We start from the raw sequence: 57,671 nt of genomic DNA, 5'->3' as shown, positions 1-57,671 counted from the left end.
TCGTCGTCGCTCCCGACGACACGGCCGCCGGGGAGCTGCGCTCCCTGATCGGCCGACGGCCGGACACCTTCCTCGGCGGCAGCGCCCCGCAGAGCCTCGCCCGTACCGCCACCGCCTACGGACAGGCCGTCAGCGCGCTCGCCGTCGCCCGCTTCCGGCCCGACAAGCAGGCCGTGTACGCCGAACGCACCCACCCCGAGCGTCTGATGGACCCCGCCGAGCTGCACGGCTGGACGACTCATGTGCTGCGGCCGCTGGACACCCTGGCGCACCACACCCGTGCCGAACTCCTCGCCACCACCCGGCTGGGCCTGGAGTTCACCGCCGTCAACGCCGCCAAGGTGCTCGGCGTCAGCCGCAACACCGTCCGGGCCCGCATGGAACGCGTGGAGGCACTGCTGCGGACGGACTTCTCCGACCTCGCCGCCCGCGCTGTCGTGCACCTGGCGCTCAACACCTGGGTCGGCCTGGCGACGGAACCGCACGAGACCGGCCCCGCCGCAACGGGCCACCCCCGGCTCGGCGAGCTGTTGTCCGGCCCCGCCCTGCGCACGTGGGCGAGCGACCTGCTCGCCCGTCTCGATGCCGACGCCCGCGATCTGCGCCGTACCCTGCGCACCTGGATCGCCGCCGGAGGCAACGCCGAACGCGCCGCGCAGATCCTGGGCGTGCACGCGCAGACGGTACGGGAGCACGTGCGCAGCGCGGAACCCGTCCTCGAACGCCAACTGCTCGCCGCCGGCAGCGACCTCTACGAGGTCGTCCTCGCCCATCTCGCCCTCGGCGACCTCGACCATCCCGACCTGCGCCGGGCGAACCGGGACCATCCGGACTAACCTGTGCACGGGTGAGCCGTGCGGACACCACAGCGGGCACCGACGCGGTTCACAACGGATCCACCCGGCACGTAAGTTCGACGGACCGCGGGGGCGCGACCGGAACGGGGGACCGGTCGGGCCCCCTCGCGGTTCTACGCGCGCAGCCGCACCGGCGCTTCCTGCCGGCGGACGCGATGGCCGACGGTGCCGGCCGCAACTCGTCCTCGCGGACGGCCAGTCGCCCCTCGGGGACGCGCTCGAACGCGGTCAGGGGCCCGCCCGGGCGCGCGGCGCACCGACCGACGGTGCACCCGCAGCGTCTCGTCCACGACCGCCTCCCAGCTCCTCGGGGTGCCGGAGCAGGGCGACGGCTGCATCGCCGATGGGTCTCACGGTGGTCTCGATCCCGGCGCCGATCACCGGCAACAGCGTGTACAGCGGCCCTGCTGCACGGACGCGGCACCGTGGCTCCGCGGTGACGGCCCCCGCCCGCGCCCGCATCTCGTCGGTACGCCGCGCCGGGTGGGGCTGCGCCCGGGACGCACGATTCGATCGACTCAGCAACAGATTCCGCGTCATAGTCTTGATCGATCAAGGATTTCCGTCGTATGCTCCGCTGGTTCCGTCGTGCCCAGAGTTCGGGGATTCCATGGACCGCGCCCGTTTGCAGAACCTGCTCGCCCGTGAGAAGGAGCAGGCCGCCCATCGCTGCCCGCGTTCGAGGGACGCCTACGCGCGGGCCGACCATCTCTTCGGGCGGGTGCCGATGACGTGGATGAACAAGGCGGCGGGGGCCTTCCCCCGCTACCTGGCCACCGCCCGCGGCGCCCGCGTCACGGACATCGACGGGCAGGAGTACGTCGACTTCTGCCTCGGTGACACCGGAGCGATGGCCGGTCACTCCCCGGCGGTCGTGGCCGATGCGGTCCAGCGCCGGTTCGCCGATCTGGGCGGCGCCACCGCGATGCTGCCCACCGAGGACGCCGAATGGGTCGGTGCCGAGCTGACCCGCCGCTTCGGCCTCGCCCGCTGGAGCTTCTCGCTGACGGCGACCGACGCCAACCGCTGGGCCATCCGGCTCGCCCGGGCCGTCACCGGCCGCCCCAAGATCCTGGTGAACAGTTACAGCTACCACGGCAGCGTCGACGAGTCCCTCATCGTCGTCGGCCCCGACGGCAGGGGAGTGGCCCGACCCGGAAACGTCGGCGCTCCCTGCGACGTCACGCTGACCAGCCGCGTCGCGGAATTCAACGACCTGGAACAACTGGAGCGCGAACTCGCCCACGGCGATGTGGCCGCCGTCCTGATGGAGCCGGCCCTGACCAACATCGGCATCGTCCTGCCCGACCCCGGCTACCTCGAGGGCGTCCGGGCGCTCACCCGCCGCCACGGCACCCTGCTCATCAACGACGAGACCCATACCTTCTCCGCGGGCCCGGGCGGCTGCACCGGCGCCTGGGACCTGGAGCCCGACCTGCTCACGATCGGCAAGGCCATCGGCGGCGGCATCCCGGCCGGCGCGTACGGCCTGTCCGCCGAGCTCGCGGACCGCCTCCTCGACCGCGCCGACCTCGACCTGGTCGACATGGGCGGGGTCGGAGGCACCCTGGCCGGGAACGCCCTGTCGGTCGCCGCGGTGCGCGCCACGCTGGAACACGTCCTGACCGAGGACGCCTTTGCCCGCATGGCCAAACTGTCCGAACGCTTCGAAGCGGGCGTCCGCGCGGGCATCGACGCCCATGCCCTGCCCTGGTCGGTCAGCCGTCTCGGCGCCCGTACCGAATACCGCTTCGCCTCGCCTGCCCCCCGTACCGGCACCGAGTCCGCGGCGGCCGGCGACCCCGAACTGGAGGACTTCCTCCACCTCTACCTGGCCAACCGGGGCATCCTGCTGACCCCCTTCCACAACATGGCGCTGATGTGTCCGGACACCACCGACCAGGACGTCGACCTCCACACCGAGGTCTTCGCCGCCGCGCTGGCCGACCTGGCCGGCTGAGCGGCACCGGCGGTACCGGACAGGCAGAACCGGAACAAGGAGAGCGACGCACGTGGACGACATCGACCGGGCCATCCTGCGCGAACTGCAGACCGACGGGCGTATCGCCTACGCCGACCTGGGCCCCAAGGTCGGCCTCTCGGCCTCGGCGGCCCGCCAGCGCCTGCAGCGGCTGCTGGACACCAAGGCCGTGCAGGTCGTCGGCGTCACCGACCCGATGTCCATGGGCGGGCAGGCCATGGCCCTGCTCGGCATCGGCGTGGACGGCGACCCGCGCGAGGTCGCCGACCAACTGGCCGCTCGCTCGGAGGTCGTCTACGCGGTGCTGACCTCCGGCGGCTTCGACCTGTTCGCCGAGGTGGTCACGGCGGGCCCGCGCGAACTGCTGGATTTCGTCAATGACGTCGTACGGCCGATCGAAGGGATCCGGCAGATCCAGCCGTTCCCGTACTTCGGCATCCACACGCACCGTTTCCTGTGGGACGTCGGCTGATTGCCTGGTGCGGCACGGGTACTCGGACAGCCCCGGAAGGACCACCGCTGGAGGAGGTCCGCATGACCAGCAGCACGGAGACCGGCGGCGTGACCGGTACGCCGGACAAGGACTACAACCTCATCTGGTACGTGGAGGCGTGCCTGAGCAACGCCCTGCGCCTGGAGACCTACATCCAGGACGCGGAACGCGAGAAGGACACCGAGGTGGCCGACCTGTTCCGCAAGGCCCAGGCGGACAGCCGCAAGGGCGCGGAAATCGGCAAGGGGCTGCTGCGCGGACGCCTGAACGGCGGCTGACACCGGCTTCCCGCCCTCAGGCCCGGACCCCGTGCACGCCACGGGCGGCCGGGCCTTCCGCATGTCCAACTCCCGTTTGACACCCAGCGTTTACAGAGTTCGGGTCGACGGGCCGAACAGAGTTGCTACAGTGCTACTCGCCGGTAGCAAGTCGTACGGGGCACGGGGAGCCGGCATGTCGCCACTCCCCGGACGGATGGTCGAGTCGCACAGTCCGGCAAGGGGGCCGGGCCGCTCGCGGCTGCTGTGCACATGTGTCGCGCGGCCTTCGAACTCCAGTTCCCCGCCCACCGATCCAGACAGGTGAGACTTTTCCCATGGCCCGTTCCCTGGTCGACTTACTGACCGAGCACGCCACGCAACAGCCCGACCGGACCGCATACCGCTACCTCGTCTCCGGGGACTGCGACGGAGAGATCCAGGAGATCACCTACGCGCGGCTCGCCCGCCGTTCCCGGGCCGTCGCGGCCTGGCTGCAGGAACGCGCCCTGACCGGTTCCCGGGCCATGCTGCTGCACCCGCCCGGCCTGGGGTTCATCAGCGACTACCTGGGCTGCCTGGCGGCCGGTGTCGTCGCCGTACCCGGCGTGCCTCCGCAGGGCCGGGCGGACAACCACCGGGCCCTGACCCGTATGAGGCGTCTGGTGGCCGACGCGGACGTCAAGGTGATCCTCGGCGGCCGGGACGTGGTCACCGCCCTGGCCGGCATGGCGGAGCACCTGCCCGAGCTGGCCGACATCGGCTGCCTCACCACCGAGGACATCCCCGACGAGGCCGCCGACGCCTGGCACGCCCCCGACCTCACCCCCGACTCGGTCGCCTTCCTCCAGTACACCTCCGGCTCCACCTCCGCCCCCAAGGGCGTGGCCGTCACCCACGGCAACCTGCTCGACAACGAGCGGATCATCACCGAACGGATGGGGCACACCCCGGAGGTCATCGAGGAGTACGGCCGCGAACTGATCGTCAGCTGGCTGCCCGTCTACCACGACATGGGTCTCATCGGACCGGTCCTGAACACCGTCTACCTCGGCCTCACCACCACGCTCTTCTCCCCGCTGCACTTCCTGCAGCAGCCCGACCGCTGGCTGAAGGCCATCAGCCGCTACCGCCCGCACACCAGTGGCGGACCCAACTTCGCCTACGAACTGAGCCTGAAGCACGCCACCGACGAACTTGTCGACGGCCTCGACCTGAGCTCCTGGAAGGTCGCCTTCAACGGCGCCGAACCCATACGCGCCGCCACCCTGCGCCGCTTCACCGACACCTTCGCCCCCGCGGGCTTCCGCCGAGAGGCCTTCTACCCCTGCTACGGCCTCGCCGAGGCGACCGTGATGGTCACCGGCGCCGCCGTCGATGCCCCGCCCACTCTCCTCGCCGCCCAGGACCTCGGGCCGCACACCGGCGAGGCGGACGCGGCCGCGGTCGGCTGTGGCCGTCCCGGCCCCGGCCTCACGGTGACCATCGCGGACCCGGAACAGGGCACGGAACTTCCCGAGGGACACGTCGGCGAGATCTGGGTGAGCGGAGCGAGCGTCGCCAAGGGCTACTGGCGCAACGCCCTCGCCACCCGCGAGACCTTCCGCGCCACCCTGCCCGGCCGCGAAGGCCGCTTCCTGCGCACCGGCGACCTCGGATTCCTGCGCGCCGGCGAACTCTTCGTCACCGGCCGCCTCAAGGACCTGATCGTCATCGACGGACGCAACCACTACCCGCAGGACCTGGAGCTGTCCGCCGAGATGTGCCACCCGGCCCTGCGCCCCGGCTGCACCGCCGCCTTCTCCGTCCCCGCCGGCGACGGAGCCGAAGGGGAGCAGGTCGTCCTCGTCGCCGAGGTGGCCCCGGACGCAGCGGGCGACTCGGAGAAGATCATCGACCTGATCCGCAGCGCGCTCGGCGAGGCCCACGGCCTGTCCGTACGCGAGGTGGTCCTGGTGCACCCCGGCACCATCCCCAAGACCTCCAGCGGGAAGATCCAGCGCCACGCGACCCGGACTGCCCACCTGTCCGGCTCCCTCGCGTCGGTCACCGCGGCCGCCCCGCGCTGACACCACCCGCCTGCCCGCGCCGCCCGGCGACGCAACCCCCGTACACCGCTTGCCCGTTCGGCCGCGCGTGGCTGCGTCACGCCCCGACGGCCGTATCGCTCGTACGGAAAACCCGCCGAGCCCGAGTTCACGAGGACACCTGCCCCGATGCCTGAGAACGAGTCCGCGAAGCAGCCCGCCGAGCCGTCCCTCACCACACCGCAGAGCGTGCGGGCCTGGCTCATCTCCTCGGTCGCCGAGGCGGCCGGGCTCGACCCGCTGACCGTCGACCCGCACCGGCCTATCGCGGAATTCGGCCTGGGATCACGCCAGTTGGTGACGCTGGCGGCACAGCTGTCCGAACTGATCGGTCGGCCTCTGAGCCCGTCGCTGGTCTTCGACCACCCGAGCGTCGCCGCGCTCGCCGAGGCGGTGCTCGGCGACGCGCCCGACGCGACGGGGACGGCCGGCCCCATGCGGTCCGGCCTGGCCACGCGGACTGACGAAGACATCGCGATCATCTCCATGGCGTGCCGCTTCCCGGGCGGCGCGGACGACCCGGAGGCGCTGTGGCGGCTGCTGGCCTCGGGTGAGGACGTCATCACCGAAGTACCGCCCGGCCGTTGGAACACCCAGGGGTTGTACGACCCCGACCCGGAGTCAACCGGCACGGCTTACTCACTGCGCGGCGGCTATCTGGCCGACATCGACCGTTTCGACGCGGCCTTCTTCGGGATCTCGCCGCGCGAGGCCGCGGCCATGGACCCGCAGCAGCGGCTGCTGCTGCAGACCGCCTGGGAGACCATCGAGCACGCCGGAATCGTGCCGGGCACGCTGAACGGCAGCTCGACCGGGGTCTACGTCGGCCTGTACGACAGCGGCTACCTCGCCTCCGCCTCGCTGGGGCAGCTCGACGGCCACGTCGGCACGGGCTCGGCGTCCAGTGTCGCCTCCGGACGCATCGCCTACTCCCTCGGTCTGCAGGGACCGGCGGTCACCGTCGACACCGCCTGCTCGTCCTCGCTCGTCGCCCTGCACCTGGCGGCGCGGGCGCTGGCGGGAGGCGAGTGCGACCAGGCGCTGGCGGGTGGGGCCTCGCTGCTGGTGACGCCCCGCGCGCATGTCGAGTTCAGCAGGCTGCGGGGGCTGTCGCCGTCGGGGCGCTGCAGTCCGTTCTCCGCGGATGCGGACGGGGTGGTGTGGGCCGAGGGCTGCGGTCTGGTGCTGCTCAAGCGGCTCGCGGACGCCCGCCGGGACGGCGACCGGATCCTGGCCGTGATCAAGGGTTCCGCGATCAACCAGGACGGGCGCAGCCAGGGCCTGAGCGCCCCGAACGGCCCGGCGCAGGAGCGCGTGCTGCGCGCGGCCCTGGACGCGGCCGGACTGCAGCCCGGCGACCTGGACCACGTCGAGACCCACGGCACCGGCACACCCCTGGGTGACCCCGTCGAAGTCCGGGCGCTGGCCGCCGTTTTCGGCCCCGACCGCCCCGCGGAGCGCCCCCTCGGCATCGGCTCGCTCAAGTCCAACATCGGTCACGCGCAGGCCGCGGCGGGCATCGGCGGCATCATCAAGACCGTGCTGGCGCTCCAGCACGGTGCCCTGCCCGCGACACTGCACGCCGCCACCCCGACCGGGCACGTCGACTGGCCGGACAGCGGCCTGAGCCTCGTCACCAGCCCCCGGCCGTGGACCCGCGGCGGCGAGCGGGTGCGGCGGGCCGGCGTGAGCGCGTTCGGGATCAGCGGGACGAACGCACATGTGGTCCTGGAGGAGGCGCCGCAGGACCCAGGCCGGTCCGGCGGCGACGAGCCGACGGGCCAGACCTTCTTCCCGCTCTCCGCCCGCAGCCCCGAGGCCCTGCGCGGACAGGCCGACCGCCTCCGGCTGGCGCTCGCCCGGCAAGCGCAGCTGCCGCTGTCCGTCGTAGCGTCGACACTCACCCATCACCGCACGCACTTCGAGCACCGGGCCGTCCTCCAGACGAGCAGCCGCGACGAACTGCTCGACGCCCTGCGCGGACTTGCCACAGCAGAGCCGGACCCCGAGCTGACCGTGGGCCCCCAACAGGCACTTCCGGCCGGGAAGTTGGCCTTCGTCTTCCCCGGCCAGGGCGCCCAGTGGGCGGGCATGGCCCGCGATCTGCTCGACAGCGACCCGGTGTTCGCCGACGAGCTCGACCGCTGCGACGCGGCCCTGCGCCCGTTCACCGCCTGGTCGGTCACGGCGGTCCTGCGGGGCGATGCCGCCGCGCCCTCCCTGGAGCGCGTGGATGTCGTCCAGCCGGTCCTGTTCGCCGTGATGGTGTCCCTGGCCGCCGTGTGGCGGGCGCGCGGCATACGGCCGGACGCAGTGATCGGGCACAGTCAGGGCGAGGTCGCCGCGGCCTGCGTCGCCGGGGCGCTCAGCCTCAACGACGCCGCCGCCGTGGTCGCGCTGCGCAGCCAGGCCCTGACCGAGCTGTCCGGGACCGGCACGATGGCGGTCGTCGCCCTCCCGCACACCGAGGTCGAGCCCCTCCTTGCCGCACTGGACGGGCGGGTGTCGGTCGCCGCCGTGAACAGCGGCCGCTCCACGGTGATCGCGGGAGACGTCGAACCAGTCGAGACCCTCCTGGCCGACCTCGACCGGCGGCAGGTGTTCGCCCGCCGTCTCGACGTCGACTACGCCTCCCACACTCCGCACGTGGACCCGGTCCGTGCGTCGGTCCTCGACGAACTCGACGGCGTCACCACCTGTCCGACGTCCGTCGCCTGGTACTCGACGGTCACCGGCGAACCGGTCACCGAAGAGCTGGAGGCCGGCTACTGGTACACCAACCTGCGCGAACCGGTCCGCTTCGGGCCGACCGTGCAGCGGATGGCGGACGACGGCTACCGCTGCTTCGTCGAACTGAGTCCCCACCCCTCCCTGCTCACCGCCGTCACCACCATCGGCGAGGAACACGGCCACGACCTGCTCGCCGTCGGGTCGCTGCGCCGGGACGAACCCGGACCCGCCTGCCTGGACCGCGCGGCGGCCGAACTCCACGTCCAGGGCCGCCCCATCGACTGGCGGCGCCTCGTGCCCGACACGGGCGCCGCCGACCTGCCGACGTACGCCTGGGACGCACAGCGCCACTGGACCGAACCCGGCACCACCGCAAACGGGCCCGCCCTCTTCGACCGCGCCGCCCACCCGGTCCTCGGCATCCAGCTGCAGTCGGCCGACGCTACGCGCTGGACCTTCCGCAACGAGTGGTCCCCGGCCACCGCCGCCTGGCTGCCGGACCACACCGTGTTCGGACAGACGGTGGTGTCCGGCACCACCCTGATGGAGCTGTGCCGTGCCGCGCTCGCCGTCGCCCGCCCCGACGCACGCGACGACCTGGCCGACCTGCTGCTGCTCGCGCCCCTGACCCTGCCCGTTTCCGGCACGGTCGAGGTGTCGGTCGAGGTGGACGCCTCCGCCCCCGTGCCGGAGATCACCGTGCACAGCCGCCCGCGCGGCCAGGAGGCGGCGGGCTGGGCCCTGCACGCCACCGCGTCGGCGGCCGGACCCGGCCCGGAACCGAGCATGCCTTTGCCCGTGTGGCCGCAGGCGGCCGATGAGGTGTGGGGCGAGGACACGTACGAGCGGCTCGCCGCGCTCGGGCTCGGCTACGGCCCGGCCTTCCGGGGCGTACGGTCGGTGGTCCCGACCGGCGAGGACCAGCTGCTGGCGCGGCTCGCCCTGCCACCCGTGACCGGTGATGCGGCCGAGGCGTATCCGGTTCATCCGGCGCTCCTGGATGCCGCATTGCAGGCGGCGGCAGCGTTCGACACGTCCGCGGAACGGGTGCTGCTGCCCGTGGCGGTGGGCCGCTGCGTCCTCCCCCCGGGCGGGCCCGGCGAATTGACCGCGGTGGTGCGGCGTACCGGTGGCTCCGGGACGGACCTCGTCCTGGACGTGACGCTGTGGGACGCGGACGGCATCCCGGCGGGCCGCCTGGAAGGCGTACGGCTACGGGCCGCCGACCCGTCGGACCTGCGCGTGGGCTCGGAGCACGCCCGGCACCTGTACGAAGTGGGGTGGACGCCACTGCCCGCAGCCGCCGCCACAGACGAGCGGGCGGCCTGGACGGTGATCGGTGACCGCTCGGACCCGGACGTCGAGGCGATCGTACGGGGCCTCACCGCGGCGGGAGTCGAGCTGCGCGAGTCGGGTGGCGACACCGTCGTACGGCTGTGGCCGCGCCCGGCAGCGGACGCCGAACAGGCAGCTGTGGCAGGCGAGTTGGCGGCCCAAGCCCTCACGGAGGTGCAGGAACTCATCGCCCTCCCGCCCGACGGGGCGCCCGCGCGGACCCTCTGGGTGACCCGCGGTGCGGTCGCGACCGGCGACTGCGACACCGTGCCCGGCCTGGCGCAGTCGGTGCTGTGGGGCCTGGCCCGCAGCACCCGCAGCGAGCACCCCGACCTCGGACTGGCCCTGCTCGACCTCGACGGCGACATCGACAGCGCTCATGCCGCGACCGCGATGGTCGCTGCCATCACGTATGCCGATGAACCGGAACTCGCCCTGCGGAACGGTGAGTTGCTGGCTCCGCGACTGGTGCGCGCCCGCCCGGCCGACGTGCTGCGGATCCCGGCAGGGGACTGCTACCAGCTGACCGGCATCCCGGCCGAGGTCACCCTGCGCCCGGCGGCGCGTCAGGCGCTCGGGCCCGCCCAGGTGCGGATCGAGGTGCACGCCGTCGGCCTGCATCCCACGCACATCTCCTGCGCCGGTGTGCTCGCCGAGGTCGGCCCCGAGGTGGAGGGCCTGGCGTGCGGTACGCGGGTCGTCGTCCTCCCCGAGGCCGCGCCCGGGTCCGAGCTGGTTGTGGAGGCGCGGCTGGTCGCCGTCGTTCCGGACGAACTGCCGTCCACGGTCGCGGCCGCCGTGTCCCTTCCGGCCGGGGGTGAGCGGTTGGCAGAGGCTCTGCGTGCCGCCGTCCATGCACCCGGGCATCCCCAGGTCTTCCCGATGACCGCCGCACGCGAGGCGGTACGTCGCCGGGAGGTGTCCGGCCGCTCCGTCGTCCTCGACCTCGTCGGCCACCCCGCGCCCCTGCCCACCGACGGCACGGTGCTGATCACCGGCGGTCTGGGCGCGGTCGGCCGTCAGATAGCCCGGCTGCTGGCCGAACAGGGCGTGGCCCGGCTGCTGCTGACCTCACGTAGGGGGACAGCCGACCCTCGGGCCGCCGAGGTCGTCGAGGAGCTGACCGCACTCGGTGCCGATGTCGAGGTGGCCGCCTGCGACGTCGCGGACGCGACAGCTCTGGCCGGTGTGCTCGCCGGCATCGGCGAGGCGCTGCCGTTGCGCGGTGTGGTGCACTGCGCCGGAGTCCTGGCCGACGGCGTGATCGCCGAGCTGACACCCGAACGACTCGCGCAGGTGCTGCGCCCCAAGGCCGACGGCGCAGCCCATCTGCACCGGCTGACCGCCGACCTGCCGCTGGAGCTGTTCCTGCTGATCTCGTCGGCCGCCGGTGTCCTCGGCAACGCCGGGCAGGCCAACTACGCGGCCGCCAACGTCTTCCTCGACCAACTGGCCCACCACCGCAGGGCTCTCGGCCTGCCCGCCGTCTCGATCTCCTTCGGTGCCTGGGCCGGCGAGGGCCTTGCCGCCGAACACGCCGACCTGGAGCGGATGGCCCGCATGGGCCACCGCGCCCTCACCCCCGAGCAGGGCCGCGCCCTCGTGGAACTCGCCCTGCGCCGCGGCACACCACACCTGATCGCCTGGCACCTGGACCTGCCCCGCCTGCGCGACAACGCGGCGGCCACCGGCGCTCTGTGGACCTCCCTGTTGTCCTCGCCGCACCACGACCGGCAGACCGGCCGCGGACTGGCGGACCGTCTGGCCCGGCTGACGGACACCGAACGTGCCGCCCGGGTCCTGGAGCTGGTGTGCGAGGAAGCCGCCCACGCCCTGGGCCTGCCCTCGCCCCGGTCCGTCCGCCCCGACCAGCCGCTGCGGGACCTGGGCATGGACTCGGTGACGGCCGTCGACCTGCGCAACCGCCTAGGCACCCGCATCGGCGTCCGGCTGCCCGCCACCCTGCTCTTCGACCACCCCACTCCCGCCCGCCTCGCCGATCACCTGCTGGCCACCGCGCTCGCGCCGGTCGGCGGGAAGCTCCGCCCCACCGTGCCGGACGGACAGCAGGCCCGCACGACGGCGGTCGCGTCCGACGAGCCCGTGGCCGTCATCGCGACGGCCTGCCGCCTGCCGGGCGCGGTCGCCTCCCCGCAGGAGCTGTGGCGGCTGGTTGCGGAGGGCCGTGATGCGGTGGGCCCGTTCCCGGCCGGGCGCTGGGACGTGGAGTCCCTCTACGACCCCGACCCGGAGGCACCGGGCAAGTCGTACGCCCGCGAAGGCGGCTTCCTCGAGGACATCGACTCCTTCGACGCGGCGTTCTTCGGCATCACACCGAAGGAGGCCGCGGCCATGGACCCGCAGCAGCGGCTGCTGCTGGAGACGGCCTGGGAGTCCGTGGAACGCGCCGGGATCGTGCCCGCCGAACTGGCGGGCAGCACCACCGGCGTGTACGTCGGCATGTTCTCCGGCGACTATCTGGCCGGGGCGCGGCTCGACGAGCTGGACGGCTATGTCGGCACCGGCTCGGCCCTGAGCGTGGCCTCGGGCCGGCTCGCCTACACGCTCGGGCTGAACGGCCCGGCCCTGACGGTGGACACGGCCTGCTCGTCCTCCCTGGTGGCGGTGCACCTGGCGGCGCAGGCGCTGCGCTCCGGCGAGTGCGACCTGGCCCTGGCGGGCGGGGCGACGCTCATGGTCACCCCGCAGACCTTCGTGGAGTTCAGCCGCCTGCGCGGTCTGTCCCCGACCGGCCGCTGCCGCTCCTTCTCGGACGCCGCCGACGGCGCGGTCTGGGCCGAGGGCGCGGGCATGGTCGTCCTGAAGCGGCTGAGCGACGCCCGCCGCGACGGGGACGAGGTGCTGGCCGTACTGCGCGGCACCGCGGTGAACCAGGACGGCCGCAGCCAAGGGCTGTCCGCACCGAACGGTCCGGCGCAGGAACAGGTGATCCGGCGGGCCCTGGAGCTGTCCGGACTGGCCCCGGCCGACATCGACTACGTGGAGGCCCACGGGACCGGCACGACGCTCGGCGACCCGATCGAGGCGAACGCCCTCGCGGAGGTCTTCGGCGCCTCGCGCCCCGCCGGCCGGCCGCTGTACCTGGGCTCGCTCAAGTCCAACATCGGCCATGCGCAGGCGGCTTCGGGTGTGGCCGGGCTGATCAAGGTGATCCAGTCGCTGCGGCACGGGATGCTGCCCCGCACGCTGCATGCCGACACCCCCAGCCGCCATGTGGACTGGGCCGACAGCGGGCTGCACGTACTGCGGGAGGCGGTGGCCTGGCCGGCGGGCGGACGGCTGCGGCGTGCCGGAGTGAGCGCCTTCGGCATCAGCGGAACCAACGCACACGTGATCGTGGAGGAGGCGCCACCGGTCGGACCGCCCGCTCCCAAGGATCAACCCGCGCCGTCCAAGCGGCTGTTCGTGCTGTCGGCGCGCACCGAGGAGGCGGTACGCGGCCAGGCCGCACGGCTGGCCGAGCACCTGAGCGGTGACCTGGCGCTGCCGGACGTGGCCCACACCCTGGCCAGGCACCGCAGCCACTTCGAGCGACGCACCGCGCTGGTGGCAGCTGACCGGGACGAACTGCTGGCAGAGCTGGAGGAGTTGGCGGGGGCACGACGGCCCGTGGCGGCGCGTCGCGAGGAGCCGTCCGGAAAGGTGGCCTTCGTCTTCGCCGGGCACGGCGGTCAATGGCCCGGTATGGGCGTGCAGTTGATGGCCGACTCGGATGCCTTCCGCGAGGAGCTGGCCCGGGTGGACGAGGCGGTCCGCCGGCAGGCGGGCTGGTCGGTCCTGGACGTCCTGCGCGCGCCGGAAGCGCTCGCCCCGCTGGGCCGGACCGAGTACCTGCAGCCGACCCTGTTCGCCGTGAACGCGGCGCTGGCCGCCGCCTGGCGCGCACTCGGTGTCGCCCCGGACGCCGTGGTCGGACACAGCCTGGGCGAGATCGCCGCCGCCTACAGCGCGGGCGCCCTGACACTCGAAGCTGCCGTCGCGGTGGTGTGCGGGCGCGCCCAGGCGGCCGTACCGCTGGTCGGCAAGGGCGGCATGCTCGCCCTGGAGCTCCCGAGCACCCGGGCGGAGGAACTGCTGGAGCCGTATGCGGGGCGGCTGTTCGTCGCGGCGGTCAACAGCGGGCAGTCCACGGCCGTGTCCGGTGAAGCGGACGCCCTGAGCGAGCTGCGCGCTCAGTGCGAGGAACTGCAGATCTCCGCCCGGCGGCTGTCCACCCCGTTCGCCTCGCACACCCCCCTGATGGCAGCGCTGCGCGACGAACTGCACGACCGCATCCACACCGTCCGGGGCACGCCGGCCGGAACGCCGCTGTACTCGACCGTGACGGCGCAGCCCGTGCCGGGAGACCGGCTGGATGCCGGGTACTGGTACCGCAACCTCAGTGAGCCGGTCCGCTTCGGCGACACGATCCGGCGGATGCTGGACGACGGGTACCGGTACTTCGTCGAGCTCAGCCCGCACCCCTCGCTCGGCTCCGCCATCGAGTCGGTCGCCGCCGAGGCCGGAGTCGACGCCGTGAGCGTCGGCTCGCTCCGCCGCGAGGAGGGCACTCTCGACGACCTGCTGCGCAGGCTGGGGGAGCTGTACACGGCCGGGCACAGCCCCGACTGGCAGGCACTCTTCCAGGCCGGCCGCCGCGTCGAGCTGCCCACCTACGCCTTCGCCCGCGAACGCCACTGGCGTACACCGGCCTCCTCGACGGGCGGCCTCTCACCGTTGCTGGGCGCGCACATCGAGGCCAGCGACGAGGCGGACCGCCACATCTTCCAGACCGAGATCGCTCTGCGCGACGGCCGCTTCGCCTATCTCACCGACCACCGCGTCACCGGCGAGATCTGGCTGCCCGCCGCGGCCTTCCTGGACATGGCGATCGAGGCCGCATCAGCCGTGCAGGGCGGCGGCGAAGTGGCGCTGGCCGACGTCCGGTTCGACCAGCCGCTGCGTCTGGACGCACAGCGACCGGTGCGGCTGCAACTGGTCCTGCGGCCCGCCGAGGACGGCGCGCGTCACTTCACCATCGCCTCGGCCGCGGCGTCCGCGCGCTGGGAGCGGCATGTCACCGGGCGCGTCATCGCGGTGGGCGGCGACCAAGCGCCGGACGAGAGCGAATCATCGGCTGCCCTCCGCGAACAGTGCGGCCAGGAGGCCGACCTGTCCGCCGTCTACGCCCAACTCGCCGGCCTCGGCATCGACTACGGGCCGGCCTTCCGCGGTCTGGAGCAGGGCGGTTCCGGGGACTCGGCCGCGTGGGGAAGGCTTGCCCCGCGGCCCGCCGCCGGCCATCTGCTGCACCCGGCCGTCCTCGACGCCGCCTTCCACACGGCCGCCCTGCCGCACGACACACCCCCAGGCCGGGCCTTCGTCCCCGCCGGAGCCGGACGGCTGCACTTCACCGGACGCGGGACGACTCCCGTATGGACGACGTGCCGACTGCGCTCCGTGGACGGCGACCGAGCAACCCTCGACCTGCGACTGTACGACGAGGACGAGCAACTCCTCCTCGCCGTCGAGGAGTTCGAGCTCGCCGCGCTCTCCCCACTGGACGGCGCACTGTTCGAGACCCGCTGGCATCCGCGCCCGACCGCCAAACAGGCGCCCGCCCGGGGCAGTTGGCTGATCCTCGCCGACGACACGGGCGTCGCCGCCGCACTCGCCGACCGGCTCGACGCCGCTGCGGTGCCCCATGTGATCGCCCGCAGGGGCGCGGCGTACGACGTCCAGGGCCCCGGCCGGTACGTGCTCGACCCGGCCGATCCGGAGCACCTGACCCGCCTGTTCGAGGACGCTTTCACCGACACGGCACCCGAGCGCATCGTGCAGCTGTCCGCGCTCGACGCCTTGGCGATCGGCGATGCGCACGCCGCGCGGGAGGCGGCGCGGCTGTGCTGCCTGAGCACCCTGCACCTGGTACGGACGCTCACCGACCGGGCGCAGGGCCCGGCGCCCCGCCTGTTCACGGTCGTCCGCGGCAGCCAGGCCGCCGGCGACAGCACCCGGGTGACCCGCCCCGAACAGGCCCTGGCCTGGGGCTTCGGGCTCGCCCTCGCCCAGGAGCACCCGGAGCTGAGGACCACCTTGATCGACCTGCCGCCCACGGACGGCGTGGACGCCCTGTGGACGCAATTGCGGTACGCCGACGACGAACGCCTCCTCGCGCTGCGCGGGGCGGACCGCATGGTGCCGCGTCTGGCCCGCACCCGTCCGGACGACGGCACCCGTGAGGGCGCCAACCCGGACGGCGTCCATCTGATCACCGGCGGTCTGGGCGGCCTCGGCCAAGTCGTCGCCGAGCGGCTGGCACGGCGCGGCGCCCGCAAGCTGGCCCTACTGGGCCGCAGCGCGCCGACCCCCCAAGCGGCGGTCTGGATCCAGGGCCTGGAAGAGCGCGGGGTCACCGTGCACGTCGTCCGTGCCGACGTGGCCGACCGCGCCGGCCTGACGGCTGCTCTGGACGCCGTACGACGGGAAGCCGGACCGATCACCACGGTCGTCCACACCGCGGGCGTCCTGGACGACGCCACGGTGGCGAACCTGAGCGACGAGCGCGTCCTGAACGTCCTGGCACCGAAGGTGCTCGGCACCACCCTGCTCACCGAACTCGTCCCAGAGGCCGAGAACCTCGTCCTGTTCGCCTCCGCGGCCGGACTGCTCGGCTCGGCCGGCCAGAGCCCCTACTCGGCGGCCAACGCCTTCCTCGACGCCTGGGCCCACCACCTCTCCCTCGCCGGGAGGCGCGCGCTCAGCCTGGACTGGGGCGCGTGGACCGGCGTCGGCATGGTCGCCGCCGACGCCACCCGGGGCGCCGAAACCAGCCGCTCGGGCCTCGTCGCCTTCACCCCCGCCGAGGGCGGCGAAATGTTCGACCGTGTCCTGGCCACCGAACGCCGCCAGCTCGCCCCCCTCGCCCTGGACTGGGAAGTGCTCGCCCTCGACCCCGACGCCGCACGTACCCGCCCCCTCCTGGCCGACCTGGCCACCGTCCCCACGGGCCCGCAAGGCTCCGACGACGTGGTCCAGCAGGTGTTCGCGGCGACCACGCACGAACAGCGCACGGATCGGCTCGAGGCATATGTGCGCGCCAGGGTCGGCCAGGTCTCCGGCGGCGCCGTCGACGCCTTGGCCACCACGGCCCTGAAAGAACTGGGCCTGGACTCCCTCATGCTGGTGCGGCTGCGCAACGCCTTCGCCCGCGAGCTGGGCGTCGAACTACCGTCCACCGCTCTCTTCTCGGCCACCGACATCCGAGGCCTCGCCCAGGCCCTGGCCGCAGCCCTGCCCGAACGCAGCACAGCGGCACCCCAGCCCGAAGCGGCCACCGAGGTGCCGGACAACGAACTACGCCCGGCCACCCGTGACGTCGTACGCCTGCTGCGCAGCGCCCGCCCGGACATGCCGGCGGCGGCCCATGCCGTCGGCCTCGCCGTACGGCTCACCCACGCGACCACCCGTGCCACGCTGACCGGCATCCTCACCCGCCTGGCCGCCCGGCACGCAGCCCTGCGCACCGCGATCGTCACCGGCAGCGAGGGAGGCAGGCAGCTGCGGGTGGAGCGGGAGCCCGCACAGCCCCTGCTGCGTTGGACGGCCGTACCCGCAGCCGAGGAACTCGACGCAGCCGACCGGCTGCGCGGGCTGCTCGAGCCGCCGTTCGACCTCCCACAGCCCCCGCTGTGGCGCTTCGAACTCCTCGACGGCGATGAGCGCGGCCAGATCCTGCTCTACGGCGCCCACCACGCGGTCAGCGACCTGCAGTCCCTGCTGCTGGTGGCCGCCGAGATCGACACCGAACTGTCCGGCACCGCCCTCACGGGCACGGTGACCAACCGTGACCTGGACCTGTTGATCGAGGCACAGCAGCCGGGGGAGGGCCCCGGAACGGGTGCGGACGAGTGGCGCGAGGCCTTCCACGGCAGCGAGCGCCTCGACCTTACGCTCACTCACCCGCGTCCAGCCGCACGCTCCTACCGGGCCGGCAGCGTGAGCGTGGCGATCCCCGAAGGCCTCATGCAACAGGTGTCGGCGGCCGCGAGCAGTCTCGCCGTCACACCCGCCGCCTTCTGCCTAGGCGCCCTGACCGTGCTGCTGGCCAGGCTGCGGCAACGGGAACGCTTCGTCCTCGCCGTGCCGGTCGACACCCGTATCCACGCCGACGCGTTCGACGCGCTGGGCTTCTTCGGCGTACCGGTGCCCTTCCCCGCCGAGGCGAGGGCGCAGGAGCGGATCGAGGACGTGCTGCGCCGCACCGACAGCCGCCTGGAGAAGATCCTCACGAAGGGCGCGATGTTCTCGGACGTCCTGCCGGTACTGGCCAAGCAGGGCCTGTACCGGCCCGACGCGCCGCTGGTGGAGGTGTACTTCAACTACGTCCGAGCCGCGGGCAGCCTCACGGGCCTGGACGTGCTGCCGGTGGGAACCGGCTACTCCGACCTCGACCTCATGATCACCGTGACGCCGGAGGCCGGCCGCATCCGGCTCGACCACAACCTCGACATCCTCGACACGGCCACGGCCGCCGGGCTGGGGGAGGAGCTCGTGCGGCTGCTCGCACAGACGGCCGAGGACGCCTCGGGGCCGGTGGGTACGACTCCTGCCGTCGGCGAAGAGGCTCCCGCGGGCCGCGCTCCGCGCCCCGCGCTCGCCCTCGCCGCCACCTTCGCCCTCGGCCACCTGCCCCAGATGTGCGAGGCGGCCCTCAACGACGGGGCGCCGGACGGCACGGCGACGGCCATCGCGGAAGCCCCGTACCACCACGTGCTGGCGAGCCTGCGGGATCCTTCCGGTGTCTTCGCCGACCCGGCGACGGCAGTGAGCGTGGTGCTGCTGCGCGCGGCCGACGTGGAGCGGTTCGGGCCGGTGGACGACGCGCTGCTCGCCGAGCTGCGCACCGCCTACCCTGCCGCCCTGCGGGCCCTGGCCGAGCGCATCCGTAAACCGATGATCGTCGGCTTCCTGCCCGCCGCACACACCCCGGAGCGCCTGCGGCGCTGGGAACGGGAACTCGCCGCAGAGCTGGCCGAGTTGCCCGCAACAGCCGTACTCGGCCCCGACGACTGGGCCGGCCGGCACACCGTCGAGGAACGCTTCGACGAACGCACCGAGCGCCTTGCCCACCTCCCCTTCACCCCCCGGTTCCAGGCGGCCGTCGCCCTACGCCTCGCCGAGGTCGTGCAGGCCGTGCGCCGCCCCGCCCCGAAGGTCATCGCGGTGGACGGCGACGAGACCCTGTGGGGTGGGGTGGCCGGGGAGATCGGCCCCGGGGCGGTGGACCTGACCGGTCCCCGGGCCCTGCTGGCACGCAGGCTGCTCGAATGGCGTGCGGCCGGCGCGCTGCTGGTGCTGGTCAGCAACAACGACGAAGAGACGGTGCGCGCGGTCCTGGACCGCCCGGACAGCCTGCTGAAGCCGGAACACTTCAGCGTGCTCTCCGCGGCCTGGGGCCTCAAGCCGGACCGCCTCGCAGAGGCCGCGCATACGCTCAACCTCGGCCTGGACAGCTTCCTGTTCCTCGACGACAACCCGGCCGAGATCGCCAAGGTCCGCTCGGCGCTGCCGCAGGTGCTCTCGGTCACCTGCCCGCCGACCCCCGAACTCGAGGCCTTCCTGAGCCGGTTGTGGCCGCTGGTGCCTTTCGCGGCGACCTCCGAGGACGCACTGCGCGCCCGCTTCTACGAACAGGAACGGCAGCGGGACACCGCCCGCGAGCAGGCCGGCTTCGAGGAGTTCCTGGCCGGGCTGCAACTGGAGGTCGACATCCGGCCCCTGACCGCCACCGACGTCCCGCGGGCCGAGCAACTGGTGCGCCGCACCAACCAGTTCACCCTCCACCCGCGCTCCCACGACGGCCTCGACGTCGCCCGCTGGCGCGAGCACGGCGAGGTGTGGACCGCGGCAGCCCGGGACCGGTTCGGCGACTACGGCCAGATCGCCCTCCTCGCCCTGCGTGCGGACGGCGACCGACTGGACGTACCGGCCTGGCTGATGAGCTGCCGCGCCCTCGGCCGGGGCGTCGAGGAACGCCTGCTGCAGTGGCTGGCCGACCGCGCCGAGGAGCTCGGCTGCACCAAGGTCCGGCTGACCGCGCAGCGCACCGAACGCAACACACCCGCGCGCCGGCTGCTGGCCGCCCTGGGCGGGGGAGCGCAGGACGACGAGCGCCTGGAGTGCGTGGTCACGCCCGAACACGTGCGGGCGTTCCGCTCCTGGCAGCAGTGACCGGTGACGAAGCAGACAGCAAGAGGAAAGGAACCGCGTACATGGTTGCTGACATGGTGAAGGGCACTCATGCGTGAGACGAACGAGGACGCGTCGGCGTACGCAGGCCGGCGGGCGACGGCCGAGACGATCGAACGCGGCGGAGGCGGGCTCAGCGTGAGCGACCTGCTGGCGAGGGTCGTGCCGGCTGCCGTACCCGCGCACTCCGCCACCGCCGGGGACGGGTCACCCGACACGGATCCGCCCCCGGATGTCGACGTGCTGGCGGCAGTCATCGCCGCGGCGGCCGGCCGCCATCTGCCCGACGGGCAACTCGCGCCCGACGCCGACTTCTTCGACGCCGGCGGCAGTTCCGTGAACGCGGTGGAACTCGTGGCGGAGCTGGAGGAGGAACTGGGCATCGAGGTCGATCTGGACGAGGTGTTCGCCGACGCCCGTCCCAGCAGCCTCGCCCGCCGCTGGGCACGGATCCCCGGCATCAGAGCCGTCGCCCCCACTGCCACCACCGCGGGACACTCGACGGCCGGGACGACCACTGCGCTGCCCGTGCCGTCTCCGCGCACACCACCGCCCCCGGCCGCACGGCCGGCCGAGCCTGCCCACGCGCCGCACACCACCGCCCGCCGCGAAGACCTCGACCAGATCCTGGCCGACCTCGCCCTCGCCGACCGCCTCCCGTTCATCGCCGCTCCCGAGCCCCTGCCGCCCCGCCGGATCCTGCTCACCGGCGCGACCGGCTTCCTCGGCAGCCATATGCTCCTGGACCTGCTGCGTCACAGTGACGCCCATGTGTACTGCCTGGTCCGAGCCGCCGACGAGGCAGCGGCCCAGACCCGGCTCGGCGAGGCCCTGCGCGGCTACCGGCTGCCCTGGTCGACGGAGGTCCGCCGCCGCATCACCGTGCTGCCCGGCGACATCCGCCGCCCGCACCTGGGCCTGAGCGAGGAACGGTGGAACGAGCTCGCGCATGAACTGGACGGCATCGTGGGCGTCGCCGCGGCCGTGGACTTCCTGCGCGGCTACCAGTCACTGCGCGCCAGCAACGTGCTGGGCACTCTCGCCCTGGCCGAACTGGCGGCCGCCGGCCGCCCCAAACCGCTGCACCACATCTCCTCCATCGCCGTGTTCAACGAGGTCGGCATCACCTCCATGGGCGAGGACGACCCGCTGGCCCACGCCGACCGCCTCATCGCGGGCTACGACCAGACCAAGTGGGCCGCGGAGGTCGCGCTGCGCCGCGCCCGCGACCACGGCCTGATCGTCACCGCCCTGCGCCCGGGCGGCATCGGCGGCCACACCAAAACCGGCGCCTACAACCCCCAGGACCTCTCCAGCGGCCTGGTCTCGGCCTTCGGCCGCTTCCGCACCGTGCCCGCCTTCCGATACCTGAACGTCGCCCCGGTGGACTGGGTCAGCCGGGTCGCCGTCGGCGTCATCTGCGAACCCGACGCCTGGGGCTTCGACTACAACCTGACCGGCGTGCCCAACACCCTCGACGACGTCGTACAGGACATGGCCCTGGGCGGCATGCACGTGCGCGTCAAGGACTGGGACGACTGGCGCACCGACGCCCTGGCTCGCCTGCAGGCCGAACCGATACCCGAACTGGCCTTCCTGTCACATGTGTTGCAGAGCCCCACCGCACTCAAGCTGTGCGAGGCGACACTCAAGGGACCGGCGGCCACCGGCGAACGCACCGCCCACCTCGTCGCGGCTCTCGGCCTGCCACCGGCCACCCGCTACGACGCTCGCGCACAGCTCAAGACGTTCGAGCGGCTGGCGGGTGACGGTCTGGCCCGGCTGCCGCACAAGGACGACCAGCCCTACCTCTGGTTCACCGAGACCACCGAGGGCCAGGTGGGCCCGGTCGCGGCCGCCGCCGACACGCCCTGCTCGATGGCCCTCACGCTCTCCATCGCGAGCATGCACCAGCTGGTCACCGAGCGCCGTATCGACGTACGCGGACATCTCACCTGCCCGGCCGCACACGCCGACCCGCTCACCGTGGAACGCGGCGACGTGTGGATCCGCCCAGAGGAGGGCATCCCCGAACACCACGGCCTGGCCCACCAACTCCTGTGCTACCGGCTGCTGTTGCGTGATGCTGACGGTGGCAGCTGGTGGCTGGAGGGCCGCAAGCACGCCCGCGCCCGCCGCGACCTCTGGCGCCAGACCCGCGCCCTGACCGTCCGGATCGGACGCGAGGGGGAACCCGCCCTCCTGGCCGGCGAGTTGGTGGTGCCAGCGGACAGCTACGTACGTGACCAGATCGACGGCATCCAGGTCGACCCCCGCCTCACCGGCCGGGAGCAGCGCGCCGCCAAGCTGACCTGGCTCGCCTGGTTCGGCGTCCAGATGGGCCGCGGCCTGCTCGGCCCCTTCACCCGCGCCGCCGCCGAACTCCTCGACCTGCGCCGCACCCCGCACCCCACGGAGCACAACCGATGATCTTCAAGGCGACGAAACCCACCACCAGGCCGGCCCTCCGCAAGGTCAGAACCACCCCCACCCTGCGCCCCCTGCACCACCGTCTCGACCCGCACAGCGTTGAGGAGATCCCCTTCCACGCCGGGGACGGCGTCCGCCTGGGCCTGACCCGCGTCGACACCGGCGAGCGGGACCGCCCCGCGGTGCTCCTGCTGCACGGACACACGGCCTCCGCCGACATGTTCCTGCTGCCCGAGATCCGCAACCTCGTCGACGTCCTGCTCGACGACGGCTACGAGCCGTGGCTGCTGGACTGGCGCGGCAGCTGCCGCCTGCCCTACAACGCCACGGGCCGGAAATACACCTACGACGACGTCGCCCTGTACGACATCCCCGCCGCCGTCTCCCACATCCGCGCCAGCATCGGCGAGGAGCGCCCGCTGTTCGTCGTGGCCCACTGCATCGGCGCCCTCACCCTGTCCCTGAGCATGACGGCGGGCCTGGTCCCGGGCCTGGCGGGCGTGGTCGCGCAGGGCGTGTTCCTCACTCCGAAACTCGCCGGCCGCACCTCGCTGCGCATGTCCCTGGCCGCAGAACTGCTGAAGTCCCGCCTCGACCACATCCCCGTCGACTTCCGCACGGTGGGCCTGCGGTCCAAGTACACGCCGCTGTTCGCCCTGGCCTCCCGCAAGGCCGACTGCCCCGACCCCACCTGCCAGATCCTGCACCACTCGGCATGGGGCACCGGCGCCTCGCTCTTCGTCCACGAGCACCTGGCCGAGACCACCCACAACCGGCTGGCCGAACTCCTCGGCCCGGCCCCCCTGTGGATCCTGCCGCACCTGCGCCGCATCGAACTGGCCCGCACCGTGGTCCGCTGGCACGACACCGACCACCGCTACGCGGCCCTGCCCCCCAACGCGCTGGATGCGGCCGACCGCATCGACACCCCGCTGCTGCTCCTGGCGGGCAGCGACAACGGCCTGTGGCTGGACTCCCAGCAGCTGTGCCGCGACGTCCTCGCCCGCCGCCACCCCCGCCTGGACGTGACCTACACCGAGATCCCCGGCTACGGCCACCTGGATGCCTTCCTCGGCCGGGGCGCCGCCCTCGACGTCTTCGGGCACATCCTCGACTTCCTCGGCGAACGCCGGTGACGAGGGCCCCGCCGACCGCTAACGTACTCGCCAGTAACCGCACTGTTCTCCAGGAGGCACGATGCCGCAGCTCGAAGTCGACGGCGCAGCGCTGACGTACGACGACGAGGGCCCCCGCGACGGCGACGGCGTGCCCCTGGTGTTCATCCACGGCTGGACGGCCGACCGCCACCGCTGGGACCACCAGATGGCGCACTTCGCCGAGAAGCGCCGGGTGGTCCGGCTCGATCTGCGCGGCCACGGCGACAGCAGCGGCGCAGGGGTGCCCACCGTCGCGGATCTGGCCGCCGATGTCCTCACCCTGCTCGACCACCTCGAGGTGGAACGGGCCGTCCTCGTGGGCCACTCCATGGGCGGCATGATCGCGCAGACCATCACCCTCGACCGTCCCGAGCGCGTCGAGCGCCTCGTGCTGGTCGGCTCCATCGCCCGCATGACCTACAGCCGCGGCCGTGGCCTGCTGATGGCGGCCTCGACACTCGTCCCCTACAAGCTGTTCGTCGCCACCAACATCCAGCGCGCCTTCGCCCCCGGCTACCCCCGCGAGGAGATCCGCGCCCATATCAAGGCGTCCGCCGCCACCCCGCGCGAGGTCGTCATGACGCTCTACGGCGCCATGCGCGCCTTCGACGTCCTGGACCGGGTCGCGGAGATCCGCGTACCGACCCTGCTGGTCCACGGCTACCACGACATCCAGCTGCCGGTGCGCCAGATGCTGCGCATGGCCAAGGCCTACCCGGACGCCGAGGTCCGCATCATCGACGCCGGTCACGAACTGCCGCTGGAAAAGCCGGCGGAGCTGACCACCACCCTCGAGCGGTTCCTCGCCCGCGGGTGAGGTGATCAGCGGGCGAGCCGGGCCCGGACACCGCCGACCGCGGCGGCGGGCCGGGCCGTGGCCCGCACGGACCGGCGCACCAGATGGGCATCGCGCCGCAGGTCATGGGCGGCATGTCGGCCACGCCACGCCAGCGAGGGAACGCCTGCCGTGTCGTCGGCCGCGATCAGCAGACCGCCGAGCATCGACAGGTTCTTGAAGAAGTGGATGCGCTGCTGGGCGCGCTCCTCGGGGTCGTCCGCCTCCCAGAAACGGTGACCCGCAAGCGTCGTCGGTACCAGCGTGGCCGCGATGGCCAGCGCGGCCGGCCGCGGCAGCCGACCACTCGCCAGCAGCAGACCCGCCACCACCTGTACGGCCCCGTTGAGCCGTACGACCTGCTCGGTGCGGTCCGGCAGGGCGTCGACCCGCTCGGTGACCGGCTGGACGACGGGCTCGGCCACCGGAGCGACCTCCTCGGGAGCGCGCAGCGTGTTCAGGCCACCGGAGACGAACATGGAGGCGAGCATGGGGCGGCCGACCAGACGCAGAAGACTCATGACCTGCTCCAAGGGGTGGGCGCGTGCAGAGACCCACCGGGTTCCCGCGCCGCTGTGGTCGATGCCACGTCACCGGAGCGGATGCGGGCATGTCCCTGCCCGAGCCGGCGAGCTACCGTTTTTCGCACGCCCTTGCTCTCTCCCCACGCAGTACGGACGGCTCCCGCAGTGCTCGCAGACCTTTCCCCGCTCATCGCGGCGACCGCCCAGTGGCTGACCTGTGCCTACCCCTCGGGCGGCGGCGCACTGGCCTCGGCCCTGTGCGAGGTGCAGGCCCGCCAGGCCGTGACGGTCGCCGCCTGGCTGCGCTACCCCACCCCGGTGGACGCGGCCCTGGTCGGCATGGCGGGCCCCGGAGGATCCGCCCGGCTCGACTGGATCGCCGGCGCGGACGACGCCGACACCCAGGACCCGGACGCCCACGCCTGGCGTACCTGGGTCGACGAGGTCGTGGCCAGCTGGGCGGCCTGTCTGCTGAGCGACCCGGAACTGGCCGGCCGCGCGGTGGCCGCTCTCGCCGAGGGCAGCCACACGGCCACAACGCCCATCGCGTTCCGGCGCCTGGTGGCCCCTGACGAGAGCGACCGGCGGGCGGCGGCCCTGCTGCGCCACCCCGACCTGCTCGCCCCGGTGACCGCGCTCCATCAGGACCAGCTGATGACCCTGCTCAAGCCGGGACAGCCCGCCTGAGAGCAGGCCGTCCAGGTGGCGGGTCCCGTCACTCGTGCTTGCCGCGGCCGCTCAGCGCGTCACGCATACGGTCGACCAGCCCGGCCCCCGGCGCCAGCAGCTTGTTGGCCGGAGGCGTGTCGGGTGCGGAGGGGTGCGGCCGGGTCGGCGCCAGCTTCTTGGCCTGGCGGACCTTGTCTCCCAGCTTGTCGAGTGCTTCCGCCGAGCATGCCGTGCGCAGCTGGGGGAAGAGGTTCTCCTCCTCGTCGGCGATGTGCGCGCGTACCTCGCTCATCAGCCTCCCGACGAGACGGTCGAACTCGGCGTCGCCCGCGTCGCAGCTCTCCAGGTCCTTCATGATCTGCTCGGCGCCGGCGTGGTCCTCGATCTCCCTGTCCGCCATGGTGTTGCCGTTGACGAGGTGTTCCCGCACCGCCGGATAGAGGTACTCCTCCTCGGCCACCGAGTGCCGGACCAGTTCCATCGTGGCCTGGTCGGCGTACACCTTCCGAGTCTTGTCACCGGACGGCAGCGCCTCGATCCGGCCGAAGAGCTCCTCGACCTCCCGGTGATCGGTCATCAGCTCGTCGATGACGTTTCCACCGTGTCCCATCCTGTTCACCTCCAGCCAAGAAGCGGCGGCTCCCCGTCCGGATCCGCCGCAGCCCCGAGTGCCCCCTCCGGCAGCGGGTTAACGGTGTGGGCGGCCGACTTGTTGGAACTCGCACAGAGACACACACGTACCTGGAAACCTCGGGAGGCCGGTGTGGCGGACGCGGTGGACGAGGCGCTCGGACGGGTGATCAGGGAGGTGGACGCCCGCGCGGAGCGGCTGTGGGAGGTCGCCCTGGCCCTGCACGCCGACCCCGAGTACGGATTCGAGGAACACCGGGCGGTGCGGCTGCTGAGCGGCGAGCTCGAACGCGAGGGGTTCGCGGTGCAGCGGGAGCTCGCCGGACTGCCCACCGCCTTCGCCGCGCGGGCCGGGACCGTGCGCCGGCCGGCGGTGGCCCTCCTCCTGGAGTACGACGCCCTGCCCGGACTGGGGCACGCCTGCGGCCACAATCTGATCGCCGCGGCCGGCCTCGGCGCCGCACTCGCGGCACGGGCCGTGCTGGGGGACGGCGCGGGGGCCGTATGGGCCGTGGGCACGCCCGCGGAGGAGGGCGGTGGCGGCAAGGTCACCGAGACCGAGGCGGGTGTCTTCGACGACGTCGACGCCGCCCTGATGTTCCATCCAGGCGTCCACAACTGGCAGTGGGCGCCCCTGACCGCCCAGACGCAGTACCGCATCGGCTTCCACGGCCGTGCCGCCCACCCCACCGGGAACCCCACCGAGGGCATCGACGCCCTTGCGGCCCTCATCCAGCTGTTCAACGCCCTCGCAGCCATCGGCCCGCGCCTGTCGCAGGGGTCGCACGTCCAGGGCATCATCACCGACGGCGGCCTGGCGACGAACATCGTCCCCGAGTACGCGGAAGGCCTGTTCGGGCTGCGCGCCGCGACGACCGCCGCTCTGGAGGACCTCGCGGGCGAGGTGCTGACCTGTGCCCAGGGCGTGGCCCGCGCCATGGGTACGACGGTCACCTTCGGGCGTGCCACACCGCGCTACGAGCACTTCCGCGACAGCGCGCCCCTGTCTCAACGGTTCGCCCGACACCTGGCCCGCGCGGGCATCGACCTGACACCGCCGGCACCAGGCGTCTTCCTGGGCTCCTCGGACATCGGCAGCGTCAGCGGACGCGTCCCCGCGATCCACCCCTTCGTCGCGATCATGGACCCGGACGGCTCCGACCACACCCCCGAGTTCGCCACCGCGGCAGCCTCCGACCGCGCCCGCCGCGTGCTGCTCGCCGCGACGGAAGCCCTGGCCTGCACAGCGGTGGATCTCCTGCTGTCGCCCGAACTGCGCGAACAGGCCTGGCGCGAGCACGGGGGCAGTGTCGCGGCCGTGGCCCAACGCTGAGGCGCCCCCTGAGCGCCCCGCCATTGATCTGTGCTCGGCGCCGCCTGTCATCCGGCGAGGGCGTTGAGGAGGTCGTCCCCTGCCGGGCCTTCTGAGCGCCGGAAGCCCACGGGGCGTGTTCGGTGCCCCGGTCATTCAGCGAGGGCGTTGAGGGGTCCGCCCGTGCGGGACCGGCCCTACGGCAGTCGTGCTGGGTCAGCGGGCGACTGCTCTGCCCCGGCTCCAGCACGACTGCCGTAGGGCCGGCCTGCCGCAGGGGCGGCCATCTCGACCAGGCGATGACGGGTGTGGGCGGTGGTTTGCCGGTAGGCCCGTCCGACGCCGTCTCTCGTCGCGGCGCCGAACGCGGTGACGGGGTCCCGCGGTTCGCACACCTTCCCCGTACGGCGCCGCACCCCACGCGTTCAGGGCGTGAGCAGCCGGTCCTGTTCCACCGGGGGCGTGCCGTCGTGCCAGGGCAGGGCCTTGCCGAAGCGCACCAACTCTCCGTAGAGCGCCGGATCGACGTGCTCGGCGAAGACGAGGTCGAGCACCGCGCGGGCGGCCCGGGCGGGCGACTGGGCGTGGCTGTAGTCACTGAACCAGGGGCGGGAGGTGGCGGTGTCGACCATGCCGGGGCACACGGAGGCGATCAGGGTGCCGGTGGCGAGATCGCGCTCGCGGCGCTCGGCGGCCACCGCGCGGACGGCGGCGACCTGGGCGACCTTCGAGGGCACGTTCAGCCACCGGGGCCAGCCCGCCTTTTCGGCGGTCTTGTCGTGGATCCGGCTGCGCCAGGACTCGACGGCGGACTCGACCTGTTCGAGGCTCGCACCGTCGAACAGCTGGTGCAGCCGCGGGTCGAGGTGGCCGAGGGTGCCCAGGCTGCTGGCCACCACCAGCAGTCGGCCGCCCGGCCGCAGGATCGGTCCGAAGGAGCGCAGGATCGCGTGGGTGGCGGTGTTGGAGACATCGATGAACTCGTCGGCCCGCGCGGCCTGCGACTCCTCCGGCAGCACGCGCGCGACCGCATTGGAGATCACGACGTCGACACCGCCGTAGCGGGCGCGCAGATCATCGGCGAGTGCGGTGACGGCGCAGGTGTCGCTGACGTCCAGGACCCGGCCCTGAACCTTGCTGCGGGTGCCGGGCAGCCGCGCCACCGCGTCGGCGGCGTCCGCCACGCGCCGCTGGTCGCGGCCGGTGAGCAGCACCAGGTCGTCCTGACTCATCCGGGCCGCCAGCCCCTCGGTCAGTGCGCGGCCCAGGCCTTGGTTGGCGCCGGTGACGAGAGCGAGTCGCGAAGCATTCATGCCCCCCACGCTAAGAACGCCAGGCTCCATGAGTCCAACGAAAGTTGGGCACAGCTAGTATGCGCAATCGTCATGGACTTCACGGATGTGTCACTGACCGCGTTGCGCGTCTTGCGCGCGGTGGCCGAACAGGGAACCTTCACCGCGGCCGCCGCGACGCTGGGCTACACCCAGTCGGCGGTGTCCCGGCAGATCGCCGCGATCGAACGGGCGGCCGACGCGGAGCTGCTGGAACGGCGGCGCGACGGCGTACGCCTGACCGCCGCCGGCCGCATCGTGATGCGCCGCGCGACGACCGTGCTCGACGAGATCGATGCGACCGCGCGCGAACTGTCCGGCCTGCCCGAGCAGTCCGGCACGGTCCGTCTGGGCTGGTTCCCCAGCGCGGGAGCCGTCCTGCTCCCCACGGCACTTGCCATGCTGCGCCGCACGGACCCGGGACTCGACGTCGTCAGCCGGGAAGGCACCACCCCGGCACTGGTGCGCGCCCTGCGGGCCGGCACCCTGGACCTCGCCCTCCTGGCCTCGATGCCACCGTTCCGCCCGCCGGACACCGAGTCGCCCCCGCTCGCCCTGCAGACGCTCGGCGAACGTGCCCTGCATCTCGCGGTGCCGGCCGGCCACCCCCTGGCCCGCGGTGACTTCGTCGATGTCGCCGACCTGCGCGGGCAGCGCTGGATCGGGAGCGCCGGCTCAGGCCAGGACCGGCTGATGGGAGTGTGGCCCGGCCTCGACGAGCGGCCCCAGATCGCCCACACCGCCCGCGACTGGCTGGCCAAACTCCACCTCGTCGCCGCCGGCTGCGGCCTCACCACCGTGCCCGCGACACTCGCCCCCGCCGCGCCGCCAGGCGTACGCATCCTCCCGGTCCGCGGCGGCCCCCAGGAGCAACGGCGCCTGCTCCTCGCCCGCCTCCCGCACCTACCCACCGAACCGGTCACGCGTGTGGCACAGCTCTGCGGGCCGCAGCCCTCGACGCCCCAGGCGGGCACAGCTGACACGGCATCGGGTCCGCGCACTACGGGGACCCGATGCCGGAGACCGTGATGCAACCGGCGCTATGCGCGGGGCCGCTCGAAGGTGAGGAGCAGGCCCTCCACCGCCCCGGGGCCGATACGCCCCTTGACGTCGGCGGAGGTGATTGCCTTCAGGCCCCAGCCGTCCTCGGCATGCTTGTTGAGAACCTTCTCCAGCTTGTCGCTGTCCAGCGCGTCACCGATCAGCGACTCCCGGAAACTGACGACCTTGTACTCGAAGCTGTATCCATTGCTCATGCTGCGTACCCTCCGGTGTGTTGTCGCACTGCCCGGGGCCAGCCAATCATGGTGCTCTCTTCTCCATGCAATCGCCGCCGCCCGCGGGGTCGTGGGAATTCGTTCGCGGCACCACGTGGTCCCTTCTAACCTGCGACACGTGATGACGGCGGAAGACGTGCTGTCGGTCCTGACCCTGCTGCGACAGGCCGAGGCCGACATCTGGATCGGCGGCGGCTGGGGGATCGACGCGCTGATCGGAGAGCAGACCCGTGACCACCGCGACCTGGACCTGATGCACCGCCAGGATCAGGAAGCGGCCGTACTGGCGGTCCTCTCCGAGCAGGGTTTCGCCGAGAGCGTCGACTGGCGGCCCGTCCGGTTCGTCGTCACCGACGCGGCCGGACGGGCGATCGACCTCCATCCGCTGATCTTCAACGACGACGGATCCGCAGAACAGGCATCACCCGTACCGGAGCGTCCGTTCATCTACCCCTCCTCGTGTTTCGTTTCGGGCACCATCGGGGGAGTGGCGGTCCCGTGTCTGTCTGCCGCGCAGCAGGTCTTCTTCCACCAGGGGTATGAGCCGTCCGATCGTGATCGGCACGACATGGCTCAACTCCGCCGAGTCTTTGGGATCGCCACCCACTTCTGAGCCGGCGCTGACAGGATCGGGGCCATGTCGATCGATCCGCTCCTGGCCACAGCCCGCCGATCCTGGGAGGAGCTGGCCGGAGTGCCGGTCCCGTTCCCGCCGTTCGGCGGGGTCAACGTGGCCGTCTCCCCGGAATCCGGGATGTGCCCTGCGGGCTGGGTCGGCGTGGTGGTCCTGGGCGGATCGGCGATCGTGACCGCGCCCAACGGCGGCGCCGCTGCGATCGTTCGCGACGCATTGCGGGAACTTCCGGCGCAGGCCGTCGTGGACGCGGATTCGGTCCGTACGGTGCTGCCCGTGAGCAGAGTGCTCGGTCCGGCGGTGTTGTCGTACCTGTCGCCGGAGCGATTCCGGCTGGTGCACCCCGGTGCACCGGGAGTGGATCAACTGCCCGCCGACGACAGGGAGTTGAGGCTTCTGGAAGAGGTGGCAGGACCCGAGGACGCCGGTGAGGCGGGCCTGGACGAGATCACGTCGCCCGCGTTCGTGGTCCGTGAGCGTGGTCAGGTGGTCGCCGCCGCGGGATACCGAACCTGGCCGGGCAGAACCGCCCACATCTGCGTACTGACCGCACCGCACGCGCGAGGGCGCGGACTTGCCCGGGTGACGGGTTCCGCAACGGTCGCACACGCCTTCGCTGCCGGGCTGCTGCCGCAATGGCGCGCTAGGCGTACGGCCTCCCGACGGGTTGCGGCCGCACTGGGCTTTGCAGAACTGGGCGCACAACTCAGCATCGAGATGGCCCGGCACTGCCGCCCTCGACCATGAACCTCCATGCACGTGAGGCGGGTGCGCATCACCGAAGGATGCGCACCCGCCCGGTGGGGAGGCCCGGCGATGAACGACACCTCACCGGACCGGACGGAACAGGAGCTGCGCGAGGCCCTCAGGCCTTGGCCGGCGGTGTGCAGGCCGCCCCCGACGCCTACCGCACGGCCCGCGCGACTGGCTGCGCCGCCTCGAGCCGGCCGCGCTGATCGCGGTGGTCTTCACCCTCGCCACCCCGATCGGCCTGTGGGTCCTCAACCAGACACCGACCCATCCCGGCGTGATCTTCTTCGGCGCGGGCAGCTCCCATGCTCTGGGCGACACGGCACTGGATCGCATCAAAAGTCATCGATTCACCTGATAGTGAATGAAGGGTGCATAGCGCTAGACTCCCGCAACCTACAACGTGGGGAGGGCCCGGGCATGCGGCGGTGGGCCGAGTTCGTTCTGCGGCATCGCAAGGCGGTTGTGGGGTTCTGGGGACTGGTGCTCGTCGCCGGCATCCTCCTGGCCGGCCGGACGACGGACCGGCTGACGATCGACTTCTCCCTGCCGGGCCAGCCCGGCACGGTGACAGCGCACCGCATCGAGCGCGCCTTCGGCAGCGGCGGTGACACGAACCCCTATCTGGTCTCGGTCACACTCCCCGCAGGGCAGACGGTCACCGGTCACGAGAGAGACGTCGGACGGGCGTTCACGGCCGCCGGCACAGCCGTCCCCGGCCTACGGGTGATCGACGAGGCGAACACCGGGGACAAGGCGTTCCGGACGAAGGACGACCGTACGTCCTACGCCCTGGTGTTCTACCGGTTCAACCCGTCCCCCAGCCAGAAGCTGCTGACGGATCCGATCCGGTCGGCTGCGCAGCACGCCGTGCCGGCGGGTTCTGCGATCGGCGTGACGGGGGAGGACGTGCTGGCCTCCGGCGGCGACAACGGCGGCGGGCCGGGCGTCCTCGGGGAGACCCTTCTCGGCGCCGTCGGCGCTCTGGCCGTACTCGCCTTCGTGTTCGCGTCCTTCCTGGCCCTGCTGCCGCTGGTGGTGGCCGCGGTGTCGATCCTCGCGACCTTCGTGATGCTGCTGCCGCTCACCTATGCGACCGATGTGTCGTTCATCGTGCAGTTCCTGGTCGCCCTCATCGGCCTGGGCGTGGCGATCGACTACTCGCTGCTGTTCGTCACCCGCTGGCGCGAGGAGCGCGACCGCGGCCGGGACAATCACGACGCGGTCGTCGTCGCGATGGAACGCGCCGGGCACGCGGTGCTGTTCAGCGGCGTCACCGTCGCGATCGGACTGCTGGCGCTGGTGGTCCTGCCGGTCCCGTTCATGCGGAGCATGGGCTACGGCGGGGCACTCATCCCGCTGGCCAGCGTGCTGACGACGCTCACGCTCACCCCGGCGATCCTGGGCGGTATCGGACCCAGGGTCGACTGGCCGAAGATCCGGCACGAGAACCGGGCCAGCCGCTTCTGGAGCCGGTGGACCACTGCTGTCGTACGGCGCCGCTGGATCGCCGCGGCCACGGCGCTGGCCGCACTCTTCGCCCTCACCGGCGTCTTCCTCGGCATCAAGATCGGTCTCGCCTCCTCCGAGTCACTGGCCATGAGCGGCCCGGCCTACGAGAGCCTGCAGACCCTGGAACGCGGCGGTGTGCCGACCGGCGCCCTGACCCCCATGGAGGTCCTGGTCCGCACCGACCAGGCCCGCACGGCCGCCGCCAAGCTCGCCGGCATCGACGGTGTGAGCAGCGTGTTCGTGCCGTCAGGACCGGCCGGCAACCGCGCCGGGCAGAGCATCGTCGTCGTCATCCCCGACCACGAGACCGTGAACTCCAAGAGCGTGGGCGTGGTCAAACGGGTCAAGAGCGCCGCGGACGGCCTGCCCGGCGTCCTCGGCGTCGCCGGCATCGGCGCGGCACAGATCGACTTCATGCACGCCGTCTACGGCAACTTCCCGCTGATGCTCACCATCATCGCGCTGCTGACGTACGTCCTGCTGGTGCGCGCCTTCCGCTCCCTGCTGCTGCCGCTCAAGGCTGTCCTGCTGAACCTGATCTCCCTGGCGGCGACCCTCGGCCTGATGGTGATCTTCTGGCAGGACGGTCACGGCTCCGACGCGGTCTTCGGCATCGCGGCCACCGGCGCGATCACCTTCTGGATCCCGCTGATGGTCTTCGCGTTCCTGTTCGGACTGTCCATGGACTACGAGGTGTTCATCCTCTCCCGCATCCGAGAGGAGTACGACACCGGCCGCTCCACCGACGCCGCCGTGATCGAGGGACTCGGCCGCACCGGCCGGCTGGTCACCAGCGCCGCTCTGATCCTCTTCCTCGCCTTCGCCGCGCTCGCCTCCGGTCCCGGCACTGATCTGAAGACGCTGGCGACAGGCCTTGGCATCGGCATCCTGCTGGATGCGACCATCGTGCGGATGCTGCTGGTTCCGTCGCTGGTTTCGCTGTTCGGCCCGTGGAACTGGCAGCTGCCGGGCTGGGCCGCCCGCCTGCTGCGGGTGGCACCGTCGTCTCCGCACCCGGAGACGGTGACGCCCGCGGCGCAGCAGCGCACGGGCTGAACCCCGGCGGAGCAGGCGGCCGCCGTGCCAGGGATCCTTCAGGCGTCCAGGTCGGCGGCCTGCTCGTCGCTGCACGCCGCGGCCTTGGCGGAGGGCCACTGGACCAACGAGATCATCCCCGTCACCCGGCGGATCAGATAGAAGGCCAGAGGCAGTTCGGCGAACACGGCCAGTGCCGCCGAGAGCCAGATCTCCGGGGTGCCGAAGGCGAGGGACACGTCGAACCATGCGTCGCAGATCAACAGCAGGGCCGTTGCGGCAGCCGCCACGATGACGGCGCGGTGCCGCAGCCACCCGAGAAGCGCGGTGGAGGCCATCGCGACCACGAGCAGGACGTCGAACCCCACCCAGGTGACGCGCCAGTGATGGACCTGGTACCCGGAGGGCAGGGTCGCTGCCAGCAGCACGGTCCAGGGGACGAGAGCGACGGCGCAGACGGTCAGCAGTTCCAGGGTGTGCCGCCGGTGCCGGCGTACCCGCTCGAGCAGATCGCTGTCCGGAGTCGGTGCGGCGGCCCGTATGCGGTTGCCGGTCTGTGTGTCGCTCATGCCGCCCGTTCCGTTCTCGCCTGTTCCTGGGTGACGCCGGTCGGGACTGTTGTGGCAGGCGTCCAGTGGTGCAACAGCAGTACTGCCGGATTAATGCCCGCCGCGAGGACGGCAGGGGCTGGTCGAGGAAGGGGCGCGCCCGCTGTCCATGTCATGGCGTGACGCTCGCGCTGCCGCGTGAAGCCTCGTCGTCGGCATGCGGCGTGACGACACCTCGTCCACCGCCACGGTCCATCTCGCGCCATTCGGGCCGCAGTCCCGTGAGGTTCGTTGTGAGGAAGTACACGGTCCCGCAGGCGAGCAGCACCGGCACGAGCCCGACGGAGGCCACCGCCGCCCCGGCGAGCAGTCCGCCGAGAGGGATACCGGCCCAGGCCAGCGAGTCACCGAGCGCGTTGACCCGCCCCAGCATCCGGCGCGGCACCCGTTCGAAGAGGACGGCCCCCAGCACCGGATTGAGGAAGCCTGACCCGAACCCACTGACCGCGAAGACGGCCAGCACCGCGCCAAAGGGGGCATCGACGGCGAGGATCAGGAATCTCGGTGCCCCGGCCAGCAGGAACCCCGTGAAGAACACCGCCCTGCGGGGCAGCCGGTGGGCGGCCACTGCGGCGATCAGGCTCCCCCCGACTGCCGCCGCTCCCATCACGCTGCCCGTCAGGCCGATGGCAGTCGGCCCGTTGCCGGACGCTTTGGCCCAGACGGGCATGAGCACCGTGGCGAACGCGGCATCCAGCAGATTGGTGATCCCCACCATGACGATCACGGTGAGCAGCAACGGTTCGCCGCGCAGGAAGGTGAGGCCCGCGCCGAACCGCTGCCAGTAGCCCGATCCCGCCTCCCCGGCCTGCGAGGAACCCGCTTCCACCGCATGCCCCATGCCTCGGGGCAGGGCCAATGCGATGATCACCGATCCGAGGGCAAAGCAGCCCGCGTTGGCGACGAGCCCGGTCAGCGGGCCCAGCAGCGCCACGAGGGAGCCGCCGGCCGCCGGGCCGATGGTGGAGGCGAGCCTCTCGGTCACGCCCGAAAGACCGGTTGCCCGTTCCAGCGGCACCCTGCCGCGCTCTGCCGCTTCCGGGACCATGACCTGCTTGGCCAGGTCGCCAGGGCCGCGGGCGGCGCCGATCACCGCGACCAGAGCCGGCAGGAGCGGAAAGGACAGCAGGTGCAGGGCGTGCAGCAGGGGAACCGCGGCGGCGGCCGTTGCACTGGCCAGATCCGTGGTCCAGGACACGGTCCGCGGCCCGATCCGGTCCACCAGCGGCCCGGTCAACGCCTTGACCAGCACATAGGGAGCCATCTCACAGAAGGCCACCAGCCCGGTCCGGGTGGCGCTGCCGGTCGTGACGAGAACGAACCAGGGCAGGGCCACCGCCGAGATCCGGGTCCCGGTCAGTGACACGGCCATGGCCGCCAGCACGCCGCCCAGCGGCCGTAAGGACCGGTTGCCGGATATGCCCTCGGCGTCCAGGACGTCGCCCGTCATGACGCCTGCGTTCCCGTGGCTTCTCCGCGGCCGGAACGGGCGCGTGGCACGGCGGGCGCATCCAGCTCGGGCAGAAGGTGCGTGACCACTGACACCCGCTCGGCACCCTCGGGGGCGTCCGCTGCCGCCTCCGGCGTGTCCCGGCGGTAGCGGGCGATGACATCCCTCAGCTCCTGACGCAGGGTGTCGGCCTCCTCGGGTGTGAGCCGCAGGGCCCAGTCGCTCATGTCGAAGCTGTCCCGCCAGGCACGCGGCATCGTCTGCAGCTCGTTCAGCGTCCGCTGGGCACGCAGGGTGTAGATGGCGGCGACGGACTGCAGGTAGGCCAGGGCGGCCTCGGGCTCTCGGTCGGCCAGCTCCCGGTCGCTGAACTCCGTCATCTGATGCACCGATCGCCACCAGCGCTCTCGTGCGTTGCCGCGTTCCGTGTCCTCCTCGACGAAACCGGCCGCGCCGAGCTGACGCAGGTGATAGCTGGCGGTCCCGGAGTTGACGCCCAGCCGCTCCGCGAGACGGGTGGCCGTCGACGGCCCGTACTTCCGCAGCAGCCCGACCAGGTGCACACGCACCGGGTGAGCCAGGGCGCGCAGGCCCTTGGCGTCCAGAACCACTGCGTCTGCCGCGACTTGTGGGCCTTCCGGCCCTGCGCCTATGTCTGCCATGTCACGCACTCTAAACCGCAAAGAGTTCTTCGCAAAGGGTCCTTCGCGAAGAACTCTTTGTGATTCTGCCCCAGTTGGGCTTGACGGCCCGGCTCTCGCTCGATATGTACATGCCAGAGGATTGGTATGGACCAACTCTGCGGCTTTACGCGTCACCCGGCGCCCACCCCCCAGTGGAGGCAGCACATGCGAAGACCATCGGTACTTCTCACCCTGTTCACCGGGCTGCTCCTCCTGATCCTGGCCCCGCCCGCCTCCGCCGCGGGCACACCCGACGCCGCCTTCTCCAAGACGTCGGCGTGGGACGGCGGTTACCAGGGCGCGTACACCATCACGAACGCCGGCAGCACCACCCTGTCCGGCTGGAGCGTCGAGTTCGACCTGCCCTCCGGCACCACCGTCGGCTCGTACTGGGACGCACTGCTCACCCAGAGCGGCAACCACTACACCTTCAAGAACCGTGAGTACAACGGCACCCTGGCGCCGGGCGCGTCCGCTTCCTTCGGATGGGTGTCCAACGGCACCGGCACGCCCACCGGCTGCAAGCTCAACGGCGCTTCCTGCACGGGTGGTTCGAGCACCGACACCACACCGCCCAGTGTCCCGGCCGCTGTGACCGTCGGCTCCGCGACCGCCTCCTCCCTGACCGTGCGCTGGAGCGCCGCCACCGACGACTCCGGATCCGTCGCCGGTTACGAGATCTCGCGCGACGGCGGCACGCCCGTCACCGTGACCGGCACCTCCTACACTGCCACCGGCCTGCAGGCCGCCACGAGCTACGCCTTCCGCGTGCGGGCCCGCGACGCCGCCGGCAACGTGTCCGCCTACTCCGCAGCCGTCAGCGGTACGACCTCCGCCGGCGGACAGCCGCCGAGCGGCGGCCTGTTCACCGCCCCGTACATCGACATGGGGGCGTGGCCCACGCCGAGCATGCCCGACATGGCCTCGGCGAGCGGCGTGAAGAACTACACGATGGCCTTCATCACCGCCTCCGGCTGCAAGGCGATGTGGTTCAACGCCTACGACCCGCGTAACGGCTGGGCCAAGGACCAGATCGACGCCATCCGGGCCGCCGGCGGAGACGTCAAGGTCTCCTTCGGCGGCGCCAGCGGCATCGAACTGGCCCAGGCCTGCGGCTCGGTGGACGCCCTGTACGCCGAGTACAACGCGGTGGTGACCGCCTACGGCCTGAAGTACGTCGACTTCGACATCGAAGGCGCGGCCACCGCGGACCCGGCCTCCGTCGCCCGCCGCTCCCAGGCCCTGGCGCGCCTGCAGCAGGCCCACCCAGGGCTGCGGATCTCGCTGACGCTGCCCGTCCTGCCGGAGGGGCTGACCTCGGACGGCCTGAACGTGGTGCAGTCGGCGCGCGACGCCGGAGTCGACCTCGACGTGGTGAACGTCATGGCCATGGACTACTACCGCAGCGTCGACTACGGCGACGCCGCCGTCCAGGCCGCACAGAGCACCTTCACCCAGCTGAAGTCGCTCTACCCGAGCAGGACCGACGCCCGGCTCTGGGCGATGGTCGGAGTGACTCCGATGCTCGGACAGAACGACGACGGCCACATCTACGACCAGGCCGACGCCCGCCGGCTGGTCTCCTTCGCCCAGGGCAAGCACCTGGGAGAGCTCGCCTTCTGGGAGGCCACCCGGGACCGCAACGCCTGCACGGGCGCGCTCTACCAGTGCACCAACATCCCCCAGTCCCCCTATGAGTTCGCGAAGATCTTCGCCGCCTACACCGGCTGAGGCTGCGTCCGCGCCCGCCTCCGGGCGGGCGCGGACGGCTTGATCGACGCAACGGTGCCATGACGTAGATCACGTCAGGCTGCGGCCCGATCTTGGAATGCGCGGTCTCCTGCCGCTGCTGCACTGTTCATGGGCTCGCCCTGTTTGGGGGTGCGCAGGGCAATGGTGCTCGACGCGGCCGACCGTGGGATCTGGACGACCTCGGCGGTTCTCCGCTCCCTCGTCCCCGCACTGCTTGCGCTGAAAGGTTCACCCGCACCATGCCTCTGGCTCTGCTGGCCCTGGCTGTCGTCGCCTTCGGTATCGGCACCACCGAATTCGCCACGATGGGGCTGCTGCCCCAGATCGCCGACGGCGTCGGTGTGTCGGTGCCCCACGCCGGCAATCTCGTATCGGCATACGCGCTCGGTGTCGTCGTCGGCGCCCCGGTCCTGACCGGCATCGGGGCACGCATACCGCACAAACGGCTCCTGCTGTTCCTGTCGGGGCTGTTCGTGGTCGGCAACATCGCCTCCGCACTCGCACCCGACTTCGGTCTGCTGTTCGCCGCACGTTTCCTGGCCGGGCTGCCGCACGGCGCCTTGTTCGGTGTCGGCGCGGTCGTCGCCTCCCGGCTGGTCGCCCCCGAGCGAGCCGCCCGCGCCGTCTCCAGGATGTTTCTCGGACTGACCGTCGCGAACATTGTCGGCGTGCCGGCCGGCACCGCTCTCGGTCAGCAGTTCGGCTGGCGGTCCGCCTACGGTGCCGTCGCCGTCATCGGGCTCGTGGCTGTCGCCGCGCTGGCCCTCTTCGTCCCCCACCAGCCCCGAGGCAGCCAGTCCGGAATCCGGCACGAGTTGCGGGCGATGGGCAACACGCAGGTCGCGATCGGCCTTGCCACCGCCGTGGTGGGGTTCGGCGGATTCTTCGCCGTCTACAGCTACCTGGTGCCGATGCTGACGCACGTCACGGGCATCTCCGACTCCTCGACCACCCTGGTCCTCGCGCTGTACGGCGTCGGCATGACTCTCGGCACACTGATCGCAGGCCCCCTCACGGACCGCGCCCTGCGCCCGACGCTCCACGGGGGCCTCGCCCTGCTCGCCGCAGCGCTGGTGACCTTCTACTTCACCGTCCACAGCACCCTCCCCGCCCTGGCGACGATCACCTTCATCGGTGCGATGGGCGCCTTCGTCACCACGCCCGTCCAGATGCTCCTCATGGCCAAGGCGAAGAACGCGCCGACGATGGCCGCGGCCTCCAACCACTCCGCCTTCAACCTGGCCAACGCGGGTGGCGCCTGGCTCGGGGGACTGGCCATCTCGGCGGGCTGGGGCTGGGCTTCCCCGAGCCTCGTCGGCGCCGCCCTCGCGGTGGCCGGCCTCGGCCTCGCTTTCACGGGCGGCCTCATGGACCGGGGCGGCCGACGCTCCGAGGTGATCACTTCCTCCGCCGCGGAAGCCTCGACGGAAACGGAACACGCCACGGCGGCCGGCAACAGTGAGCCGTAAGCAACTCCCAGAGGCTCACTTTTGTCCTCTTTCCCATGGTTCACCTCGGGGAGGCCGCCTTCTATCGGGAAGTGGCGGAACGGTTGCGCCACCAGGACATCGGCTTCGAGGCGTTCGGACGGCCCGTGGTGTGCCCCGACATGAGCGGTGCGCAATTCCAGGAAGAGTTCCGGCGGCTGCCCCTGAAGGAACGCACGATGGTCGCCGCGGTCGTGCCGGCCGTGACAGCCGGCATGCGGCTGCTGGGGACGCGTCGCCGGCTCGCCCGGCACCTCGCGGTGGAGGACCTGATGAGCGAGGCCGGGGAGGCCGTGGCGGACTTGTGGCCGGGTCTGGACGACCTGGTTCTCCGGTGCCGCGACCGCTTGCTCGCCAAGGCCCTGACCGACTTCGACCGGGGTTGTTCGGGACGGACCGGCCCGTTCACCATCGCCGTCGTCTACGGCGCCGGGCACGTGCGCGCCGCCTCCGACACCCTGACCGGCCTCGGCTGCCACGCCGCGGACGCCGAGTGGATCACCGTATTCACCCTGGACCCACCCGACAGATCCAGGCCTGGAGCCGAGAAGAACGGGCCCGTGAGCTGATCGACCGGCCACGGCGGGATGCCGACCTCCATGATCTCGGCTCGCGGCGGGCGGGTGTCGGCTTGAGCGGGCGCCCTGGGGATACCCGGCGAGTATGACCAGGCTGCATCTTCCAGGCCGGAAACACCAGCACGGCCCCGACGAGGCCCCACCACCCCGGACGCCGGTGCCGTCGCCGGAGGAGGCAGGACCGGACCGGCAGGTCGAACGGGCTGCCCCGGACTCACCGACGAAGCTGCCGAAGGGGGCCTGGCGCGCCGTGCTCAAAGGCAGCCTGAAGGAGTTCAAGGACGACGAGCTGGCGGACCGGGCCGCGGCGCTGACCTACTACGGCGTGCTGTCCTTGTTCCCGGCCCTCCTGGTGCTGGTGTCCCTGCTGGGGATCACCGGCAAGTCGGCCACCGACAAGGTCCTGAGCAACATCAGGCAATTGGCTCCCGGCTCGGCACGCGACATCATCACGCGGGCCGTCGAACAGCTGCAGAACAACGCCGGGACCGGCTCGGTGATGGCCCTGGTCGGCATCGTGCTGGCGGTGTGGTCGGCATCCGGGTACGTGGGCGCCTTCATTCGTGCTGCGAACGCCGTCTACGACATGCCGGAGGGCCGACCGGTGTGGAAGGTCCTGCCGGTGCGCGTCGGCGTGACCGTGGTGCTCATGGTGCTGGCGGTGATGAGCGCGCTGATCGTGGTCTTCACCGGTGGGCTGGCCCGCCAGACCGGGCAGGCGCTGGGGATCGGGGACACCGCGCTGACGGTGTGGTCGATCGCCAAGTGGCCCGTTCTGGTGTTGCTGGTCACGATCATGATCGCGATCCTGTACTGGGCCACCCCGAACGCCAAGGTCAAGGGTTTCCGGTGGATCACGCCGGGAAGCCTGCTGGCCCTGCTGATCTGGCTGGCGGCCTCCGCCGGATTTGCGTTCTACGTCGCCAACTTCGCCTCGTACAACAAGACCTACGGCACCATGGCAGGCGTCATCGTCTTCCTCGTCTGGTTGTGGATCAGCAACCTCGCGATCCTTCTGGGCCTGGAGTTCGATGCCGAGAGCGTGCGGCAGCGGGCCATCGCCGGCGGGCTTCCGCCCGAGGCCGAGCCCTACACGCAGCCGCGCGACACCCGGACCTGGGACGAGGAGGACATGCGCCGCCTGGGCGACATCTGACCACCAGGCGGCGCTCGCCTGCAGCTGGCGCGGTCAGCGCGCCAGGCGGTGCTTTCTGCCGCCCCGGCGGAAGCGCACGGCGCCGTACGTGAGGTCGGCGAGCAGCACGACGGCGCCGATGATCAGCAGATAGAACAGACCGTGCGCGGCGAATCCGATGATGCCCAGAACGAGGGCGACGAGGACGAGGAACAGAAAGAGACTCATCGGCGCTCCAGTGGCGTCATCGCCTTCTCGGCGGCGGCTCAGCGACGGGCCAGACGGCGTTCGCCGCCTGCTCCCGGGGCGTAGTCGAGTTCGTAGTGCGCGAAGATCTCCGGCTCGTCCGTGGCAGGCAACTCGCCGTCGGTGTCGATCGCGGGAGCCTTCTTCACCAGGTCCTTGGGATGAGCGATCTTGAGATAGCCCGGCCCGACGGTCGCACCGGAGAGCGGCACGAAAACCAGGCGCCGACGGGTGGGAAGACCCACGGCCACCGTCGCGAAGAAGGGCTGGTCGGTCGCGGTGTCGACGTAGACGGCCTCCAGGGTGCCGATCTTGTGACCGCCGGGGTCGACCACGCCGTGACCACGCCATTCACGAATGTCGCCTGCCTCGAACATCATGGACCTCCACCTGAGGTGTACCCCTGATCGTGTCCCTGATGTCCCCGCCGACAGCCGCGGCGTGTTCAGTGCCGTTCCGGATCGAATTCCAGTACTTGTGTGAGCCGGATGTTGTTGCCCGAGGGATCGCGGAAGGACGTGTCGATTCCATACGGCTGCACGGTCGGCGGGTCGTTGAACTCGACCCCGCGGGCGGACAGCTCGTCATAGGCGGCCTTGCAGTCGTCGGTCTCCAGGAACAGCGTGCCGCCCGCACCCTTGGCCACCAGATCGGACAGCTGGGCACTGCTCGTCTCATCCAGCATCGGCTGCCCCGGTACGGGCATCAGCACCAGCGCCGGGCCGTTTCCGCCGGGCGGAGCGACACACAACCAGCGGAAGCTCCACGCCTCCATGGTCACGTCCGCCCTGACCTCCCAGCCGAGCTTGGTGGTGTAGAAGTCGAGCGCCTCGTCCTGGTCGTGCACCCAGAACTGAGCATTGGCTATCTTGATCGTGGCCATGGCCGCTCCTTGGTCGATTTCCTGGGAACGACGCTAGGCAGTCGCCGATGTCGTGTCTTCTCGAAACGTGCGGTGCTGCGGCCGTGCATAGGCCATTGCCACACAGCGGGGGATGCGCACATGCCGTGCGGCGGGCGGATGAGCCGCCCGGTAGGCCTGCGGGGTCGTCCCGTACATCCGGCGGAAACTCGTCGTGAACGAGCCGATGCTCTGTGCGCCGACGGCGACCCCGACCGCGGCCACCGTCCAGTCGGTCGCGAGCAGCAGCGCCGCGGCCCGTTCGAGGCGGCGGGTCAGCAGATACTGGTGCGGCGACTCGCCGAACGCGGCCTTGAAGCAGCGGCTGAAGTGGGCGGGGGACAGCGCGGCGGCCGCCGCCATGCCGGCGACCGTGAGCGGCTCGCCGTAGCGAGCGTCCGCGAGATCCTTGGCACGCAGCAGATGACGACCGATCGGGACGTGGACCACACGACCTATTGTGCGGTCAGCGGTAGGTCGCTGCGGCGGGAGAAGGTTGCCGAGGCGCCGATGACTTCTTCGACGGCCTGGCCGGCGGGGCCCGTGCCCAATGCGTCCGGGCCGAGGTCCGGAAGCGGGCAGGGCGGCGACCTCACGGAAGCGGCGGGATCATCACCGGTCGGATGGGCTGTGTCACCAGTCGGCGGCGCTTCCGGGGGCGCGTATCAGCCCACCGTTGTGAGGACCTGTCCGGTGGGGCGGGTGCCGTCATAGGCGTAGATGTGCACCTTGGCAGGGGTGCCGGGCCGCGTCGGGACGAGGGAGAGGGCGACGATGCGGCCGTCGCCGTCCTTCGCCGTCCTGCGGACGCGCACCGAGGAGGCCGGAGAGACAACGACCGTACGGCCGTGGGAGCAGTCGGAGGAGACGGAGACGACGCGGGGCGGCGGACCGCTCGCGTCCCGGGCGGTCGTGGCGGGGAGCCGGTCGCCGGCCGGAGCGGACGGCATTCCGCGGGTGTAGGCGTTGAGCTGGGTCGTGCCAATGCCCTCGGCGCCGCTCCAGAAGGTGACCCCGCACAGCTTGAGCGGGGGCGCGCCGCTGCGGACGTCCGGCTGCGAACAGCCGGTCGCTCCCACGGCCAGGACGGCGAGGAGGGCCAAAACGATGGCGAGCCATGCGCCGCCGGCCTGGGGCAGGCGGGGACGGTGTCGGCGGTGCGGAGGTCGGGACATGGACGTCACCTCATAGTGGGGTGCCGAGTTGGGGCGTCAGCGCGCTGATCAGCGGTGCGCCGCCCGGCCCTGCCCGGCTCAGCCGGTGCGGTCGCTGCTGAAGCTGATGGTGCAGTCGGTCATCTGATGCGTGTCGGACGGGCCGGTGTGGAACCCGGAGGTGAAGTCGGAGTCGCTTTCCGCGTCACCCCTCCTCAGACGGCGGAGACGCCGAAATCGTTCAGCGGTGGTGGAGCCGGAAGTGCCGGTACCGTCTGGGTGATCGAGCCGCAGTCATAGCGCTGTTGCCGCTCGATGTGCGGCGTGTCGGGCCTGAAGCGGAGGCGGAGTTGAGCGTCATGGGTGTGTGGGTCATCGGGACGCTGCCTGACCAGAAGACAAAGGAGCTGTTGCAAGCAGCGGTTCAGGCTTCGCTGCCGACACCGATGCCGGCGCACGCTGATGTCGCCGGCGAACTGGCTTGGTGGCGGAGCACGGCACGGGAGTCTCTGTTCAGCGCGTCCAAGACCTCTCCCGGCAGTTGGGTCGCTCACGAAGACGCCTTCCGGCTGAGCACGTTTTTCGACAACTGCTATGACGACTCCGATGCGGTGGAGGCGCTGGGCAACGCTGTTATGGACCAGTTCCCGCCCAAGGAAGACGAGGGTCTGTTCGCCACCGCGGCACGCAAAGCAAGCCCCTTCTCGGCCTTGGCCTACGCACTGGGTCCCGATGCGGTGCTGCGGCTACCGGGCTGGTTCGGGGACTTCCTCCTACATGCCGAGGAGGTTCGCGCCCGGCTCCCTGCGGCTGAGGAGGCCCTTGCCCTGACCGGAGCCCAGCGGCGTGATGCAGTCGAGCGGATCCACCGGTGGATGACCGGTCTGGGGGACGATCCCGACCACGACGCCGAGGGGCTCCTGGACGGCCCCCTGCGCGTTCTCCGCCACGCTGTCCGCACCGGGCAGGGCGCGGCCGGCCTTGTCCGCTGGTACTGACGTAGGGAACGCTTCATTGACGTGCCCCTCACGGACCTGTGCCGGCCCGCCTGCCCGAGAGGTCGCAGGTACATTCACGACAGACAGGCTTCCGCCACACTTCCGCAGGTGGGAGACATCTATGGCACAAGGGGCATCGGCCCGGCGTCGGACGGGCATCGTGGGCGTTCTGGTCGGAGCGACTTCCTCACGTACAACGCTCAGCGGGCGTACGCCGGTGGCGGTACAGCTGGCCGCGCCGGGCCGACATCAGGGCTGGGCGCTGCCACCCCGGCCCGGTTACTTCGCTTCCTCAGACTGAGCCTCCGCCTGCTGCTGCGATGAGGTCGGAGCGGTCTGCGTGGGCCGGCCCTTGTCAGGGGCGACGTAGTAGACGGAGCTGCCCTGCTTGGTGCGCTGGGCCTGGCCCCTGGCGACGAGGTTTTCCAGGGTGGTGCGCACCACAGTGTTCTTGATCCCGCGCTCGGGGTGGGCCTGGTCGAGGGCAGCGGCGACCTCGGCCGTGGAGCGCGGTTCGCTCTGCCCGGCGAGGTGTTGGCGGATCAGTTCGACCAGCGAGGGCTGTGTCGTTTGCGTAGCTGTGACCGGGGCCTTGCCGGCCGGCTTCCGCGTTCGTGCGCGGCTGGGCGCAGTGTTGGATTTTTTGGCGCGGGCGGTGCCACTCGACGGCGCGGCAGCCTTTTTGCGCGGAGCGGGCACGGCGGCTTGTTCGGGCGCGGTGGCAGGCTTGTCGGGGCGGAGAGTGATGCCGAGTGCCTGCTGCATGTTCGTCAGCACGGTGTGGTCGTGCTGCAGCGTGCTCAACTGCTCCTGCAGCGCGGCGATTTCTCCGCTGATGCGTTCCTGCTCTTTGAGGTTGCGCTCGAGGTCGCTGGTGACCTGGGCGGCGTATTGCGAGGTCAGTTCCGTCGAAGTGGTGGTGTTCTCGGGCATGATGCCGACCTTTCCTTGAGGCCGCGGCCGAAACGGACCTGTGGCGGCCGCAGCGAGCCCGGGGGAGTGGCCCCCGTGTGCTGCACGACGACATGGGCGGCACCGCAGCACAGGGCGTGGCGTGTAGAGATAGTACGGACAGAGGGAGCAGATTGTTCCGCACGGCAACCGCGGTCAGTTGTCCGAGTGGTGTACCAGGGACGCTGCACTACGCCACAGCAGCGCGCCGCCGACTGCGGTCAGAGCGAGCAGCGCCAGAATGGGGCCGCCGATGGTGAGGACACGCTGCAGTGAGGTCGCGGCCGCGTATCCGGCACCCACTTCGGCTGTCGCCCACAGGAAGGCTGCCAAGACGCTGTAGGGAGCGATGCGCCGGTAGGGCAGGCGAGTGGCGCCCGCGAAGTGCGGGGCGAGGGTGCGCACCACAGGCATGAAGCGGGCCATGAGAACCGCCCGGCCTCCGTGGCGCGTCATGAGTGTCTCGGCCCGTTTCCAGGCGGCACTTCGGGATGCGACGCCCTGCGCCGCCTGCGAGCAGCCGACCGCCCATGAGCCGGCCCGTGCGGTGAGCGAGGAAGTCCCCTGCCACCACGGCTGCGACCGCGGTTCGCGCTCCAGGCGGGGGTCGCGCATCCGCTCCTGACCGCCGGCGCGCTGACCCGTACGGGCCACATCAGCCTGCCCCTTGTGATCGCCGGGATATTCCCAGAACCATGATGGACAGATCCGGGATGCTTGCGTCCGGCCACGTTCCTGGGCCGGGCTGCCCTATGTCATGGTGGCCGCGTGGACAGTCAGGTGAGATTCGACCCCGACCTCTACCGGGGGACGGCCGGACTACGAGCAGTTTCGGCTGCCCTACCCCGACGCGATGATCGCCGACCTCGCACGCCGAGCCGCTTTCTCAGGGCGCGGACGCCTGCCGGATCTGGCCTGCGGCACCGGCCAACTCACCTTCCCCCTGCGTGACCGGTTCACGGACGTGTGGGCCGCCGAACCAGGCATGACCGAGGTGGTCCGCGCCAAGGCAGACGCCGTCGGGGCGGACCACGTCCGGACGGTCACCGCCCGTGCCGAAGATCTGGATGCAGAGCCGGGCGCCTTCGAGCTGATCGTCATCGGCAATGCTTCTCACCGGCTCAACCGCTCCTTGATGGCCCAGCGCGCGCCTACACCTGGCTCAGGCCCGGCGGCTGCCTCGCGTTGTGCTGGTCGACCTCGCCCTGCAAGCACGGCAGCAGGACCCAGACCATGAAGTACTGTCCCGAGCCGGCTTCGAGGTGGCCGGACGCCACGAGTTCGGGGTGGAGCACCACTGGACGCTTCCCGAACTCGCCGGCCACATCCGATCCACCTCGTTCCTACCGTCCTCAGTGCTCGCCGAGCATGCCTCAGAATTCGACGCCGACCTCATTGCCGAACCAAGCCGCCACACGACCAACGGCCGCCTCGCCGAAACGGTCGACTTCGCCTACGAACTGGCCCGCGGCTCAGCTCCCGCATGACTGTCAGGCCAGCACCTGGACGCGAGCTTGGGCAGCACACGAGCACTGCAGAAGCCGAGCAGTTCATGGCCCTGGGCAGCGCGGGCCTCCACCTGGTTGGCAGAGGCCCGCGCCCCCACAAGGCCTACCGTCCGATGCTGGCCTGGCGGCCCGGCTTCACTTCAGGTGCCGGTTGAAGAACCGGGCCGCGGCTTCGCCCGCGGACTGCGGGACGCCGGTGTGCCCGCCCATATTGGCGTGCAGAGACTTCTCTTTGGAGCCGAAGGCGTCGAACAGGTCCAGGGCCGCCTGCCGGTCGTTCCCCTCGTCGTCCCACTGCAGTAGTACGTGCAGCGGAATGGTGACCCGGCGGGCCTCCTCGAACATGGCGCGAGGCACGAAACTCCCGGCGAAGAAAGCGGCGGCCACGATCCGCGGCTCGACCGCCGCGAGGCGCACCCCGATGGAGATCACTCCCCCCGAGTATCCGACCGGACCGCCGACCTCCGGCAGTGACAGAAGGGCGTCCAGTGTGGCCCGCCATTCCGGGACCGCTCTGTCGACGAGCGGGAGGATGAGGGCGTCGATGATCTCGTCGCCGACCGGCTCGCCGGCTTCCATGGCCCGGCGCAGGTCGGCACGGGCCTGCTCGGCGGCGGCCCAACGGGGCCGCTCACCGCTCCCGGGGAGCTCGATGGTGGCCGCGGCGAAGCCATCCGCCACGCAGTGCCGGGCCCGCGCCACCAGCCGGGGGTACATCCTGCGCTGCCCGCCGGGGTGGCCGAGCAGGATCAGCGGCGTCGGTGCGGAGGCGGATGTGGGCGTCCACAGGATGCCGGGGATCTCGCCGAGGGTGAATTCGCGTTCCAGGACACCGTCGTCGAGGCGCTGTTCGGAAGTGAAGTGAAGGGTCATGGTCGTGCCTTTCGGGAGTGCGCTTGAACGGCGCTCCCGGACGACCTATCGCCCGACCGTGACCCCTAAGGAGAGCACCCATGTCGATTCGTTCACGGGTACCACCTCCTCGTTCTCTCGCACGGCCTCCGCGAAAGTAGCAGGGGGCGCCGTGGTCCGCCAAACGGTTTTCTTGTGCGGCACCATGCTCCAGACGGCCAGAATTGATGCCTCGTCAGCTCGTTGCGCGACTCCTGCGGGAACCGTCGTGCCGCTGGAGTGGCCGGTTCCGATCCTTGTCGCGGAGGGTTACTGCCTGCCCCGGCCGGAGCCGGGTCATGAGCTGGGCGTCGGTCCGTCCGCTCCGTAGCGGAGACCGTCGAGGAGGAGGTCGAGGAGGCGGCCGGCCCGTTCGCGTTGGTCGGGAGCGCTGGTGATCAGCGCGACGCCGGCCAGGCTGAAGCCGACGTCGAAGGGGTCGATGTCCGGGCGCAGCAGACCGGTGTCGGCGCCGGCGCGCAGCAGGGTGCCGAGGGCGGTGCCGAGCTTGTCGAGGGTCTCGGCGAAGGGGTCCGCACCCGATGCGACCGCGGCCCGCAGGGCGTCCGCCATGCCCTGCTTGGCAGTCAGGTAGTCGATGAAGTCGTCCATCCACAGCCGCATCGCCCGGTCGGGCGGGTTGTCGGCGAGCAGCTTCGCGGCGCTGTCGCAGACACGGGCCAGCTCGTTGCGATAAGTCGCCTCGATGAGCGCCTCGCGGGTGGGGAAGTGGCGGTAGAGGGTGGCCGAGCCGACGCCCGCGGCCTTGGCGATGGTGTCGATCGCGACGTCCGGGCCCTTCTCGGAGAAGGCGCGCACGGCCGCTTCGAGGATTCGCTCCCGGTTGCGGCGGGCGTCGGCGCGCAACACGCTCGGCTTGCTGGTCAAGGCTGCTCCCTTCCTCGGGGGCCAGTCTAGCTGGACAACCGGGGAGTTCCCCGCTTACCGTTGCAGATAACTGGGGAACTCCCCGGTTACGGGTGTCGGCCCGTCGCGCTCCCAGGCAAGGAAGACCGTTATGACCACCCCGAAGACAGTTCTGATCACCGGTACGTCCTCCGGCATCGGCCTGGCCGCCGCCGTCGGCACCGCCCGGGCGGGCTGGACGACCATCGCCACCATGCGCGACATCGGCAAGGCCGATGCCCTGCTCAAGGCCGCCGCGGAGGCGGGTGTCGCGGACCGGATCCAGATCAAGCACCTGGACGTGACCGACTCCGCCGGCATCACCGCCTGTCTGGACGAGGTCGTCGCCGAGCACGGCCGCCTGGACGCGCTGGTCAACAACGCCGGCGCCGCCCAGGTCGGCACCATCGAGCAGAGCAGCGTCGACGACGTCCGCGCGGCCATGGAGGTCAACTTCTTCGGTGTGGTGGCGGTGACCCGGGCCGCCCTGCCGCACCTGCGTGCGTCGAAGGGCCGGCTGATCACCGTCACCAGCGTCGGCGGCGTCGTCGGCCAGCCCTTCAACGAGGCGTACTGCGCGGCCAAGTTCGCCGTCGAGGGCTTCATGCAGTCCCTCGCGCCGGTCGCCGCCACCGTCGGCGTCGATGTCACCGTGGTCGAGCCGGGCGCGGTGGCGAGCGAGTTCGTCGCCAACCTCGGCCTGGACGTCCCGGCGCTGCTCGCCGCCGCCGGTCCCTACAGCCCCGCGCTTGAGGCCTACCTCACCCGCACCCGGCAGTCGTTCGGCAACGCCCAGACCCCGGCCGAGGCAGCCGCCCCGATCGTCGAGGCCCTGACCGCCGCCCGCCCGCCCTTCCGTATCCAGACCTCGCAGTGGGCCCGCGACTTCGTCGCCACCACCCTCGCCGACCTCGACGGTTCCGCCGTCCAGACCCTCACCGGCACCTGGGTGCGCTGACCGCCTCGCCCGCGACCGGGTCGGGGGCGCGCGGCCGCACCACCAGCCAGTCACACGCCGCGGGAAGACCCGCAACAGCAAGGAAGATCACCATGGAACGCCGCACCCTCGGCAGCCAGGGCCTGACCGTGTCCGCCCAAGGACTCGGCTGCATGGGCATGAGCGCCTTCTACGGCAGCACGGACGAGGCCGAGTCCCTCGCCACCATCGACCGCGCCCTGGAACTGGGCGTGACCCTGCTGGACACCGCCGAAGGCTACGGCCCGTTCATCAACGAACAACTCCTCGGCAGTGCCCTCGCCGGCCGCCGCGAGCGGGCCGTCGTCGCCACCAAGACGGGCATCGAGTTCACCGACGACGGCACACTCGTCGGCCACAACGGGCGCCCCGAGTACATCCGGCGTTCCCTGGACCGCTCCCTGCGCCACCTGGAGACCGATCATGTCGACCTCTACTACCTGCACCGGGTCGACCCGCAGGTGCCGATCGAGGAGACCGTCGGCGCCATGGGCGACATGGTTGCCGCCGGCAAGGTCCGCTGCATCGGCCTGTCCGAGGTCGCCCCGCAGACCATCCGCCGCGCCCACTCCGTCCACCCGATCACGGCGGTCCAGACCGAGTACTCGCTCTTCGAGCGCGGCATCGAGGGCGACGGGGTCATGGCCACCCTGAACGAGCTCGGGATCGGCCTGGTCGCCTACTCGCCACTGGGACGCGGATTCCTCTCCGGTGCGATCACCAGCCCGGACGACTTCGCCGCCGACGACTTCCGCCGTACCGACCCGCGCTTCCAGGGCGAGAACTTCGCCCGCAACCTTGCTGTGGTCGACGAGGTCCGCCGTATCGCCGCCGACAAGCAGGTCTCGCCGTCCCAGCTGGCTCTTGCCTGGGTGCTGCACCGGGGCGCGGTCGCCATCCCCGGCACCAAGCGCCGCCGCTACCTGGAGGAGAACATCGCGGCCACCGCCGTCACGATCAACGATGAGGACGTGGCCGCCATCGAAGCCGTCGCCCCACAGGGCATCGTCTCCGGCGACCGCTACGCCCCCGAGCTGATGCAGAACCTCAACGGCTGACCCCCAGGCCATGCCGGCGAAGGCAGCCCGGACGACCCCCAACGGCGGGTGCCCAGCGGCTCGCGCCATCGGTCGCCGGCGATGTGCACTGCTGGTCTGGCCGCCCCTGGAGCGTTCGAGCAAGGCGGCCTTGAGCCGGAGCCAAGGGCTGTCCCGTGAGTGCTGACCCGTCAGGCGAATGGTTCGACGTGTGACACTGTCGGCATGCGGTGGGGTGCTTTCGGGCGTGGGAGGCGGGCTCCGCTTGCGGTTGCGACGGGGTCCCTGGGGGTGGCATTGGTGGGAGGCTGCTCGCTGGCCGGCGAGATCTCGGACGCTGCACGAATCGACGCCTCGCCCGTGCGGGTCCACGGCGTCGTCGACCGTGTGGTGCAGGTCAGGGGCGGGAGCGAAATCCGGGTGTCCTACCAGGTTGACGGTCAGCGGTTCGCCACCGAGGACCTCCCGCTGGGACGCGGGGCCGGGTCGACCGATCCCGCGGTCGGCACGGTGGTTTGCCTCGAAGCCGCCGTGGAGCACCCGGAGACGGTGCGGCTGTGCGAGCAGGAGTATCCAGGCGGCGACAACATGATTCCCACAGAAGGCCTGGTGGTGTTGGCGGGCGCAACAGGCGCCCTGATGTCCGCCGGCTGGATCGTGGCGGTCGCCCGGCAGGAGAAGCGTGAACGGGAAAGATCATCGCGGGAAAGCCTTTAGGCGGGTCATTGTGCTCGGCCCGCCGCGTGAACGACCGAGGGCTTCATCCCGCGGTGTTGGACGGGCCGGGTGCGCTCACCGTGTTTACGTGGTGCCTGCTTGCGAGCGCCGGTGGCGTGCTGGTGGGCGCGGCACACAGTGGCGGCCACACTCGCCATGGATCAGTCGATCCGGACCACCACCAGCCGCATCCGCCCCGCAGCCTGGCAGAGACGCCCGCGCACACCCGGACCCACACCGCACTGGGCTCCTCGAGGTCCGCGGCCTGCAGCGCGCCTGGGTACGGGTGCTCACCCTGACCAGCGGGTGTCGATGGGGACCGGTTGCGGCGTGGTGCTGTGATGTGCGGGTCGCGCTGGTGACTCGTTCGCGCTGAACGCCGACGTCTGGATCGCCGAAGGGCCGCGGCGGGAACAGCCGGTCCGGTCGGCACGGTTGTATCGCCGAGGGGCCAAAGCTGCAGGGGTGGGGAACACAGACGCCGCAAGGTCGTCCGCCCACCGGGACCCGGGCCTCAGAACGCGGCCCGCCTGCCGTGCTACTTGGACCAAGACGACGTATTTCTGCTGAAGGAGTGTTTCATGACTGACCGGCGCTTGACCCTCATGGCAGTACACGCCCACCCCGACGACGAGGCCACCGGAACCGGAGGGGTCCTTGCGCGGTATGCGGCGGAAGGCATCCGCACGGTTCTGGTGACGTGTACCGACGGCGGTTGTGGTGACGGACCGGGAGGTGTGAAGCCGGGCGAGCCCGGGCACGATCCGGCGGCGGTCGCTTTGATGCGTCGTCAGGAACTCGAGGCGAGTTGTGATGTGCTGAAGGTCAGCGATCTGGAGATGCTGGGTTATGCCGACTCCGGGATGATGGGCTGGCCGAGCAACGATGCGCCCGGCTCCTTCTGGCGGACCCCCGTGCAGGAAGGCGCGGCCCGCCTTGCGGAACTCATGCGGCACTACCGGCCTGATGTGGTCGTCACCTATGACGAGAACGGCTTCTACGGCCACCCCGACCACATCCAGGCCCACCGCATCACCATGGCGGCGCTGGAGATGACCGAGCTGACACCGAAGGTGTACTGGACCACGGCGCCGCGCTCGATGATGCAGCAGTTCGGCGAGATCATGCGCGAGTTCGGTGAGGGCATGCCGGAGCCGGATCCTGCCGAGGCCGCCGCGCTGGCGGAGATCGGCCTTCCCGACGATGAGATCACCACGTGGGTGGACACGACCGGGTTCAGCGGCCAGAAGTTCGACGCGCTGGCCGCGCACGCCAGTCAGGGCGAGAACATCTTCTTCCTCAAGATGGGCAAGGAGAGGTTCGGCGCGTTGATGGGCACGGAGACCTTCGTACGTGTCCAGGACGCCACCGGCGCGACCGTACCCGAGAACGATCTCTTCGCCGGACTGCGCTGATCCGCCCGTCCGACCGGCCGGGACAGCGCATTGATCGGCCTGGCGTGATCGAGCGGGTCACACCCCGGCGGCTGGTCCGCACGATTTCCGCTCCGGCAGCCCGCGTCCCGGCCCCCGCTACGGGCTGGCCCGGCTGTGGCGGATCAAGAGCGGGCCGACTCGGTGATGTCGACCGCCGTCGGGCCCCGCGCTGGGGCCAGCCGGCGAGTGACGTCAGGCGGAACTGCTGACGTCGTCGAAGCCGGTGGAGGACGACAGCTCGGCCCATGCCGGCATGTCGCGCTCGAAGGCGTGGCGTGCGGCCTTGACGAGCCGAAGCGCGTCGGCGCCGAGCAGCAGGCGTGCCAGGCGGCTGCTCGGCCGCCACGATGCGCAGCTCCGCGGCGGCGGCAGGCTGATGGCCGCCGCCGTGGATGAGCCCGGCGCGAAGCGGCGCGAACGGCTCGTCGTAGTCGGCGATCACACGTGGAGCGCGGATCACCGAGCGGCCGGCCCAGCCGGTCCGGAAACTGCCCGGCTCGACGGCGGTGACATGGATGGAGCGGCGTTTGCCGAGGCCGAGCCGGGATCGTCCTCTCGAAGGCAGACGACGGCAGGCATGACACCTTCGTGCGCGCCCGCCGCATTACGGCTTTCAGCCCCGCGGTGCGACGCGGATACGGTTCCCGTCAGGATCGGCGGCGAGGAAGGTCAGCCCGAACCCCGCATCATGCGGCTCGCGCAGGATCCTGACACCCTTGGACTTCCACTGCTCAAAGGTCGCGTTGATCTCGTCGGGTCCACCGTCGATGGCCAGGCACACCTCACCGGTGCGCGGGACGTCCGGTGACAGACCCTCGAACTGGCCGGACCACAGACCGAGGTCAGCGCCTGGCCCGAGGTCGAAGGTGATGTATCCCGAAGTCTCGAACGAGGGGCTCATCCCGAGGAGGTCGCCGTAGAAACGAGCTGCGGCGGGAGCGTCGTTCACGTAGACGATGGACACGACGGATGTGGTCATGGTCGTTCCTTCTGACAGGTGGTAGGCACGTATGCAGCAGCCTGACCGGGATATGCGCCGCATCGTGTCGCAAATTCCTGAAAAAATTGGTGGGTGACCCCAGATCGCTTCTTCACCCTGATGCTGCTCCTCGCATCGAGGGAGGCCGTGACCACACAGGAACTCGCCTCAGCGCTCGGGGTGTCCCTTCGAACCATCACCCGGGATCTGAACTGGCTCCGCGACGCCGGCCTGCCGGTGACCGCGCACCGGGGCCGCCTCGGAGGCGTGACCATGCTGCCCGGATCCGGACTCGACCTCACGCGACTCACACCGGACGAGCGTGATCATCTGTCGCTCGCCGGGCTGGATGAGAAGCAACGTGTAGAGCTCAACGCATCGGCCGAAAGCCGGCGGGCGCTCTCCAAGATCGCCGCTACACAGCCACCTCGAGTTCATGGGCTCGTGCCGCTCACCGACGTAGTGCACGTGGACAGCCGTCCCTGGCGTGAGGCACGAGCTTTCGGCACGACTCCGGCTTCGCTGATCGGCGCGGTGCGGCGAGGTCGCCGGCTACGGATCGAGTACGACAGCCCACACGAGTCATGCCCACGCGACCTGGTCGTGGATCCCTACGGGCTGTTCGCCAAGGCCGGCATCTGGTACCTCGTGGCCGACTGCGCCCGAGTGCCACGGATGTACCGACTCGAACGGATCACGACGTGGAAAGAAGTCGACCAGCCACGACGGATCCGCGAGAGCCAGACTCTGGCCACCGCCGCTGCAGCGCTCGTTGCTCAGTGGGAACACAACCATGTGATAGAGGTCAGCGCCACCATAGACCAGACCCAGATCGAGCGAGCGCAACGGATCTTTGGCCTACGACTCGTCCGGGACGCCCCTGAAGAATCCGCCACCGGCCACAAGGTAACGATCCGCTTCCTGCGTCTGGAGGACGTGCGAGCACTACTGCCGTTCGGGAGCGCCATCACTGTGCACGGCCCTACCGAAGCCAGGGCCCACCTGCGCGACCTCGCCACCAATCTTGCCCATCACTATGCGCCGTCATCAACGTCCTGACCCGCAACAACGGGGGCTGTATCTTCGATCGTGCCCAGAGCCTGGTGAGGCGGTTGGCGTCGAGGCTGGCCGCCTCTGGACTGTGGGATGCATTCATGATCGGCTTGGGACATGGGTTCTTTGATACGCCATGTCACTGTCGATGCAGCAGACCCGTTCGTTCTAGCGGGCTTTTGGGCCCAGGTTCTGGACGGCTCGCTCGGCGATGACGACTTTCCCGGGGATCCGGAAGCCGTGGTCACGACGGCTGCCGCCACCTTGCTGTTCGTCAGGGTCGATGACCGCAAGGCGGTGAAGAACCGGGTGCATCTGGATCTCCAACCCCAGGACCGCACCAGGGATGAGGAGGTCGAGCGCTTGCTCTTGCTCGGTGCCACGCTTCAGGGCGACCACCGACGGCCCGACGGCACCGGGTGGGTGACGCTGCATGACCCCGAGGGCAACGAATTCTGTGTGGAACGCAGCGCCGAGGAGCTGGCGAACGGTTGATCTCCTGTTGCCTGATTACGTCTGTCAGGTTCGGAGCCAGATGATCAGCGCAGCAGCGGTTACGTGCCCGGGGTAGGCGTAGCCGCGCTTGTCATGACGGATAGCCATGGCTCCGAACTGCTTTCGCGCTTGATCGCCCGTTCCACCGAGTTCCGAGCCCGCAGCGGGACTTGACGAAGCCGGCGCGGTGGCCTGCGCGTGAACCGCGCTTGCGACGGCCAGTCCGGTGGCCGCCCTTCTCCGGGATCACGTGCTGGATGCGCACCGCCGTTGATACTTGCGGATCTTGCTGTTGCGCCAGGCGTTGCCGGCCGCGACGGGTGCAATCCGCGCGCTGTCCCGGCGTGATGACCCACGACAGTGGGCGGCAATTCCCGTCCGCACTCAGATGCAGCGTTGTGGCCAGCCCACCGAAGGAACCGCCCAAAGCCCGCGAATACTCAAGCCGACGCACCACACCGTCCCGCGCGATCCACACCGCAGCCGAAAGACCACCAAGACCCCGTCCGCCGAAGACGCGCACAAGCAGCACCACCGCCCGGCTCCAAGTCGGTCGGCATGCGCGGTGTGGTCGCGGGCGGCAGTCACGTCGTCTGGAGTGGTGTGGCTCCTCAGGGACGATTCCTTGTTGGGGTTCTCGGGCGCGTGTCGTGGTGCGGCCCTGATGTCTTTGACCGCCCTGGGCGTTGGGTCCGGCCTGGCCTCCTGGCCAGGCCCCCAGGGCCCCCAGGGCGGTCACAAGGCCCCTCGTCATAGGTCTCCCATCTCGGCGGTGGGATCTACGCCCATGTTCGATCCTCGCTGTGTGAGAGGTCTCGACGTCTTTGTGGAGGACCCCGGTAGGATGCGGCGCTCAATTCAACAGTGATCAAGCATGGAGGGGGCGCGGGATGCTATTGACGTGCCGGATTTGTCGGCAGCGTGGAATTGCCTTTGACGGGATCAAAGGACTGTGTCCGGACTGTCAGCAGAAGAGCGACGAGGCGAAGCCCCCTCAGCGTCGCGGGCGCAACGACAAGGCGGCGTTGCTGGTCCAGTCCAAGGTGAGTCCCGGGCGGGTCTCGCTGTCGGGCCCACTGCTTGTGGTGCTGGCTGCAGCCGCGGTCGCCGTCGTCAGCGAGGCAGTGCGGTTCTTCGCCGAGCGCACGCGGGCCCATGAATGGGCCTTGGCCGCCGCTCACCGTGGCTATGACCAGCAGGCTTTGCACGGCGCACTCCAGACGCTCAACACCACGAGCATGTTGCGCTTCGTCGCTTTCATGGCCGTTTTGTATGCGTACCAGCGGTGGGTGCGTGCCGGCCACGCGAACGCCATGTCACGCACCGACATCGGGCTGGGATGGCTCAGGGCTCTGCCCGGCGGCCGCGGAGTCGTCTGGACCTACGGCGCGTGGTTCCTGTCGGTTTTCGCCGCGGTCTACGTCTCTTTCGTGGTCAACTCCGACCTGCGAACGCCTGGCGATTACGAAACCGCGGCGGACGTCGACGCCGGCTACAGCCTGGTCCGCATAGCCCTGGCCGTCCTGCTGAGCGTGTTCGTCGTGCAGTTGAGGGGCCTCGCGCTTTCCGGACAGGCTTCTGACCGTTTATTTCACGCGGCGATTCGCAACTTCTCGTACTCGGCATGGACTTCGCGCGGAGGG

Annotated in this window: 45 protein-coding genes and 3 pseudogenes (1 of these 48 running past the window's edge); 30 read left to right on the top strand and 18 right to left on the bottom strand. The window is 71.1% G+C overall.

Annotated features, from left to right (window positions below):
- From ACWCRD_RS42420 to ACWCRD_RS42380, 9 genes are all read left to right on the top strand, one after another.
- Positions 1-836, top strand: the 3' portion of a protein-coding gene (locus ACWCRD_RS42420; protein WP_450971027.1) for a helix-turn-helix domain-containing protein. 685 nt of this gene lie to the left of the window's left edge; the window shows 836 of its 1,521 coding nt (coding positions 686-1,521); its start codon lies off the left edge, out of view; its stop codon occupies positions 834-836.
- Positions 837-1,467: 631 nt separating this feature from the next.
- Positions 1,468-2,817 (top strand): transaminase, encoded by a 1,350-nt coding sequence (locus ACWCRD_RS42415; protein ID WP_450971015.1) that lies wholly within the window; start codon positions 1,468-1,470, stop codon positions 2,815-2,817.
- Positions 2,818-2,869: 52 nt separating this feature from the next.
- Positions 2,870-3,310, top strand: a complete 441-nt coding sequence (locus ACWCRD_RS42410) for an Lrp/AsnC family transcriptional regulator (RefSeq protein WP_450971014.1) — start codon at positions 2,870-2,872, stop codon at positions 3,308-3,310.
- Between the two features lie 62 nt (positions 3,311-3,372).
- Entirely contained in the window at positions 3,373-3,609 is a 237-nt protein-coding gene (locus ACWCRD_RS42405; RefSeq protein WP_099926203.1) for a hypothetical protein, read from the top strand.
- A gap of 317 nt (positions 3,610-3,926) precedes the next feature.
- Positions 3,927-5,657, top strand: a complete 1,731-nt coding sequence (locus ACWCRD_RS42400) for a fatty acyl-AMP ligase (protein ID WP_450971013.1) — start codon at positions 3,927-3,929, stop codon at positions 5,655-5,657.
- 147 nt (positions 5,658-5,804) lie between these two features.
- Positions 5,805-19,973 (top strand): SDR family NAD(P)-dependent oxidoreductase, encoded by a 14,169-nt coding sequence (locus tag ACWCRD_RS42395; RefSeq protein WP_450971012.1) that lies wholly within the window; start codon positions 5,805-5,807, stop codon positions 19,971-19,973.
- Positions 19,974-20,042: 69 nt separating this feature from the next.
- Complete coding sequence (locus tag ACWCRD_RS42390) at positions 20,043-22,421, top strand: thioester reductase domain-containing protein (protein WP_450971011.1); 2,379 nt, start codon at positions 20,043-20,045, stop codon at positions 22,419-22,421.
- Complete coding sequence (locus tag ACWCRD_RS42385) at positions 22,418-23,557, top strand: alpha/beta hydrolase (protein ID WP_450971010.1); 1,140 nt, start codon at positions 22,418-22,420, stop codon at positions 23,555-23,557. The genes ACWCRD_RS42390 and ACWCRD_RS42385 overlap by 4 nt, the downstream gene beginning before the upstream one ends.
- Before the next feature lie 61 nt (positions 23,558-23,618).
- Positions 23,619-24,395, top strand: a complete 777-nt coding sequence (locus ACWCRD_RS42380; protein WP_450971009.1) for an alpha/beta fold hydrolase — start codon at positions 23,619-23,621, stop codon at positions 24,393-24,395.
- Between the two features lie 5 nt (positions 24,396-24,400).
- Here the strand turns inward: ACWCRD_RS42380 and ACWCRD_RS42375 are convergent, their stop codons facing one another.
- Positions 24,401-24,934: a DoxX family protein gene (locus ACWCRD_RS42375; RefSeq protein WP_450971008.1), complete on the bottom strand. Its 534-nt coding sequence runs from the start codon at positions 24,932-24,934 to the stop codon at positions 24,401-24,403.
- 168 nt (positions 24,935-25,102) lie between these two features.
- Between ACWCRD_RS42375 and ACWCRD_RS42370 the strand changes: the two genes are divergently transcribed.
- Entirely contained in the window at positions 25,103-25,624 is a 522-nt protein-coding gene (locus ACWCRD_RS42370) for a hypothetical protein (protein WP_450971007.1), read from the top strand.
- 28 nt (positions 25,625-25,652) lie between these two features.
- On the opposite strand, the gene ACWCRD_RS42365 is transcribed toward ACWCRD_RS42370, so the two are convergent.
- Positions 25,653-26,216 carry a hemerythrin domain-containing protein gene (locus ACWCRD_RS42365; protein ID WP_450971006.1) on the bottom strand — a complete coding sequence of 188 codons (564 nt, stop codon included), beginning with the start codon at positions 26,214-26,216 and terminating at the stop codon, positions 25,653-25,655.
- A 153-nt stretch (positions 26,217-26,369) separates the two neighbouring features.
- Here ACWCRD_RS42365 and ACWCRD_RS42360 point away from each other — a divergent pair, with 153 nt between their 5' ends.
- Positions 26,370-27,569, top strand: coding sequence for an amidohydrolase (locus ACWCRD_RS42360; RefSeq protein ID WP_450971005.1), 1,200 nt, complete (start codon positions 26,370-26,372; stop codon positions 27,567-27,569).
- Between the two features lie 404 nt (positions 27,570-27,973).
- Here the strand turns inward: ACWCRD_RS42360 and ACWCRD_RS42355 are convergent, their stop codons facing one another.
- Positions 27,974-28,861: an SDR family NAD(P)-dependent oxidoreductase gene (locus tag ACWCRD_RS42355; protein WP_450971004.1), complete on the bottom strand. Its 888-nt coding sequence runs from the start codon at positions 28,859-28,861 to the stop codon at positions 27,974-27,976.
- Between the two features lie 72 nt (positions 28,862-28,933).
- Here ACWCRD_RS42355 and ACWCRD_RS42350 point away from each other — a divergent pair.
- Positions 28,934-29,859, top strand: a pseudogene (locus ACWCRD_RS42350) (LysR family transcriptional regulator).
- Positions 29,860-29,919: 60 nt separating this feature from the next.
- Here the strand turns inward: ACWCRD_RS42350 and ACWCRD_RS42345 are convergent.
- Complete coding sequence (locus tag ACWCRD_RS42345) at positions 29,920-30,135, bottom strand: DUF4177 domain-containing protein (RefSeq protein ID WP_450971003.1); 216 nt, start codon at positions 30,133-30,135, stop codon at positions 29,920-29,922.
- A gap of 142 nt (positions 30,136-30,277) precedes the next feature.
- Here ACWCRD_RS42345 and ACWCRD_RS42340 point away from each other — a divergent pair, with 142 nt between their 5' ends.
- From ACWCRD_RS42340 to ACWCRD_RS42325, 4 genes and pseudogenes are all read left to right on the top strand, one after another.
- Complete coding sequence (locus ACWCRD_RS42340) at positions 30,278-30,769, top strand: nucleotidyltransferase domain-containing protein (RefSeq protein ID WP_450971026.1); 492 nt, start codon at positions 30,278-30,280, stop codon at positions 30,767-30,769.
- A 24-nt stretch (positions 30,770-30,793) separates the two neighbouring features.
- Positions 30,794-31,537 (top strand): GNAT family N-acetyltransferase, encoded by a 744-nt coding sequence (locus ACWCRD_RS42335; RefSeq protein ID WP_450971002.1) that lies wholly within the window; start codon positions 30,794-30,796, stop codon positions 31,535-31,537.
- A gap of 69 nt (positions 31,538-31,606) precedes the next feature.
- Positions 31,607-31,898, top strand: a pseudogene (locus tag ACWCRD_RS42330) (hypothetical protein).
- 62 nt (positions 31,899-31,960) lie between these two features.
- Positions 31,961-34,108, top strand: a complete 2,148-nt coding sequence (locus ACWCRD_RS42325; RefSeq protein ID WP_450971001.1) for an MMPL family transporter — start codon at positions 31,961-31,963, stop codon at positions 34,106-34,108.
- Positions 34,109-34,146: 38 nt separating this feature from the next.
- Here ACWCRD_RS42325 and ACWCRD_RS42320 read toward each other — a convergent pair whose 3' ends face one another.
- The 3 genes from ACWCRD_RS42320 to ACWCRD_RS42310 form a co-directional block, all read right to left on the bottom strand.
- Positions 34,147-34,656 carry a hypothetical protein gene (locus tag ACWCRD_RS42320; protein WP_450971000.1) on the bottom strand — a complete coding sequence of 170 codons (510 nt, stop codon included), beginning with the start codon at positions 34,654-34,656 and terminating at the stop codon, positions 34,147-34,149.
- Positions 34,657-34,807: 151 nt separating this feature from the next.
- Positions 34,808-36,145, bottom strand: coding sequence for an MFS transporter (locus ACWCRD_RS42315; RefSeq protein ID WP_450970999.1), 1,338 nt, complete (start codon positions 36,143-36,145; stop codon positions 34,808-34,810).
- Positions 36,142-36,807: an ArsR/SmtB family transcription factor gene (locus tag ACWCRD_RS42310; RefSeq protein WP_450970998.1), complete on the bottom strand. Its 666-nt coding sequence runs from the start codon at positions 36,805-36,807 to the stop codon at positions 36,142-36,144. Before ACWCRD_RS42310 ends, ACWCRD_RS42315 begins: the two co-directional genes overlap by 4 nt.
- Positions 36,808-36,993: 186 nt before the next feature.
- Here ACWCRD_RS42310 and ACWCRD_RS42305 point away from each other — a divergent pair, with 186 nt between their 5' ends.
- From ACWCRD_RS42305 to ACWCRD_RS42290, 4 genes are all read left to right on the top strand, one after another.
- Complete coding sequence (locus ACWCRD_RS42305) at positions 36,994-38,559, top strand: cellulose binding domain-containing protein (protein WP_450970997.1); 1,566 nt, start codon at positions 36,994-36,996, stop codon at positions 38,557-38,559.
- A 260-nt stretch (positions 38,560-38,819) separates the two neighbouring features.
- Positions 38,820-40,049 (top strand): MFS transporter, encoded by a 1,230-nt coding sequence (locus ACWCRD_RS42300; RefSeq protein ID WP_450970996.1) that lies wholly within the window; start codon positions 38,820-38,822, stop codon positions 40,047-40,049.
- Between the two features lie 35 nt (positions 40,050-40,084).
- Positions 40,085-40,636 carry a hypothetical protein gene (locus tag ACWCRD_RS42295; RefSeq protein WP_450970995.1) on the top strand — a complete coding sequence of 184 codons (552 nt, stop codon included), beginning with the start codon at positions 40,085-40,087 and terminating at the stop codon, positions 40,634-40,636.
- A gap of 94 nt (positions 40,637-40,730) precedes the next feature.
- On the top strand, positions 40,731-41,801 hold the full coding sequence (locus ACWCRD_RS42290) for a YihY/virulence factor BrkB family protein (protein ID WP_450970994.1): 1,071 nt from the start codon (positions 40,731-40,733) through the stop codon (positions 41,799-41,801).
- Between the two features lie 33 nt (positions 41,802-41,834).
- Here the strand turns inward: ACWCRD_RS42290 and ACWCRD_RS42285 are convergent, their stop codons facing one another.
- The 5 genes from ACWCRD_RS42285 to ACWCRD_RS42265 all read right to left on the bottom strand — a co-directional run bounded on the left by ACWCRD_RS42285 (position 41,835) and on the right by ACWCRD_RS42265 (position 44,102).
- The gene (locus ACWCRD_RS42285; protein ID WP_181922664.1) at positions 41,835-42,008 is read right to left on the bottom strand and encodes a hypothetical protein; all 174 of its coding nucleotides are present in this window, start codon (positions 42,006-42,008) and stop codon (positions 41,835-41,837) included.
- A gap of 38 nt (positions 42,009-42,046) precedes the next feature.
- Positions 42,047-42,403 (bottom strand): PRC-barrel domain-containing protein, encoded by a 357-nt coding sequence (locus ACWCRD_RS42280; protein ID WP_450971025.1) that lies wholly within the window; start codon positions 42,401-42,403, stop codon positions 42,047-42,049.
- A 68-nt stretch (positions 42,404-42,471) separates the two neighbouring features.
- Entirely contained in the window at positions 42,472-42,909 is a 438-nt protein-coding gene (locus ACWCRD_RS42275) for a VOC family protein (RefSeq protein WP_450970993.1), read from the bottom strand.
- 33 nt (positions 42,910-42,942) lie between these two features.
- Positions 42,943-43,377 carry a helix-turn-helix domain-containing protein gene (locus ACWCRD_RS42270; protein WP_450970992.1) on the bottom strand — a complete coding sequence of 145 codons (435 nt, stop codon included), beginning with the start codon at positions 43,375-43,377 and terminating at the stop codon, positions 42,943-42,945.
- A 215-nt stretch (positions 43,378-43,592) separates the two neighbouring features.
- Complete coding sequence (locus ACWCRD_RS42265) at positions 43,593-44,102, bottom strand: hypothetical protein (protein ID WP_450970991.1); 510 nt, start codon at positions 44,100-44,102, stop codon at positions 43,593-43,595.
- A gap of 284 nt (positions 44,103-44,386) precedes the next feature.
- Between ACWCRD_RS42265 and ACWCRD_RS42260 the strand changes: the two genes are divergently transcribed.
- Positions 44,387-45,079, top strand: coding sequence for a hypothetical protein (locus ACWCRD_RS42260; protein WP_450970990.1), 693 nt, complete (start codon positions 44,387-44,389; stop codon positions 45,077-45,079).
- Between the two features lie 279 nt (positions 45,080-45,358).
- Here ACWCRD_RS42260 and ACWCRD_RS42255 read toward each other — a convergent pair whose 3' ends face one another.
- Complete coding sequence (locus ACWCRD_RS42255) at positions 45,359-46,012, bottom strand: hypothetical protein (protein WP_450970989.1); 654 nt, start codon at positions 46,010-46,012, stop codon at positions 45,359-45,361.
- 174 nt (positions 46,013-46,186) lie between these two features.
- The gene (locus ACWCRD_RS42250; protein WP_450970988.1) at positions 46,187-46,684 is read right to left on the bottom strand and encodes a DedA family protein; all 498 of its coding nucleotides are present in this window, start codon (positions 46,682-46,684) and stop codon (positions 46,187-46,189) included.
- Positions 46,685-46,883: 199 nt separating this feature from the next.
- Between ACWCRD_RS42250 and ACWCRD_RS42245 the strand changes: the two genes are divergently transcribed.
- Together ACWCRD_RS42245 and ACWCRD_RS42240 are read left to right on the top strand one after the other, a co-directional pair.
- Positions 46,884-47,267, top strand: a complete 384-nt coding sequence (locus ACWCRD_RS42245) for a class I SAM-dependent methyltransferase (RefSeq protein WP_450970987.1) — start codon at positions 46,884-46,886, stop codon at positions 47,265-47,267.
- Positions 47,218-47,517 carry a hypothetical protein gene (locus tag ACWCRD_RS42240; protein WP_450971028.1) on the top strand — a complete coding sequence of 100 codons (300 nt, stop codon included), beginning with the start codon at positions 47,218-47,220 and terminating at the stop codon, positions 47,515-47,517. Before ACWCRD_RS42245 ends, ACWCRD_RS42240 begins: the two co-directional genes overlap by 50 nt.
- Before the next feature lie 156 nt (positions 47,518-47,673).
- Here the strand turns inward: ACWCRD_RS42240 and ACWCRD_RS42235 are convergent, their stop codons facing one another.
- Together ACWCRD_RS42235 and ACWCRD_RS42230 are read right to left on the bottom strand one after the other, a co-directional pair.
- Positions 47,674-48,411, bottom strand: a complete 738-nt coding sequence (locus ACWCRD_RS42235) for a dienelactone hydrolase family protein (protein WP_450970986.1) — start codon at positions 48,409-48,411, stop codon at positions 47,674-47,676.
- A 315-nt stretch (positions 48,412-48,726) separates the two neighbouring features.
- Positions 48,727-49,317 (bottom strand): TetR/AcrR family transcriptional regulator, encoded by a 591-nt coding sequence (locus ACWCRD_RS42230; RefSeq protein WP_450970985.1) that lies wholly within the window; start codon positions 49,315-49,317, stop codon positions 48,727-48,729.
- Between the two features lie 70 nt (positions 49,318-49,387).
- On the opposite strand from ACWCRD_RS42230, the gene ACWCRD_RS42225 reads away from it, so the two are divergent.
- The 3 genes from ACWCRD_RS42225 (at position 49,388) to ACWCRD_RS42215 (ending at position 52,065) form a co-directional block, all read left to right on the top strand.
- Positions 49,388-50,293: an SDR family oxidoreductase gene (locus tag ACWCRD_RS42225; RefSeq protein WP_450971024.1), complete on the top strand. Its 906-nt coding sequence runs from the start codon at positions 49,388-49,390 to the stop codon at positions 50,291-50,293.
- Between the two features lie 92 nt (positions 50,294-50,385).
- Complete coding sequence (locus ACWCRD_RS42220; RefSeq protein WP_450970984.1) at positions 50,386-51,369, top strand: aldo/keto reductase; 984 nt, start codon at positions 50,386-50,388, stop codon at positions 51,367-51,369.
- A gap of 279 nt (positions 51,370-51,648) precedes the next feature.
- Positions 51,649-52,065 (top strand): hypothetical protein, encoded by a 417-nt coding sequence (locus tag ACWCRD_RS42215; RefSeq protein ID WP_450970983.1) that lies wholly within the window; start codon positions 51,649-51,651, stop codon positions 52,063-52,065.
- Positions 52,066-52,083: 18 nt separating this feature from the next.
- Here ACWCRD_RS42215 and ACWCRD_RS42210 read toward each other — a convergent pair.
- Positions 52,084-52,226: pseudogene (locus ACWCRD_RS42210) on the bottom strand (IS5/IS1182 family transposase); the annotation flags it as partial.
- Between the two features lie 420 nt (positions 52,227-52,646).
- On the opposite strand from ACWCRD_RS42210, the gene ACWCRD_RS42205 reads away from it, so the two are divergent.
- Positions 52,647-53,480, top strand: a complete 834-nt coding sequence (locus ACWCRD_RS42205; RefSeq protein ID WP_450971023.1) for a PIG-L family deacetylase — start codon at positions 52,647-52,649, stop codon at positions 53,478-53,480.
- A 634-nt stretch (positions 53,481-54,114) separates the two neighbouring features.
- On the opposite strand, the gene ACWCRD_RS42200 is transcribed toward ACWCRD_RS42205, so the two are convergent.
- Positions 54,115-54,480, bottom strand: a complete 366-nt coding sequence (locus tag ACWCRD_RS42200) for a VOC family protein (protein ID WP_450970982.1) — start codon at positions 54,478-54,480, stop codon at positions 54,115-54,117.
- Between the two features lie 93 nt (positions 54,481-54,573).
- On the opposite strand from ACWCRD_RS42200, the gene ACWCRD_RS42195 reads away from it, so the two are divergent.
- The 3 genes from ACWCRD_RS42195 to ACWCRD_RS42185 form a co-directional block, all read left to right on the top strand.
- The gene (locus ACWCRD_RS42195; protein WP_450970981.1) at positions 54,574-55,539 is read left to right on the top strand and encodes a helix-turn-helix transcriptional regulator; all 966 of its coding nucleotides are present in this window, start codon (positions 54,574-54,576) and stop codon (positions 55,537-55,539) included.
- Between the two features lie 111 nt (positions 55,540-55,650).
- Entirely contained in the window at positions 55,651-56,028 is a 378-nt protein-coding gene (locus tag ACWCRD_RS42190; protein WP_450970980.1) for a VOC family protein, read from the top strand.
- A gap of 890 nt (positions 56,029-56,918) precedes the next feature.
- On the top strand, positions 56,919-57,671 hold a 753-nt coding region (locus ACWCRD_RS42185), incomplete at its 3' end, for a hypothetical protein (protein ID WP_450970979.1).

Source organism: Streptomyces sp. NPDC002092, assembly GCF_053593775.1.
The sequence above is the reverse complement of the archived record's forward strand: the minus strand, read 5'-3'. Positions and strand labels throughout refer to the sequence as shown.

What these genes read in the sequence shown, in the direction of transcription:
- ACWCRD_RS42345 (WP_450971003.1), bottom strand. Translation starts at nt 30,135, where the DNA reads ATGAGCAATGGATACAGCTTCGAGTACAAGGTCGTCAGTTTCCGGGAG.
- ACWCRD_RS42395 (WP_450971012.1), top strand. Translation starts at nt 5,805, where the DNA reads ATGCCTGAGAACGAGTCCGCGAAGCAGCCCGCCGAGCCGTCCCTCACC.
- ACWCRD_RS42305 (WP_450970997.1), top strand. Translation starts at nt 36,994, where the DNA reads ATGCGAAGACCATCGGTACTTCTCACCCTGTTCACCGGGCTGCTCCTC.
- ACWCRD_RS42245 (WP_450970987.1), top strand. Translation starts at nt 46,884, where the DNA reads ATGATCGCCGACCTCGCACGCCGAGCCGCTTTCTCAGGGCGCGGACGC.
- ACWCRD_RS42380 (WP_450971009.1), top strand. Translation starts at nt 23,619, where the DNA reads ATGCCGCAGCTCGAAGTCGACGGCGCAGCGCTGACGTACGACGACGAG.
- ACWCRD_RS42325 (WP_450971001.1), top strand. Translation starts at nt 31,961, where the DNA reads ATGCGGCGGTGGGCCGAGTTCGTTCTGCGGCATCGCAAGGCGGTTGTG.
- ACWCRD_RS42255 (WP_450970989.1), bottom strand. Translation starts at nt 46,012, where the DNA reads ATGCCCGAGAACACCACCACTTCGACGGAACTGACCTCGCAATACGCC.
- ACWCRD_RS42375 (WP_450971008.1), bottom strand. Translation starts at nt 24,934, where the DNA reads ATGAGTCTTCTGCGTCTGGTCGGCCGCCCCATGCTCGCCTCCATGTTC.
- ACWCRD_RS42290 (WP_450970994.1), top strand. Translation starts at nt 40,731, where the DNA reads ATGACCAGGCTGCATCTTCCAGGCCGGAAACACCAGCACGGCCCCGAC.
- ACWCRD_RS42365 (WP_450971006.1), bottom strand. Translation starts at nt 26,216, where the DNA reads ATGGGACACGGTGGAAACGTCATCGACGAGCTGATGACCGATCACCGG.
- ACWCRD_RS42320 (WP_450971000.1), bottom strand. Translation starts at nt 34,656, where the DNA reads ATGAGCGACACACAGACCGGCAACCGCATACGGGCCGCCGCACCGACT.
- ACWCRD_RS42390 (WP_450971011.1), top strand. Translation starts at nt 20,043, where the DNA reads ATGCGTGAGACGAACGAGGACGCGTCGGCGTACGCAGGCCGGCGGGCG.
- ACWCRD_RS42315 (WP_450970999.1), bottom strand. Translation starts at nt 36,145, where the DNA reads ATGACGGGCGACGTCCTGGACGCCGAGGGCATATCCGGCAACCGGTCC.
- ACWCRD_RS42285 (WP_181922664.1), bottom strand. Translation starts at nt 42,008, where the DNA reads ATGAGTCTCTTTCTGTTCCTCGTCCTCGTCGCCCTCGTTCTGGGCATC.
- ACWCRD_RS42235 (WP_450970986.1), bottom strand. Translation starts at nt 48,411, where the DNA reads ATGACCCTTCACTTCACTTCCGAACAGCGCCTCGACGACGGTGTCCTG.
- ACWCRD_RS42405 (WP_099926203.1), top strand. Translation starts at nt 3,373, where the DNA reads ATGACCAGCAGCACGGAGACCGGCGGCGTGACCGGTACGCCGGACAAG.
- ACWCRD_RS42385 (WP_450971010.1), top strand. Translation starts at nt 22,418, where the DNA reads ATGATCTTCAAGGCGACGAAACCCACCACCAGGCCGGCCCTCCGCAAG.
- ACWCRD_RS42300 (WP_450970996.1), top strand. Translation starts at nt 38,820, where the DNA reads ATGCCTCTGGCTCTGCTGGCCCTGGCTGTCGTCGCCTTCGGTATCGGC.
- ACWCRD_RS42295 (WP_450970995.1), top strand. Translation starts at nt 40,085, where the DNA reads ATGGTTCACCTCGGGGAGGCCGCCTTCTATCGGGAAGTGGCGGAACGG.
- ACWCRD_RS42415 (WP_450971015.1), top strand. Translation starts at nt 1,468, where the DNA reads ATGGACCGCGCCCGTTTGCAGAACCTGCTCGCCCGTGAGAAGGAGCAG.
- ACWCRD_RS42280 (WP_450971025.1), bottom strand. Translation starts at nt 42,403, where the DNA reads ATGTTCGAGGCAGGCGACATTCGTGAATGGCGTGGTCACGGCGTGGTC.
- ACWCRD_RS42205 (WP_450971023.1), top strand. Translation starts at nt 52,647, where the DNA reads ATGACTGACCGGCGCTTGACCCTCATGGCAGTACACGCCCACCCCGAC.
- ACWCRD_RS42355 (WP_450971004.1), bottom strand. Translation starts at nt 28,861, where the DNA reads ATGAATGCTTCGCGACTCGCTCTCGTCACCGGCGCCAACCAAGGCCTG.
- ACWCRD_RS42335 (WP_450971002.1), top strand. Translation starts at nt 30,794, where the DNA reads ATGTCGATCGATCCGCTCCTGGCCACAGCCCGCCGATCCTGGGAGGAG.
- ACWCRD_RS42400 (WP_450971013.1), top strand. Translation starts at nt 3,927, where the DNA reads ATGGCCCGTTCCCTGGTCGACTTACTGACCGAGCACGCCACGCAACAG.
- ACWCRD_RS42340 (WP_450971026.1), top strand. Translation starts at nt 30,278, where the DNA reads ATGACGGCGGAAGACGTGCTGTCGGTCCTGACCCTGCTGCGACAGGCC.
- ACWCRD_RS42310 (WP_450970998.1), bottom strand. Translation starts at nt 36,807, where the DNA reads ATGGCAGACATAGGCGCAGGGCCGGAAGGCCCACAAGTCGCGGCAGAC.
- ACWCRD_RS42275 (WP_450970993.1), bottom strand. Translation starts at nt 42,909, where the DNA reads ATGGCCACGATCAAGATAGCCAATGCTCAGTTCTGGGTGCACGACCAG.
- ACWCRD_RS42220 (WP_450970984.1), top strand. Translation starts at nt 50,386, where the DNA reads ATGGAACGCCGCACCCTCGGCAGCCAGGGCCTGACCGTGTCCGCCCAA.
- ACWCRD_RS42190 (WP_450970980.1), top strand. Translation starts at nt 55,651, where the DNA reads ATGGGTTCTTTGATACGCCATGTCACTGTCGATGCAGCAGACCCGTTC.
- ACWCRD_RS42200 (WP_450970982.1), bottom strand. Translation starts at nt 54,480, where the DNA reads ATGACCACATCCGTCGTGTCCATCGTCTACGTGAACGACGCTCCCGCC.
- ACWCRD_RS42265 (WP_450970991.1), bottom strand. Translation starts at nt 44,102, where the DNA reads ATGTCCCGACCTCCGCACCGCCGACACCGTCCCCGCCTGCCCCAGGCC.